Here is a 57,223-nt window from a genome sequence, read left to right on the forward strand (position 1 = left end):
TATGAATAGTGTGACAGTTGTTGCAGATGTAACTTGCTACTAAAATTCCATCTTTATAATCTTTAGTTCCGGAGCTTGTTCCATGATTTCCAGCTACATAATATCCAATAACCTCAGGTGGTTCACCAGGACCTATATACTTTATTGTAGCTTCGTATTCTCCAGTATCATTAGAAGGTTTTACATGAAATTCCACTATCCAATTTTCGCCATTTCCCGAATATGTGTTAATCTCTGAGCATGCAGTTAAGATCAAAATAATAAAACTAAGTTGAATTATAATTGTAATTTTTTTCAATAGGTTCAACTCCTTACTAGAACTATATCTTGGCTAGGAACTATCACACCATTTTCATCTAAGAAACTGATCCATTCTAATTCCTGCCTGACCATTTCCTTCATTTTTCCTTTTTTCGACAAACGTAATATCTTCCCTTTATCTGGTATTAGATAAATGTCATTATTAAATCCACTGTTTAATTTAATGCAATTATCATTCATATCTTTAGGATCCATTACATCGCTCCTGATCGCAGAAGGCGTCCGACGGTGTATAGAGAATTACTCATAGAAGATTTCGTTCTGGTGAATCGTAAATGCTATTTTTCACATTATCAAGCATATGTACATTGCATCATAAATGGTTGCTCTACACGGAGCGTGCTTGTTTCCAAGCATACCGCAGACCATTTAACTCATGTGAATAATTTATGCCCCAACTCTATTTCTTTCAAAAAACACTTTTTCGATTTAAAATGTATATTATTGTCAATAATCTATTATACTATTAATTATGTAAAACAATAAGAAAAATTTGGATAAAAAGGAGAAAGATATGGCCAAGATTCCCTACCTTCTTTCGTATAGCAATAAAAAGAAACAAAAGGTCCGTCCCGTTGCTTCTGGTTATGGTATGTATTAACATGGAAATAGGTTATGAAGCAATCGGGCCAGTTTGTTGGTTAATTAAAATATCGAAATGTATTTGGAGGAATGGACTGTATGGGGGGAAATTCGGAGTTAAAAAAAGCTATAGATTTTTTTGTTCGAGGTGAGTATTACTGTAGTCGCCAACCTGCATCCCAACTACATGAATATGATTCTATAAAACATCTTGCTTTTGGTTCAAATGTTGGTGGCAGAACTGACGAATTTATCGTTTATAATTCAAATCCTGCTCACGTTATTGATTCCATAAATAAACTAGACATAAAAAAAGACTATTGGCTTACTGTGTTTTCTGATGAAGAACCGTATACATATGTTGCAGAGGGGTATACCATCAAAAGTACAGAGTTTCTTATGATTTTAAATCTGAAAAGCTTGTCTTTTGAAACAGAAAACAAGATCATCAAGTTTATCAAAACTGAGGAAGAAGCTCTACGTATCAATCTTTTTTTCAATAAGACTGTTATCGATCTTAAGAAATTAAATGATCCAAATCTGCATTTTTACGTTGGTGAGGAAAACGGAAATCTCGTATCTCATGGAAGCTATGCACTACTAGATAAAACCGTATATTTGAATAATGTATTTACTTCAAAAATACATAGGGGTAAAGGAATGGCCAAAGCACTTTGCCGAAAAATGCTTATTGATGCCAAGCAGGAAGGCGCTGTCCAGAGTGTACTTGTTTCTAGTCAGATCGGGAATCCTTTATATCTAAAATTAGGTTATCGAGATGTATCAAAAATGTGGGTGTTCGAAAGAAAAGCTTAAACAATCGGTCGATTTTCCAGAGGAAAGAATGCGTTTCTTTAACGTCTAAATATTCATTACAAAAACCAGCTAAAGTCCTATCGAAGGATTAGCTGGTTTTTGTTAGTAATTCATATAATGAACAAATAAATGCGTTTTTTAACTATTTTTTAATCTCTCCTTTTTATTGTTTGTTTCTTCATCCGAAAACCTGAGCAGCAATGCCGAATAAGGTATTGTTTCTAGCTGGCATTTTAACAGAATTAAGCACCATGATTGGAGGTTTACTAGCTTTAATAAATCCACTTTGCTCCAAAAACAATGTAAATTCCTCATTACCTGATGGAACATCAATCCTAAGTTTACCATGATGTTTAAAAGCTAGCCTATCTAGTATTAAAGTTGCTGTTTGAGAATCAGGTTCTACAATCATCTTTTCTCTCTCTATTTTTCTTATTGGTGTGATCGTCGACATCTTTGGTCCGCAAGTTGCTTATCTATTTGCAGGTAGCTTATTATTCTGTGCTACATTTATTGGCGCAGCTAGTTTTAGAAAGAATAGGAAGACTTTTGAGGGCGGTGTGGAGAAAAATATACATGCATAATAGAATTATGGGTAGCTATGTGAATGGGATGAACTGGAAAGGTATTTGAGTTAGATGATATTACTTACGTACGTTAACTACAATGTAGTAAAATATGGAAAAATAAATAAGAAGAACTTTTTTCAGGAAAATACTATTACTTCTTGGCATTATAATAGTAGCCATAACTGGTGAACAATGAATGTAACTGAAGAAAACAATAATTCGTAGCTTAAAACGAAAGCGAAATGGATGGAAAATAAATGGTTTGTAAATAAGGAGGTATATACAAGTCTTGTACATACCTCCTTATTTACAGTAAATGCTTATTGTATTAAATCAACCGTTAGTTTAAGTACTTTATTTCACAAGCTTATCCCTTTCTTCTTCTTTTAAAGTATTTGCAATAACTTCACATTTTTTTATAGCCCAACTATAATGATTGGAAGTGTTTGCTGTGAAATAGCTGTATAAATTACTTGTTTTTGTCCACTTATAGTATTTTTTTGTCATGATTTCTTCATTACTATGTAATTTTATTAGGTCCATTACTCTTTCATGGCTTAACTTCAATTTTCTTATAGCTTGATTTAATGTTACATCTTGATAGTTTTCCTGAATTTGCAAATTAAGTAGTTTGATATTTCTCCATTTATAACCTGGTGCTGGCATAAAAGGATTATCTCCATCCATACCTTCTCTATACCACCTCTCAAGCATTGAATGCCATTCATACAAATGCATTAATACATCACGGAAATTCTTATCTCTTTCATGAGTTTCAATAGAAATATCCCTTTTTCTGCTAGGCACAGTTTCAATTATTTCGAATAATGATTGAAAATTATTCTCGCTATTCATTAATAGAGTTTCTTTTTCACTCGTTATCATGATAATAAGTACCCCCTTTTTTCTAAATATTAACACAAGGATATTCGTTTTTGTGTTAATAGATATAAACACTTTAATCCAAAATGTATATTTGAATGTCATTTTAACTATACTGCCCTTGAGTATAATAAGCGGACTAGACAATCAGGCATAAGAAGAAAGGACATTAGAATAAGATTTCTGAATAAATTAGTAAAAAGGAAATCAGGAGGTACTATGGACTTTTTTCTAAAAATATTTGCTTATATTATTTTTGTTCTTGGCTCACTGTATTTCTTCTTTGGTGGTAGTAACTTTGCTAAGAAACCAAAGGGCAAACAGTTTGGGATCATAATGATAATAAGCATTTTACTTTTAAGTTACTATTACTGGTTTCCAAGTTAAAATAATTTAACTTATTCACGAGCAAAACTCGCCACAAATATTCGGCGAGTTTCGCTGTATTAAATCTCAATAGTCTATATAATATAGATGTCATTCGGCTTGAATTTTTGTAAAGCAACACAATACGGAGCCCTTTATACTACATCTTTGCGTTTTTAGTGTCTCAGACTCTATTTATTTAATAAAAATAGATAAAATAGGAAGCACTATTAAGACAACAACAGCACTTTGGATAAAGGTGAAGATAATGTCTTTTTTCCAAGAATTGCTCTTAGGATAACGATTGTTAACTCTTTGGAACAGAAGAAATACTACCCAACAAATTAATATTATATAAATTACAGAAATTACACTATCGTAATACAAACCATTTCCCCCATTACATCTGTTTTATATTTTCCCTCTATTAAGGTCCCTTCTCTTTCTATAACTTCTTAAAAGAAACCACACTTTTCATAACATCTTATTGCTCTTCATAAAGACTAGTCTACAGATTAACACTTGCTAGAACTAGACTTTTATCTACAAATTATTTATTAGTACCACCTAAATACAAAATTACATTTGACTTTGAATCAATACAACAAAAGGTAGTTTTATAAATAGTAGATAATAACCTTAACCCAAAATTGTTCAATAACGACTCATTAAAAACTAGTTTATTTGGTGTGGTAACATATGAGGATGGATTATTAATATTAAAAAATTCAATTAAGTGTTCGATTTTCACTATGTCTTCAGAATTAATTGGAGTGACAAATTCCTTATTAAATTTATAAAAAACCCTTATGCAACCAGATTTCATTATGTCAAAAACAGAGCCACTTATGTTTACTTCGTGGCTTGGAGATAGATAAAATGCTTTAACATAGGGATTCACTCTTCCGCCTTCGATATAATCATTAAATAATGTTAATGACATTGATTTTGCTTCCATCAATTGGATTTGGTTCATATTATCTTCAAAATAAATCCCTTGTACTTTATTAAAATGTTTTGCAATTTGATTTATTTTATCGACCTCGTAATCATTCAAGTTATTAACTTTGTAGACAAAATTATAACTATTATAAACATAGAAAGGAGCAAGTATAAGTTGCTCCACCTCCGTTAATATGGAAGGTGTTGGTGTTTCATCATATTCATGTAGCGCCTTAATATTATATTTATTAAGTTTAAGTGCCATATCACCAATTTCCATCTCTATCATATTGTTGTCACTAAAAAAACCAGCGTTACTAACATCATCAACCTTAGTTGCCCAATTTTTCAATAAAATCATTCCTTATCTATACTATCTAGTCATTGAAAAAGTATGTTGTGCTGTGATACCAATTTGTTGAAAGTGTAATAAACCAGCCTCACCCTGAATAAATCCTTTTCCATAATTTTTTTGAAAGAGATATACAACTTTATACTAGAATTTGTTGTACTAGTTTCGAAATTTTTTTCTAAAGAGAATAAAAGGATTGGCTTGTTTTTATTTTTCAGCTGTGCGAACCGTTGTAACCAATAAATCACAAAATGGCCTGCATAAGCCTTGTGCTGACATACGTTTTAATAATTCTTCCGTATTAATTTTATTTTTAATATTTCTTTGGATTGCCGAATTGATTGTTGCAAATTTCAAATGATTAGCATCCGAGTCGATTATATATTCAGGAAACTGTTCCTGTAACATACGAAACACTGGCTCCTTCAGATTAGGTTTTGTTTTTATTACGGAGATAGATGGTATGAACGTAAGTAGAAAATCTATATCAGATTCACTCAATGCTTTTGCTTGCAGCCATTCCATTACTGTTAAATCATGCATATTTACTACTCTCTTTTCTTCTGTTATGTAGCTGCACTATATGTAGCAAACGGTTCTACCTCTTATAATTGAAAAACAAGTCTTAAATGCTTTTATCTTACTTAATATACAACTAAAACCTTTATAGGGTTTATACTCCCATTACTAATATCTTCAAAGCATTGGATCAGCTCTTCTTTACTTATTGTTAATTCAAATAATCTCCTTAACTGAAAGCTATTCTTTTTAATTTTATCAAAATACCATTTTGAGTGTTGCTTGTAATCCCAGCCATTACTTGAGCCAACTATCTTTAATTCCTTCTTAAAAAACGCTGGGTGAAGCTCAAACTTGTCTTTATTACCATCTGACAATATGCAAATTCCAGCATTATTTACAACTGATTTTTGAAGTGTTTTAAAGGCTTCATTATAGGCAGAACACTCTAATCCAAATGCATAATAATCCTTTGGACTTTTTGATAAATCATCGAAGACATTGTTCGCTCCTAGCATTTTTGCTATGGATCCTCTTGAAGAATTCGGTTCTAATACATCGACGTGTTGGAGATTCGAAAATTCCTTTAGAAAGAAAACAGCTAATAGCCCCATTGTCCCCATTCCAGCAACTAATACTTTATCTGTCTCTTTCGGATTTAGTTTAAGAACACCTTTTGCTGCATCACATGACAAAATGGTAAGTAATGCATCGGAATAATGAATGCCATTTGGAACTTTTATCGCTTTATCCGCTTTAATAATTCCGTAATCTTTATGGCCATAAAATGCTACAATTCGATCGCCAATTTTTAATGCTTCAACTGCTTCCCCAATTGCTACAATTTCTCCATAGCTTTCATACCCGGTCTCTTTCGGATAGTGCGGCGATGCATTAGTCCTATCACTTTCCATATATTGTGGCAATTCAGCTCCGACACTTATAGCCCCTGCAATCGTTTTAACTAGAACTTCATCTTTCTCGAGCGGTGGTAGAATTTGTTTTGTCCATTTTAGTTCTCGTTTGCCTGATAGAATGAGAGATTTTTGGTACATTCCCCTTCTCCTTAACAAAGATTTTTTTGTTCTAAATTGTGCTAATCTTACTTGCTACCTTAATTAAAGTTAGTCTCCTCCAAATATTTTCAGTTTAAAACCTAGTTCTATGAAACACGACTTAAAACCACTCTTTTCCATGTTCACGAATGAATTTAATATCGTTTTCATAATGTTCAAGATGTCCTTCATCTATCATTTTTTGAAAAGCAATATCACCTTCACTGGCTTTTCTTGTAATTGTTTGGCATAAACCTTCTAATCGTAGCAATACCATTTCCAAATAATCTCCTTCTACTCCCCCACTATAAGTTTCAAAAAACAATCGAACTCTTTGTTTTAAATGGTCAGCATGCTTTAATGAATTGTAATAAACTTTCTCCCCTGTTTCAGAAAGACAAAATCTACTTAAGGGGACGCAAGTATACAGTGTATACGCAATGTCCCAAAGTCTTGGACCAGGTCCAGCTACATCAAAATCAATAATGCCTACTGGTCTTTTATCATTAAAAATAATGTTGTATATGGCAAAATCATTATGGCATAGTACCTCAAATGGTTGGGGTGTATGATCTATTGATTGCCAACCGTCTTCCATTATAAAATCACTCACAGAATCATGATAAAGACGGAGCATCTTCGCTATTTCTTTTAAAACATCATTAGTCCACATATATTCCTTTAAAGGATAATTGCCAGCTTCTCCAACAATAAAGGATAATATCTCTCTACCATCATCATCAATACCTAAAAACTTTGGTGCATAACTGAAACATTTGTTCTCCAAATGCTTTAATAGCTTGTGAATTTTGGTACTGTCTGGCTTTAATTCTCGTCGAACGGTATCTCCCGTACGATATACCTGTGAGACATTCCCTCCTGTTAACAACTCTTCGTTTTCATGGTGTGACATCTGAACATTCCCCTCTATAAAAAAACTATAAACTTTTAAAACACATCTAGATTGTTTAACAAGATTACCAGTTAACAGAACAAGAGTTACTTTTCTTTATATATTAACATAAATTACCTATTCCATTTATTTCTTTTTTAAATATTTAGAATAAAAACAAAAATCTCATCAATAATTACTAAAAAAGTTCGGTTCATTACAAGTTAGGTTATAGTAAATGCAGCGTCACTAAATTGGAAGATATTAAAATTATGCTTAATATGCAAAAATGATTGTCGAAAGCTCTTTATTTAAAACCAATGAAACTTATGTTAGGCTTAAATTATCAAAATTTACCATCCAAGAAGAAACTATCTCCAATATGTGAAAGGTGTGAAGGATAAATTGTCTATTTTTATAGGAGTATTGCTCATTTTCTGGGGAAGTCTTGTCCTATATTCCTCATTATTCAAAATGAAACAAAGTAATTATAAAGATAACGGTGTAATCGGAGTTAGTGGCTATATTGAGTTTGAATTTTTATTAAAACTATTAAGTAGACTTCCATCTGGTGTAATAAAGGCATTCACTTTATTTATTGGAATTACCTTTGTAACCTTTGGAACAATTATGATCATTTGAAAAAGGACTTCAAATCCATCGAAGTAGTTCACTTTCGATGGAGAAAATATTAAATAACATCTAATATAACGTTAAAAGTCACACAACAAATGAGAGGAAAATATAACAGATAATAGTGCTATAAAAGACATAAGAAAACGCAGAGGTTTTATCCCTCTGCGTTTTACCTTTTTTTAATGTTTTGTTCTTCCACAATCGCACCCATTTCTGGAAGATGGCTACTTATGAATAACTGTCTCCTTTGTTGCTATAAATTTCATAAGCAAAATATCCAAATAATAAACCTATTCCAGCACCCAAAACAATAGTAGATAGTAAGGGGATTGGGGTAAATATGCTAAGAAGTACAGCAACAGCACAACCACTTATCATTCCGAGTGGCATTAAACTATCTAATAAATTTTGAGCTCCTTTTGATTTTTTCTTACCCAAGGTACCTTTCTTATATTTATGTTTCATTCTAAAAACTACAAATACTGCAATCCCACCCACTATTATAAGGGGTAGTAAAATACTCGCAATTTCCAAAGCGAAGCCCATATTAGAATCTCCTCCTTTACTTAAATAAAGATTACCTAAAAAACAATTAAACTAGTCTCGTTCGAGTTATTATATCTTTTCAAAATCTCTATACTATTTTAACATTAAACCCCATTAGCTTCTGATAATCAAAAAATAAACCTAGCATTTTACACGTGAGAAATGCGATTCGAAGTATGCACCGTATGTTGTAACCATTCTTAGAACTTAATACAACTTTTATCATCTTTTTAAATCGGCAAATAAAAAAATATAACAGCTGGACAACGAATAGGGATAACGGAGAAAAAATTCGAATGGAACGACATTATTTGACAAAACAGCCTGGGGTATCCAAACTCTTAATACTACATTGTCCTTCTTCAACTAAAAGTCTTAGGTTAGTTTAATATTTTGAAAACTTCATATAAAACAATCCTTATTTTGTATTTGATGGTAACTATGCTGATACTATCAAAATTCTTCTATTTAATTACTAATTATATTAAATGAACTCTTTAAACATGTTTCGTTTAATATCGTCCCATTCTTCTTGAATAATACTGAAATAGACATCATCTCTACTTACACCAGATGTATCAATATAATTTGCTCTAAAAACGCCTTCTTTTGTAGCACCTAACTTCTTAATTGCTTTTTGTGAACGAAGGTTTCTTACATCTGCACTAAACTGGACTCTTCTAAAATCTAAAACTTCAAAAGCATATTTTAAGAGTTCGAATTTACAAGCTTTATTTAATCCCGATCCTCGATAAGGCTTTCCATACCAAGTCCAGCCAATTTCTAATCGTTTATTGTTAAATTGGATATTTCCAAACCGTGTTGAGCCTGCAACTTTATTGGTAAGTTTATCAATTATTAAAAAGGGATACGCATTCCCTATCATCCTTTGATTAACGGTTTCATCTATGTATGTTTGAAGTTCTTCCTCATTTTTACACTCTACTGTATAGTATACCTCCTCATCGAAAATGATATCTTTTATCTGTTCTCTAAAATCCCCTTCAAATGGGATTAACTTGACTCTCTCATTTTCTAATATTACTTGACTATTATAAAATTCATTCATATCTCTCGTACTTCCCCTCTTTTATGGTTTTCCACTTTTCCATTTGCATCTACTAAGCTCGTTGATAACCGCTTTAGGTTATTACATACACTATACGTTTATATTGACCTATACAAAAGTGACAGTTTTAATTAAACTTATAGGGTCAGATTAGAAATGGGGAATTAATATGGAAATCACAATATCATTCAACGAAACGACTAATGAACCTCTATACTACCAGCTTTATCAATACATAAAAAAAGAGATTCAAACTGGGAAAATCGCAAAAGATACTCGTTTACCTAGTATAAGAACACTTGCTTCACATTTAAAGATAAGCAAAAACACGGTTGAAATAGCCTACCAGCAATTAATTGCTGAAGGCTATATTCAAAGCAAAGCTAAAAGTGGCTATTATGTATTAGAAATGGAGACCAATTTTTCCTCTCAAATAAAACAGCAGCCATCCAATCATTTAGAGCAAGCATTCATTGAAGAGGAAAGTATTTATGATTTCCGACAAGGACAAGTTGATTTAACCCACTTCCCATTTTCAATCTGGAGAAAGCTTACAAATCAATGTTTAAGTCCAGAGTATCGTAATAATTTTTTATATGGACACCAACAGGGAGAACCAGAGCTGAGAAAGGAGATTGCCAACTACCTTTATCAATCGCGTGGAGTACTCTGTACACCACATCAAATTATTTTAGGTGCAGGTATACAGCAGTTGTTAACTCTATTTTGCCAAATAACAGGAAATAAAGAGCCAATAGCAATAGAAAATCCAGGGTACGATGGAGCAAGAATGGTATTTGGAAATTTCGGTATTACTATATATCCAATTGAACTTGAACATGATGGCATTAATGTAGAGCAGTTAAAAAAATCGAAGGCTAAATTTGTCTATTTAACGCCTTCTCATCAATTTCCATGCGGGATGATCCTTCCCTATTCTAAACGAATCGAATTGCTTAATTGGGCCGATAGTAATAGTAGTTATATTATAGAAGATGATTATGATGGAGAATTTAGATATATAGGAAAGCCTATACCTGCATTACAAGGTTTAGATCGGAATGAGAAAGTTATTTACTTAGGAACCTTCTCAAAATCGCTTTTGCCAGCAATACGTATGAGTTATATGGTACTCCCTACTAAATTAATAAATACATTTAAGACAAATTTTCCGCTCTATGAACAACCTGTTTCCAAGTTACACCAGAAAACGATGCAACTATTTATGGAAAACGGCCATTGGGAGAGACATATACGAAAAATGAGAAATATATACACGAAGAAACATTCCTTATTAATATCCAGCATAAAAAAGATAATGAAAGACAGAGTTCAAGTTATAGGTGCTCATTCAGGGTTACACATTTTACTTGAAGTACATAATGGAATGAATGAAGTAGAGCTTATTCAAGCAGCTAAGAATAAAAGTGTAAAGGTATATCCCACTTCTAGATTTTGGATGAATGCACACAAGCAGACATATCCATTGATTCAAATTGGATTTGGTGGAGTTTCTGAAGAGCTAATATATGATGGGATCATCCGTTTAAATGAAGCTTGGTTTCAATAAGAATTTTCGTTATAAAACAAGAATGTCAAAATGAATCCCCTACAAAGTACTTTAAGACGATATAATTGTCAAATATGTTTGACAATTATATCGTCTTCTATTATGCTTAATGTGTAAAAAGTTTTTTACACATCTGAGCGAATTAGAGGTGTATGATTGTGCAAAATCAGATTAAAAGCTACCGAGAAAAGAAAAGCATTTCGCAAGGGAAATTAGCAGAGTTATGCAATGTAAGCAGGCAAACCATTAATGCTATCGAGAACAACAAATATGACCCCAGCCTGCAATTAGCGTTTGACATCGCTAAAAATCTAGGGGTTATAGTCGATAAACTATTTTTACATGGGGGGGCAGAATAAGGATGAGTAAGCGATTGATGTTTAGTCTGTTTTTTGGCGTATTAATTTTTATCTTTATAGGATTTATCATGAACAAAATCTCGAATGGACTTTTTATTGGCTATAACGATGTATTATTTATTAGTGCATTACTACTGTGTTTTTTCTTCACGATGACATGGGGTACAAAAAAGCAGAATGATGGAATATTATTGGATGAAGAACTTGGAAAAAGAATTCAAGAAAAGAGCTCAAGTGTAAGTTATCAAATATTGGCACTCCTCATCTTTTTCGCGGTTATTGGTGATGCCATAATAAATGATACAGTTAATATGTTTCTATTAATTCTATTAGGGATCGCCATTGTCATTCAACCAATGATTTCTTTTATTGTTGCTCAAAGTTATCAGTTAGAGCCTAATTTTTTAGGGAGAATAGCAAACTTACTTAAGCAATCAAACAAAAAAACGCTGACAAAAAAGCAACTGATACTCATAGGTGTGTCAGGGATTTTAACAGGACTTTTCGTGTTTCCTAAATTATTTGGCAGCGGCATAGGCTATGATTTATTAGTTTTTCTATTCGGAGAGCCTACTGAAAACTCCAGTCCCTTCCCTCTATTGTTTATGGGATTAATCATAACGGTATTTATTACATGGGGTTATTTTTATATGAAAAGCTATTATGGAACAGCAGATTCGAAAAATAAATAGTATAATACATTTTTCAAGAAGCCACTATGTGATCGCTTAGTTATTACTTCTCAATTAGTCTCTACTAGTGTTTCAAATCGTAATAAATATATTTGCTGAGAGAAAGAAATGGAATTCGTCCCATTTCTTTCTTTTTCCATTTCTATAATGGGTTCTTTAAAGATTTTTTGATATTATTTAATTTTGAATAACTAGATTAGCTTGTGTCAATGGAGTTTCAACCTCCATATAATAATCTTCGGCTTTCCAGTATCTGTTTTGAAATTTTTCAATATTACTCTGGATGGCTTCGCTTTCACGATTGAATCTCTTTTGTCTCGAACTCTCCAAAAAAATTATAATATCGTAGAAATTTCTCCACTCTTTTCTTTGTAAAAATACTCCTTCGATAATAATTACACAAGTATCTGGTATCTTAGTTATCTCCAGTCTTTGAGTATCAGAACCGTAATCATAAGTGAGTAACTGTATTTCGTTAGAATTCTTTAGGTTTACAAATAAATTGTCCTTCAAATATTTAACATCCCATTGCAAATTGTAATACTCATACCACTCTTCATATCCAGTGTTGTAACGCCTTTTTCTTTCTACAATATAGTCGTCAATATGTAAAAGGTGAAATGAGATATTTTTTTCTTGAAGATACTTTTCAACTTTTTTTGTCAATGTTGTTTTTCCAGAACGACTTAGTCCGTCTAATCCAAGAACGATTCTTTGACCTTGTTCAAGTTTAGGAATTAATTTAGCTATATTAAGTATTTTATCTTCCATACATATGCCCTCTTTTCAATATACACATATCATATTGTCGAGAGATTCATATCAAAGATGATATGAATCCCGTTAGTAAATTATCTTTTGATACTCTCATTAGTAAATAGAAATGTAACAAACTATTATGATACTTGTTGATGACACTTCACCTTTATTAAAAGAATCTTCGCTTTTAATTAGAACAAACAAAGATTCCAGTATCTTTCGTAATATGTAAATATCCTTGATTATTTTTCTTACCTTCTAAGAAATCAATAAACTCGTTAAAACTTCCATTCTTGATAAGTGCTTCTTTAAGGTCAGTACCTATCGTAAACATATAATCAGCCAAATCTCTCACATTCGTAACCTTCAAATTCGATTCAAAGCGTAACAAACTTACATCTTTAAAAAAATTCCGAAGTTGTTGTTCCCCATTTTCAAGACCAAAATAACTTGAATTCAATGGTTTAGAAAACGGTATGGAAGAATCAAATTCTGCAACAAATTCATAAATCTCTTTAAGATGGCTTAGACCATTAGTTGATGTATAAAAAGTTCCGTTGGGTTTTACTATTCGTTTAATTTCAAATAATGCAGTATTGATATTCGGAACATGATAAAGCATATGGTTTGCTATGGCAATATCGAATTGCGAATCAGCAAAATCGGTTGATTGAATATCCGTTGCTTGATAATTAATGTTTTGAATCTCTCCGATGCTTTCTAGCGCTCTTTCAAGCATCCCCTCAGACATGTCAGTTAATATAATGTCCCATCCACTCTTAATCTTGTTTTTATTCTTAGCCCACAGAGCACCAGATCCGCACCCGAATTCTATAATACTACTTTGTTCCTCAAACTTTATGTTATCAAACACCCATTCATGCCAATCTAGGTTGCTGGTACTATACAAATCATGTAATGCTATTCGGATATCTAATCTAGCTGAATCACCGTACTGTTCATTTAAAAACTCTTTTGAATTAGTTATCATGATTTTCTCCATTGTTTTAAATTAAGTAAGCATAAATTGCGAAATACGCAGGTTAAGGATATCGGGACGAACCCTATTGCTTCCTATTCGAATCCTTGAATCTGTGCATTAGGACATCGTTTTCTTAACTCGGAGACGAACACCCTTTTATTCTTTGGTAAAATCTTTATACTCCCATGCCTTGCTGATTCGTAAAATAATTCAATTCCCTTGTCAGAAGAAGAAATTCGATAACCAGTGAGGCTTTCTGTCGTTAAAGATACCTTTGTTATGTTTTGATACGGAATTTTACTTTTAAATGGTCCGCCTTTAATTACTAGATAATCTTTACAGATTACATATCTAATAGAAATTACGTACCACAATAAAAAACCTGCCGAAATAAGATAGATAGCAGATAGAATAATTAAAATTGATATTGATGCTTCTTTATAAAGGGGAAGCAATGGTATAGTCCCCATTATTAAAACCACTAAAAATATAGATGTTATAAAAACAAAGTCTACTTTGGAACGAAAAATCATTGGTTAATCACGCCTTTCATATAATATTTATACGACTTTTCAACTCCTCAACCTTTTGGACTTTTATGTGGTAACCTTTCTCTTTCAGACATTTCTCCTCCTCCTTGATCCTTGCATCTAATATCATTTATTAATTCAAGTTTAACCCATTAATTTCCTTCCTCATCTAATATATGCCTCGATTATTGAATAGAGCCCAGGAAACTTCTAGAGTGTCTTATTACTTTATAGTAATAACGACACTACTGTTCAATTTTCAAGATAAAAAAACACACTCTTATAAGAATGTGTTTTAGAATTAGAAGCAAGCTTTAAATTTTCTGGATAGATTGAACTACCATTTATCAAGATGCAATTTTCTTATTTTACTAGTGGATACACATAGAATTATAGTTTAACTAGCTATTCCACATTCAAAATGAATTTTCCAATATTCCATCTTTCTTCTATGGAATAGTCAATTATTATCATGTAAATTGTTACGTAACTGAGGCTTTACAAAGGGATTTTACTAGAATTCTTAGTTGTTAAAGTAAGCAAGTACATATTTTGAAAAACAGAAAATCAATTTCTAGAAAAAATGTCTTTTTCTCTAATTGTTCGTGTTATACCCCAAAATGCAAAACGGTATACAACTCCCAAAACAGCAAATATATAAACGAATTCAAAAATAGTAAAAGGATCATTAGCAATTAAATAAGAATTAATAAATACTAATGTTAACGATAGTAGTTCTGTTAGAGAATCTTTAAGGCCATTTTGCTTATATATTATTTTAGATGGTTCTAAATTTAAAAAATCATGAAACTTGTTACTAAAATTACCCTTAATATAGCCAAAAAAGATTAAATAAATCCCTAGAGCGGGTCCATATGAAATGTTTAAGAGATGTGTGATAACACAATAAATTATCGTGAATAAAAGTAAAGGCATTTTAAATATAACCCCTCTCGTTTCAGAAAAATGAAATAATGCGTTACTCTTATCTTTTAAACACCCCTTAAGTTTCCAGAGGCTATTCTTTAAGCTTTTTCTTCATATTTAGCCACATGACTCTCTGGATTCAAGCTTTTACTTTTCCCATTATTGTTACGTAGTACCAAGTAGCCGAAAAACATGAATAGAAGCGTAAGTCCCATCAAAACGATGCTACCATTTAAGAAATTTATATTCACATTGTCTACTACAACCGAAAGCTCTCCGTTTACTACTTTAGATAAATTAAAGTATGTAAATGGAGAAAGGTGAGCATAGTTTTCTCCGAATTTAGTGGTTAAGTAATAACCACTAATATTAATCAGAATGGATACAGCAAAAACTGATAAACTATTCTTGATAAATGTGGATAGGAATATAGTTATAGTAAGGATAAAGATTAAACATAGGATTAATAACACACAACTATAAATAAGGTATTCTCCTAATGCTATAAAGTGATATCCTTCAATACTTTTTCATTACCAAACGATTTATTCACTCGATTAACTGTAAGAATCATCTGAATTCTCCTTCGAAAAATTTTATTTGAATCTGAGCGTAACAATCAGTTTTTTTACAACACAGAATAATAGAAAGCCAGTGACATAGGATATTAACCAAGCTTTCCTAATGAAGTAAAAAAGAATTGGATATGGTAGAGAATCCTGATAAAGAAAACCGACATAATAGTCACTACCTTTCGTACCAACATACGCTAAATAACCTCTTCCTCCCAGCCTCCTCTACCTATTAATTCCTATTTTATTCTTAAAACAGTTACATCGTCTACAAATTATTGGATTTATTAGATTTATTTTACTATTATTCAATTCCAGCGATTAGAAAAAAAGCAGATTAATACTGACGGTTGTGTACATAGACTATTCCTTTCTTTGCTGCCTTAAAAAGATGGAAATTTTTTCTCCTTAAAACAATATTGTCTATCTTTTGAAAGAAAATTAATTTGTTATTATTTCATAACAAAGGAACCTCTGAATTTATCAGAAGCTCCGGTGGTTTAAGAAGAAATTATTGTTGAATGACTACCTACCCTCTGCCACCATGCACGTTTAGAAAGGGATTATTGAATAAGTTTAGCAGTATAATAGTTGGGATCCATCAAGACGAATACGTCTCTTCTATTGTTTAGCAAAACGAAAAAAGCAAAAGTTTCGTCCCTCTCGCTTTCATCTATTTGTAATCAATTGTTTCATGTGTAGGAATTTAATCTTATGCCATAAAACATTCCAATTCTTCTTTATAATAAGCTCTTTATAAATAGCTAAAGTATCCGTATTGAGGTGTTTTTTCAAAAATAAGGACCAAAATGACATGTGAATTGACATAAAAACTGAAAGAAAACTTGTCGGCTTTTGACAAGTTTCTTTTTGTGTAAAATATTCTAAAATTAATCCGAAGAAAAAGCACCCTTCTTACAAAAGATGCCTGCACTTAGTTACTTCGTTTGTTTTTAACGTTCTGCTTTTAACATCAATTGCCTGAAAATCCATACTATTTTTATTACTAAAAGTGATAGTAACTAAATCATATGGGAAATCGTGAGCACCTTCAAATGTTGTTACTTGCAAGATGACATTAAAGTAGCTGTAAGGCTCTACCTTCTTTTTGACTTGGAGAATCTGTTCGCAATAAAACTCCTTCGGTTTATCGAAATGTTGTTCGAGTGCTTGGTCGATGGATGGAAAGAGCAAATTGATAATCACATCATCACACAACTGTACATCACTTGTAGTTACGGTTTCGGCTTGAACGGGAGAATAAGAGAAAAAAGTTAAGAAGGTCATTAATATTAAAAAGGTTTTTTTTCATTAAAAACCTCCATTCCATATTGTTCTTATTATGAACAATTAAGGAAATTCTTATTAAACTATCTTGACTACATTCTTTATTTATTATTATCGCTATGTAAAAGTCCTAATGTGTGAACATCGTAAAATTCTTCATTCGAGTAATATGCTTTTCTTCTTGTTCCTTCATGTGTGAAACCCAATGCTGTCAACAGTTTAAAGCTAATTTCATTAAACTCATAGACCTCTGCATCAATTCTTTTTGTACCATTTTCAAAGGTCTTTTGAAGAAAAGAATGTAAGGCTTCTTTTGAATAACCCTTGCCTCTCTCTTCCCCTAACCCAAAACGTAACCATCCAAAATAATTAGTGTTGTCCATCCAATTTAACCTTATATAACCGATTGGCTTGTTATTATCCTTAATGGAGATTATAAAATAAGGGTGTTTAGCATCGATGCTTTTCTTAATGTGATTTTGTTCATTTATAACCGTATCCAATCCGACTGACATTTGCCTCATTAATTTTTCGTTTTTCCATTTTGCTATTAATGTACTATCTGAGATTTGGACATCTCTTAGATACAAATTACTACTCTCACAAAATATAGCCTCAGCAACCATCCTCCTTTACACCTCAAAAACAAGCTCTAATTCCGATTGATTCTTTTCAAATGGTAAGAGTGACCCCTTAAAAATCATTTTCTTACCTATCATGTCATCAGGTAATGGTGGTTCCACAATAAAGCTGTAATAATAATGCCCAGAAGATCCACTACCACCTGTCATTCTGCAATAGTATTCTTCGTCGCCTTCAATACTCAATTCTAAATGGATCGGGTTATATTCTTCTTCCTTATATTCATCCCATTCCATATTCAGAAAGACTACACTAGCATTTTCATATTGACGAATAGAGGAAATATAATATACTCTATCTTCCAGTTCAGTCGCCTTAAAAATCTGGAGGATTTTCCTAAAACCAACAGGCTCTACAATTGGTCTATGATACTCCTCCGTCATAATTAATGAAAAAAGAGAAGTCAGCTGGTTTTCATAGAGCTCATATTTCTTTGACCATTCCGAAATGTATTCAAGTGGAGGAAATCCTGGATTATTTTCCGTAACCTCTTTTCGTTTCTTTAGTAAAGCACAAATTTTTTCATCAACTTCTAATGCTTTTAAATCATAATGATCAGTAGGACGTTCAAACGGCATCGATTTCCACATTTCTTACCTACCTCCTTAAATTCTTTTTGGATTGGTTAGCATATTTATTACTACACCCATGAATGTCAGTATTCAGCTTCGGTGCTTGTCCAATACTACCCGTTTCCTGAATAACATCTTAAGTTAATTTTACCACATAAATCCAATTAACTTCTATTTTTAGATCCCTATTCTTTACTTTCAATTAAAAAACTTGTGTTTGTAATTTCGTACGACAGTCTTTTCAACTTTACAAATTTTTTAGAATTCATCGCCTTAACGGTGCACAAAATACACAAAGCTCCAAGAAAAATATACAATTGAATAGACTAGGAAAATAATAACTTAGAGGTGAATCTGGCAATAGAGGTTGGTCATATTAGCTTTAGTATCTTGCAGGAAATAAATGTATAATATTAGATAGAAAGGGGAATTGTTATGGTTTCTACTTTTTTATCATTAAGCATTTACTTAATATCATGTAAAACTTTTTCGTCCAATCGTAGTAGTAATGTTTCTGTTAGAAAAATAATTAATATTGTAAAACTGATCATATTTTGTTTGATAATTTTTATAGGGTATATAATTGCATGGCTAACAGGAGATAAACCATAATGATTCCATATCCAGTACGATTATTTCTATTAACTTAGAGGTTTCACAAAATTACTTTTTTTATCTCCATTAAATGATGATTTCCTAATGTTGTTGATAGTTTAGTTAAAAAATGTAGGGACACACACTTCTGGGTGTCCACCACTGACTTGTTGAGAGATTATGGATATGTTTTTAAATGCTTATACCTTATTAATTCCCTATTTGAATTAACTACAATTTCGTCAATTCCGTAACTTATGTGAGCATTGTAAAAAGGCTCTATTTTTAAAGTTATCTCATATAATCCGCCGATACCATATACCTGCTTTATTTTTAGAATTTCTGCACCATTTGTATCCCATCTAAGACCTTTTGGTGCATTTGTGTCATCTTTGTAGATTTCTACAATTGCTTTATCTACTGGCTCTCTTAGGCTATTCATAAGTGCCAGTTTAAGTGTGTCACATAAATCTGTCTCGGCTTCATTTATTGTTTTTGCATTCGCAGTTGTATTAGACATTACAAAAACAATCATTCCAATCATAAAAGTTACTACAATTTTCTTCATTATTACCACCTCATTTTAGTTTCTAAAGAACTAAAATGATTTATTCAGCACCTTTTGAGTTAATTACTATTTGACAAACGCAAGCTGCCATATGTGTTAGTCATTTCAAATACAAATGATGTTAATAGAAGCTCTTTTATATGCTGTTTTATGCTTTCGTTACAACGACTATCGACAAATAAGAACCAAGCAAGGTAATTGTCCAGATACTTTGTAGCCACACCTTTAAAATGGTCTATCCACTGTTTTAGACGGGAATGGAGACCATTGACAATTTGGATCTGACACAAGCCGCTAATAACGTGTTCCCACTGTCTATTTAATAGGGTAATGTTTTAAGCTTTTTCTTTTGCACAGGTTTTATAAGCTCTCCAAGCATCGGTTACAATCACGTTTTCTTTGGACAGTTTAGAAAACAATCAAGGTATCGACTTTCGGTTTTACAATACGCCCCAAACACCTATAACAGAGCCAATAAAAAAACCAGAATAGCTAATTTTATCCGTCGAATTAATGAGTTTAGACTGCTATTTTTTTGTACATTTACAAAAAACTTGTAACGAAATTGAAATTTTAGGTACTTATACATAAGGAAGGGGGAAGGAATTTAAAAAGCTGTATGAAATTTATTCAAAGGATTTATTTAATTACTTATTTTATCTAACCAATGATCATTCCTTAGCAGAGGAATTGGTTCAAGCAACTTTTTATCAGGCTTTTATGTCCATTCATCGTTTTCAAGGTAAATCGAAGGTCAAAACTTGGTTATTTCAAATAGCAAAACATGTTTACTATAAGCACCTTAAAAAAAATCCTTTCCCTTCAAATTTACAATTTGATGATAGCGGTGAAAGCTTGGCTAATCTTGATACTCCTGAAACGATTTTACAAAAGAAAGAAGACGATATGTTTTTGCATTTTGCCATCACGGAACTCAAAGAACCATATAAACAAGTCATGGTTCTCCGTGCATTTAATGAATTAAGTTTTAAAGAAATTGGGGATATCTTTTCCAACAGTGAGAACTGGGCAAGAGTGACATTTTATCGTGCAAAGCTTCAATTGCACGATATCTTAATGAGAGAGGTGAAAAAATGACTATCAAATGCAAAGTGATTGAGGATTTGCTTCCCTTATATGTAGATGGACTAACAAGTAACGAAAGTAATCAAATGATAGAAGAACACCTGAAAACTTGTCATGAATGCAGGGAAAAACAACTAGCTTTACAAACAGAATTGGTGGCAGATGCGACACTTAGGAAAGAGCCGAACTCTTCTGAGGATCACGTTCAAAGGATTGTTTTAAGAATTAGAAAAAAAATGATGGCCTTGTTAAGTGGGACATTTTTAATAGCAATACTTATTGGAATGTTTTCGGATGTTTATATCTTTAGTGTTTTAGCCTATTTATTACTTGGAACTTCTTTGTTAGTGTTTCTCTGGAAAGTAGATAGCAAAAGCAAAAAATACTGGATAAGTGGAATTTGTATGTATTTGTTTAGTGCTCTAGCTGGATTTTCAATTGGTCTATATACGCTGAGTATCGCTTTCATTTTGTTTACACTTGCGATTGGACATTCCTTTGGAAGAATAAAAAAACTACACCATTCAATTATTAGCATCGTTATTGCTCTTGTTTTATGGTGTATTGCCATTAATATATATGGAGGATTTTGGGCATTTTACCCTGTCATTCAGTTGCTCGAATTATTATTTAGTTAGTGTAAGGAAGAGATTGATATTCCCCTTATCCAAAGAACTTAAATTAATGGGTACAATGATAAAATAAGGGTTGTCAAGACTAATACTAGATATTGACGCCTATCAAAATATATATAACCATGCGGGTTTACAATATTTATATCCACTTATAATTAATGCCAGATTCCTTATAAATATATAAGAAAATCTGGCATTTTTTGCGCTACCACTACTATTAGTATGAAATTAGTCTTATCCCCGTTTAAAGGATGCTACGATGATGTTCGTTGTAAACTAAATATTATAAATCCGTGCCAAAACACAAAGATTCATTTTCCATATCCTCTGTTAAATTCTCTCTCAAACCTACTAACCATTCTGGCTCATTGTCCCACTTATCTTTTGCTGACCTTAATACACGTACATAGCCGTACAAATTGGCAAATCGTCTACAAGCTGGTATTAATGACATCATATCATCTGGGATCTCAAATTCAGTACGATATCCGTCCAAAAAGCATTGTTTATTCTGCTGAAACATTTCAGGCTGCATACAATCTTGCAAACTATCAAGTGATTGCTCAATATCCATCACATACCAGTGATACATCGCATCGTCAAAATCAATCACGTTACAAGATTTAGACACTTCATCATAGAATACATTATCGTATTCAAAATCATAATGAATCAGTCCATAATTGGATTTTGTTTTAGGAATGGAATCAAAATAATCTTGTAATAACTTAGTTTCCATTAAAGCCGCTTTTTCATGTGGAAATTCAACTAGAATCGTATGAATCCAATTTAACACGTCGCTATATGACCATCGTTTGTTTTTAGAAGGTTGATACTCACTGGATAACTGGTGAAGCTGTCCTAATGCTTTTCCATGACTGAAAATAACCAAATCACTTAAATCAGTTTTGTTGATTTGTACACCTGCAACACGTTTAAATACAGAGGCAAAATAATCGCCCCATGGAGTTTCCATTTCGACAAGCTCCTCCCCATTTTTTGATACAACCGTTTCTAAAACTCCATAATGCTTGGAACGCAGGTAAGAAATAAAATCCAGTTCTGCTAAAATATTTTCTCGGCATTTCTCTGTTTTTGGAGAAAATCTTAAAAGCTGTGTTTTGCCTTGGATTTGAAATGGATATATAGCATTTGAAGATATTCTATAATACTTAAACATATCAAGAGATTGTTGATCGAATTCCCAATTTCCCAACAACATTTCTGCTAAGTCCACATTATTAAAAAGATATTTTAATTTCAACATAAATAGACAACTCTCCCTATTTTCTTTTAGTGTGTTATTTTTTGTTTAATTTTTTCTCGAAATCTCTTCTCTTTGTATTTAAACTTTGTAATTCAGCTAACTGTTTTTTATAACTACTAACTCTACTTTGACTTAAACTTTTATCATTTATAGCCTTTTGAATGGCACAGCCTGGTTCTTCTCGGTGTTGACAATTCCTAAATTTACACTCGTAACTCAATAGTTTGATTTCTTCAAAACTTTGGTCAAGAATCTCTTCCTCTCCCCAAAGTTGCAATTCTCTTACTCCAGGAGTATCTACAATGATGCCGCCCGTTTTAAGGAAAATAAGTTCACTATTAGTTGTTGTATGCTTTCCTTTTCCCGTAGACTGACTAATGGACTGTATTTTTTGTTTTTCATCACCAACCAAGAAGTTAGTTATGGTTGATTTTCCAACTCCTGATGATCCCAGAACTATAACTGTCTCTCCACACAATAAATATTTTAAGAAAACATCCATATTTATATTTTTTTCAGCACTGACAGAATAAATGGGAACTTTATCTGCTATTTCTTTCACTTGGTGTAAATATTCATCAACACTAAAGCATAAGTCTATTTTGTTTAGAATAATTACCGGTTTAATTTCACTGTTATAAACCAAAGTCAAAAATCTTTCTACGCGACGAATTTCAAAATTATAGTCTAAGCCAATAACAATAAATGCTGTATTGATGTTTGAAGCAATTACTTGTTCCTCTGTTTTTCCGCCTTCAATAATACCTTTTTTAAATTTTCTCCCTCCAGAGATAGGAAGCTTCCTTACATAAGCATTTTCTCTTGGTAAAATAGCATGAATGAAGGCATGTTTATTATTTTCTTTTATTTCATACACGACCCAATCTCCGACTGCCGGGAAATCTTTATTTAATTGGGCATTATACATAAACTTACCTGTTATTTTAGCGATTATTGACTTCCCTTCAACTTTCACTAGATAACTGTCCTTTTTTTTGGATGTGACCCTACCTGCATTTAGTCCTTTTTGTTTAAAGGGTTTAAAGTATTCCTCAAAATTAGCATTCCAGCCTTGTGAATGTGGTTCCATTAAATTTGCCTCCAGTTATAAATTTTGAGAAGTATAACTGGAAATTATATTTTTATAAGAGCATTAAATAGACAACAAAAAAACCACAGGGTATATAAAATAACCCTGTGGCCACACATTGCTCGCTTTACAAAAAGCCGATTTTTTCCACTATCATGCACTTTTTTTAATAAATCAAAAAGGCTAATTTTTTAATCCGCATGAGTGAGAGGCAATAAATATAATTTCCAAGGTTATCTTCATTAAATTAGTCATCGCTTAATCTCACTCCCTTCTTTAATTGTAAGAAAATTTTAACATTTTAATAATTGGTAAGTCAATAGTTTACACTTACTTATAACAAATATTTTTAAAAGAAAGAAATCTTCCTAAACCTCTCTCTAACTTTAGTAATTTTTTTCATAAAGTAGTAGATTATGATAGCCGTCAATTTACTCTATAACTGATCTTTTTCAAATAAAATTAATTTATTTGACTTATTTATCATTATTAGCGAGAAGACTCCTTCCTCCAAACACAACCGTGTTTAGGTGGGAGATGAATCGCTTTTTTGTCCTTTCAAAATAAATGTACAAGAAGAAAGAAAAAAGTAGATAACATCGTCTCCTCTTGATATAATTAAATAAGAACATACATTCGGTGAGGTGAGGAAGTGAAGCGACACATGGCGTTTAAGTTTCGAATCTATCCCAATAAGGACCAAGCTACGTTAATTAATAAAACCATTGGATGTTCACGCTTTGTGTTCAATCATTTTCTTTCCCTATGGAATACTCATTTTGAAGAAACAGGCAAAGGGTTAACGTATGCCAGCTGCTCCAAGGAGCTTCCTCCTCTGAAAAAACAACATGAGTGGTTGAAAGAAGTGGATAGTATTTCCCTTCAATCCACCGTCAAAAACCTGTCAGATGCTTATCAGCGCTTTTTCAAAAAACAAAATAAAAAACCACGTTTTAAAAGTAAGAAAAACCCTACACAAAGTTACACAACAAAGTTCACGAACGGCAATATTGTCGTGCAGGATAAGCACATCAAATTGCCTAAACTTGGTCTTGTCAAGTATGCGAATAGTCGCGGCGTCCAAGGTCGTATTCTATCCGCAACGGTTAGACGTAAACCTTCTGGCAACTACTTTGTTTCTCTTCTAACAGAAGTAGAAATCCAATCTTTACCAAAGGTAGAAAAAGTGATTGGAATCGATTTAGGGATCAAGGATCTTGCTGTTTGTTCCGATGAAACCGTTTTGGACAATCCTAAGTACCTTTCCGTATACGAAAAACAGTTGGCCCGTTGGCAACGGGTTCTATCTCACCGAAAAAAAGGCGGCTCCAATTGGAACAAAGCGCGTATGAAGGTCGCTCGACTACATGAAAAAATGACGAACACAAGAAGCGATTACTTACAAAAAATGTCCACTAGCCTTATTCGTGAAAATCAAACGATTGGGATAGAGGATCTTTCTGTAAGTGTGATGATTAGAAATCATCCATTAGCAAAAGCTATTGCGGATGTGTCCTGGTCGACATTCACCAATATGTTAGAGTACAAAGCTAAATGGTACGGCCGAAAGGTTCAGAAGGTTTCGAGGACTTTTGCTTCTAGTCAATTGTGTTCGGTGTGCGGATATAAAAATCCCAAAACAAAAAACCTTTCTGTTCGTACATGGACTTGTCCTTCATGTCAAACGGAACACGACCGTGACCAAAATGCTAGTAAAAATATAGAAAAAGAAGCGCGTAGACTACTAAGTGTCTAAAAAATAAACCGCAGGGACTGCGGGGTTAGCCCGGTAATATTCGGACCATTAGGTTTGATAACCCAGGAATCCCCTTCCTCAAAAATCTGCCATGATTTTAGGTGGGGGTAGTTCAATAAATATATCATTGTATACTTCAACAATAATTTCATATGAACTATCATCTTTGAATATCTTATTACTTTGTAGAAATTGTGAAACGTTCTTTAATTCTTGTTTGATTGCATTGAGAAATGCATGCTTAGGGATTAATGGTGACTCGAAGATTGTGGTTTCATCCTCAAGTTCGTGCATTAAAAATCTAACTACCTTTAATTGGATATTCTCACCTGAGTTTGTAATAATACACTCCGTTTGATTATCAAGCAAAGTAATATTAACTCCAGCCTCTTCATCAAACCCATCTAAATATTCAGAGTCTAAGAGTAAAGTGAAACCTTTCCAGGTCATAAGTAGGTCAGTTGTCCAGTCATCTTCAGTAAAAACTTCAGTATTATCAATCATTAATTGTACATACCCTGGAATGTATAATGCTGGTCCTTCATGTTCTTCACAAGTTTTAAGAGCTGCTTTAGTGGCTTCTGGATGTGTAATTGGTATATATCTTGTTTTCTCTGAGGTTACACAAGCAGAATCTAATTCATAATACTGATCATATATTAATAAATCAGAAGAATCATGTCTCATATTTGATACATACACTGTAAATTTAATATTCATCTTGCTCCACCTTTTTATTTAACTGGATTTAAACTATCTGAAATATGGTGCCTGCCACCCATTACGATAGAGTATTACTGTACCGGGCATCAGGCACCGACTTTCTTTCAACGTTAAAATCCTATATCCCTCTTATCCAACCAACCAATAGTATTTGTTTTATTTAAATGATGAAAGAACAACTTATCTTCGGATTCGGTCGCTCCTGTTATTTCTGTATAGACTCCCTCTGGATCTTGTAAATCCGCTAAAACATTTCCTGATTCATTAATGGCGATAATATGAGCATACCCAGCACCTTTAGGTAAGAGAAAATTTGGTAAGCGCATCGCTACAGAACGAAGCCAAGGTTTGTTTGCACTAAAGTCCAAAAAGTCGTTTCGAGGATAAACTAAACCGATCCAGTACCTTCCATTCTTACCTTGCGTTATGTTATCTGGAAGACCTGGTAAGTTATCTATTACTATTTGGGTAGATGTATTCGGCTTAAAGGCACTGATGTTTTCTGCTGTTATGTCTATCTTCCAAACTCGATATTTCCCCGTTTCAGTTACTAATAGGTAATTTTCATCTGCACTTAACGCAATTCCATTGGCAAAACTTAAGTCCTTCATTACTACTCGCGTCTGTTGGGTTTTAGGATCGTATTCCAATACCCTCCCCGTACTACTATTCGCTAATATGTCTAGTTCACCAGCTTTTCCAACATCACCGATCTCTTTTGCCTTAACTAGTAACGAGGCATCTGTAAAATAGATCAACCCATTATTCGCTACGACAACAGCATCAGCAAAACAAATGGGATTGCCATCAGCAAAATCTGTTAGAAGCTCTATCTCCGCTCCCTTATCAAAGTTAGTCACTCGCAGCAATCCACCATGGGCTCCATATAAAGGATCGGCAACGATAAGTGCACCCTCCGCATCGAAATCAAATCCAAGTGGACGTCCCCCTGTATTTACCACTACTTCCATTTCCGATCCATCAGGGCGAACGCGAATAATTTCACCATCCTTCATTGCAGCATACAGCCAATTATCCTGATACTCGATATGCTCTGGTTGTTTAAATGAATCTAGTTCAATAAAATCCATCCCTACTAACCTACTATTCTCTTTATGAGGACCTGTATATCCCTCCGACTGGGAGGCTTCCCAATAAGGAGGATGAATCGGTACGGGCCAAAAAGTTAAATAAAGAGTGAGTAGTAATACGGTACTTAGAACAATAACGAAAAATACATTTTTCTTATGGCTCATATTATTTTTCCTTTCTCGCTTATCCATTGACTGTGAATATTATTTTCTTTTCATTACAATAATTGAAAGTAGAGTTCCTATTAGGATGAATGCTGACAAACCAATAAAGAGCTTCGTAGGTGACATTGTAATAATTTCGTTCTCTGGAGTGCTTTCTATTATATGATTTACCGTCCACCAATCACTAATATCAGAGTGATAGTTTGCGAAATACAGCCAGAACAAAAAACTAAATAAAGTAAACAAGAACACTGCAACTAGCCTAGGCATTACATCCCTCCAAATCTACCGTATTTCTTTTCTGTTCTTATATTTACTAACGATAAAGTACGTTAGTAAGTAAATGACGATGATATTTAATCCAATATTCAGAAGATTGATGTGTAAACCATCATTTCCTGCGAAAAAGTTAGTTCCGAACCAATTGTTGTTAGGTTCTATTTGATAAATTGTTATATTGGTAAAAGGGTATCCATATTCATATTTTCCGATGCCATCACTGATAAATTGACTTGGAACTAATATAGTTATTAAAGCACAAACCAATAAACTAAACCCTAACAGGCTGTTATTTGGGCGTTTCATTTTAATGTCTCTTTTTTCAAATGAATACTGGTGATTATTTTCCGCTCAGTTTAATTCCACTATCTTGTTTCATTAGTAAGGTGCGACTGCTCCTATTTATCAATTACTCCCATTGGATCAATAAAGAAATTCTTTATTTGGACCACCTTGTTAGCGTTGATAGGGAATTTTTAAAAAACGAATGAATTCCCCTACTTACCTTTAGTGATTTTTAACATCGAGTTCCCATTTAACTGAAACTCGTATGGTACTTTAACTTCTTCCACTTTACATCCAATACGGATGGGAAAATCTATTATTTTATCTAAATGTTCGTATCTATTACCTTCTAAATCTATTAATGGAAAAATACGAATTTCCTCTTTCGTAACCCTTAATAATTCCATTATTGTCCTTTTGTGAAAATCAAAATCTAATCTGTCAGCGTATGTAAAAAGAAAATGGGCAGATAGCAGAATATCAAATTCCATATCTTTAAAAGGTAAAGCTGGCAAGGAAACTGGAACGTATCTTTCTCTGAATTCCTTCCTATCTTTCGTACATTCTATTAAAGCTCTTAACCGTTGTGTCTTAAGCCCTTCAATATTTTTGAAATAATCCCAAACATAATTATCTTTAGCTTTTTCCATATGCTCCATTGCATGATCTATGTCTAGTAAACCTTTATCTTCAAGGTCTTCTACTGAATGATAATAGGCAATGTCACAAGCAATTACATCTAACCCTAGTTTGTTTCCTTTTGCTGTAAAGGAGCATGCGCCTCCTGGACAATCAAGGATCTTCTTTCCCCTTAATTCTTCTATTGCAAGGGAAAACATGTCTAAATACTCTTCAAAGGTTCTGCCAATAAAAATAATTTTATCTAACTCTAATTTGGGACTCTGTTCTACTCTACTCAAATTAATCAAAACTCCTATCAAATAATTAATAGAATTGACGACATTTACTTCAATATCCACATACAATCTCTTCTATATATTAACACAAATATCCAATTAATTGATTGAAATTGGTGTTGAAAATGATGTGTAAAGCATGCGAATGATAAACGAGGAAATAAGGGAATAATAATTCATAATGTCAGAAAGACGAAGGGGATAATCATGAAAAAAATAATTATTGTAACCCTACTTGTATTTGGATTATTTTATATGTCTCCTCCCTCTATTTATGGTGAAGATAGATTAAATAAAGACTATAGGATTGCTATAAATAAGTTTTTGCCTTCAAGTGCACAATTAGTAAAGCCTGAAAATCCTAAATCAACCAAATCAATTCAGTTTTATGACTTTGACCGAGATGGAAAAGAAGAGCTTATTATTACTTTTGAAATAAAGGCAAAAGTACAACCTAATCCTTCTCAATTCGGCGCAATTATTTTAAGAAAAGAGAATGAAAAATGGGAAAAAATTTGGGAGACCCAAACTCATGGGGCAGGATTAGATTTTTCAGGTCTTTTCGATATTACTGGTGATGGTGTTAAAGAATATCTCTTCGGTGTAACAATTGGCGCAGCTGCAGGAAATAATTTAGAAATTTTTAAATGGAGTAATCACTCTTTAAACCTTTTAGCGGATGTTCCTTATCATAGGTTAGAGGTAATTACTAATGAGGATGTCGGTATAGCGGTATGGAGAAGGTACATTGCAGATACTTACTTTGTAGATGTACTTAAATGGAATGGAAAAAGAATGGTTCCAGATGAAGGACTATTCGTTAAATACTATCCAGAAATAGAAAAATTCCACAAAGAGAAAATCACAAAAATGGATGCGTGGTTTTACTGGTATACACTCGCAGATGCTCAAATAAAAGCAAATTTGTTTGATGATGCAGCTAACTCCATTAAAAAAGGGGTTACTTTAGCTGAAGAACTACTAATTCCAGAAATCGTCAAAAATTTTAACCAGCTAAATGAAAAGTTGAATAAAAAGAGAAGTTCCAATTAAGACATAAAACGCTGTAACTCTTATTCAAACCGGTTGTTGTTCAGTTTTATTTCCAATGACTTCTTCAACGCTCCCGTTAGTTTTATAAATTATTTCATTGACCTTGCAACATTTTATTTCTTGATAATGTTTAAAAAATTTCTGTGAAAATTACTGGTGTATCCAAAATAACGGCTGGTCTATTGATTCAGTTATCTGATGACGAGTTTTTTGTCACCGAATCTGAAATTTATGGGAATAATAAACTATATCATCAAAAGAACTTCGAATAAGAAAAACATAGGGAGATTTTAGTCTTCCTATGTTTTCATTCATATTATTTATCTGTTTGTTTTTGCTTCTTTTTCAAATACTCCGCACGTATTTTTTCAAGTTGCTGCTTTTTATCAAATTTGGCAGGCGTCTGTTTTTCATGAAACTTTTTCACAGCTACCTTACCTTTGGCATCCAATTGATATTTCCCCACTTTGTTCACCTACTTTTCTTGTCTTTAAAAAGAATCTATTCAACAAATATAATATACCTTATTTTACTGAAGTAAACCTTATTACTTTATTAGTGTTTACTTTCTTCGCTTCTGTTACTTCATTTACACTTCTCTTCATTGACTTTCTACCATCACTCTTAATAATATCCATAATCGAAACTGCTGAAATAAGAAGGAGAACCACGTAAAAAAGCAAGCAATGAAACCATGATTATTCCCCATGCTGTAAATAGAAGAGCCCGTCATTTAACGGACTAAAGGGGTTAAACCAATTTATTCACCTCTGCATTTCAGTTCAATACCAAACTGATCTTGTAAAGCTTTTATGCCTTTTTTGGTGAGATGGACTGCTCGGTTCTTTTCTGCTTTTGTAATCCATCCTTTGTCAAAAAAGCTAGTGGCTATTGCAGATCCTAACCAACCGGAAATATGATAACGCCTTTCACTCCAATCAAGACAAGGTTTCGCAAATATCCTCCTTTTTATGTTTGCCTCTTCGATATTGATTCCAAATTGAAAAAACCACTTTTTTCCTTGTTCAGTTACTACGTATTCCCCATCTTTCAAAGTTACGATTTCCTTATCAAGTAGTACCTCAGCAACTTTCACACCAAGTTCTCCAGCTAGATGATCGTAACAAGTCCGAGCATGGCGTACTTGTATTAGTTGATCCGACTGCCTCAATGAGCGAACTTGAACAGTTGGTGCGATTGTTCCTAACTTTTCGAGAACCTCTGCTACCTCTTCGTTAGCAAGTCGGAAATACCGATGTCTACCATGTTGTTCCGTAGTAAGTAGATTACCGTCGACTAATTTTGAGAGATGGGAACTAATTGTTGGATGTGACACTTTTGCTCTGTAAGCTAATTCACTTGCCGGTAGAGCTTGACCGTCCATTAAACAATCCAAGATGATAGCTCTTGTTGGTTCACCAATTAGTTTCGCAATATATGAGATATTTGGATATACATTCATATTTCGATGATACCCTAAATGTATAATTGATACAATTATCTTGAATCTAATACTAGGAGGAATTACTGATGAATGCAATCGATCTAACTATATTGAACTTAAAAGAAACCCGTCGACGCTCTATAAAATTATGGGAAGCACTACCTGACAGCTGGATTACTTGGAAACCAGATAAAGAAGCCTTGTCCTTTGGAGAAATGATACGTCATGTATGGAGTGCAAGTTACCATTATCATATGGTTTTAAGAAACAATGGATCTGTTCAAACAGAAACACCTATCCCATACGATAATGAACCTATCACTTCCATCAAAAAAGAGATCGAATTATCAGAGTTATATTTTTCCGATTTTACAGATTATGTTCAATCCCTCTCCATAGAAGAATTAGAGTCAAGGCTTATTGACCGAAGTGATGTCGGCTATCAGCGATATTTAGGCGATATGCTTTTACGGATTGCCTACCATGACTCCGTCCATGCTGGCCAATTTTTACAATACTTAAGAATGAGTGGTTTGGAAAGGCCAATGATATGGGACTAAAATGAATCAAGATCATAACCAAAATACGCTAATCTAATATGGACAAGCCGATAATTCCTTGAGGCTAAGGAATTTATCGGCATTGTGCTTGTTCAGAAATTAAAGATAGTTCCATTAACAATTAAATCTGCTCTTTCATTGGGTTTATGTTCCTCAACATAAATATCCTCTGAAATCATCCAGTTATTTTCCCACTTATCACGCGCCTTTTCTCCATCTCTTTCAAGACCACGTGAAAGTCTTGTTTCTCGCGGACAATCGACCCAAATTGTTAAGTCGTATTGGTTTGATAGCTCCTTGCGTATAGAATAAACTCCTTCTATTATGACAATTCCTCGAATGGGCACAGTATGCCATTCTGCTAATTCATCTGTAACCCAATCATATCGCTGATAATGTCCCTCTTTGTTTTGACTAATAGGTCCAAGAACTTGATTTTGTACACGCTTCCAATCATAATCTGCACCAATTGACTTATTCTCTGGAGGTGCTTTAACAATTTGCGAGGATGGTAAATAAAAATCATCTATATGAACAACACTTACATTAGAACACTCAGTCCTCATTTTATCAGCTAATGTACTTTTGCCTGATCCACCACAACCATCTATTCCAATTAACAAGGTCGCTTGTTTTGGAGGAATGGAATCAATCGATCTAACCAACTGTTCAAAATTAGTAACTCTACCTTTTTTATTTTTTGAAATAACAAAATCACCACTTTTTAATTTGTTATACATTCGATCTATAATTAAGTCTGTTACAACTACGTATACAAGTAAACTACTACTTTGTTATCTAGTGATTATCTATTTAATTCACCATTATTTTTTTCTTGCACCAATAACTTTCCCAATAATTTCATCTTCTTGTATTGTAATCATTCGCCCTCTCATCCAGTCGTCACTAACAAGAAAATATTCATTGTCTGAAAGGTTGATTTCATTTAAATCATAACTAAACAAGTTCTCCATCCCTTCTTTGTTATATTCCATCCCCTCTACTTGATCCATCGTTACAAAATACTCCTCCCTACTTAAACCAAGTCGATGTGCCTTTCCATAAAAAGTATCTAACTTTTTTCCGTCTATATATATTTGCCCATTGCTTATCTTAATGGTTTCTCCGCCAAGCCCAACAACCCTTGCAAGAGTTTGCCTTGAATCCTCGCCTTCATAAAGTACGATGTCTCCCCGAGAAATTTCCGCTTCCCTTTTAAATGGTTCAATAAATACTAACGTGTCATAGTAATCATGATTTCCTCGATCCATATTATCAGAGAGATGGTGGTATTTAATCATTCCTTCAGGCACTTCTTCCATGAAATTAATTTCTGGTTTCGTGTGATAATCGACGATACCCCCTTGGGTGTCATTAGTAAGATGAGAACTAATGAATACGACTGATAGTACTAGAACTGCAACCGATGCTAATAAATACCTAAAATGAAATGGCCTTCTAGATGGTTTTTCGTTAAGAGTTTGGATAAGGCGGTCCTTTTCCTCTTCAGTCGTGGCGATATCTTTTAAGACTGTGGTTTCTAATAAATCTTTCATTCTATTTCCCATTCATATCCACGCTCCTTCAAAGAATCCTATAATTGCTTTCTCCCTCTATGGAGCCTTGACTTAATCGTGTTAGGCTTGATAGTCAGTATATGACTGATTTCTTCAATACTAAGCTCTTGGTAATAATGTAAAATAATCACTTCTCTTAATTTTATTGGTAAGGTCAATAGCTGTCTGGCAACCTCATATTCTTCCTGTTTCGATAGTAAAATGCTTTCCGGTGTATCCTTATAAGACGAAGCCTCGTTTATGGTGTTTTTATACAAAATATTCCTAAAGCTCCACCGTTTCAGAACATCCTTACATTTATTCGCTGTAATTTTGATTAACCAGGTTTTATAGGAGCTTTCCCCTCGAAACTTATCCAAATTATGAAAACAAGCAATAAATACCTCTTGTAAAATATCTTCCGCTAAGCTATGTTCTCTTACATAAAGATAAGCAATACGTTTAATTTCCGTACCATATTTATTAAAAAGATCTTCTGTCACATTTATTTTATCTGATTGGCTTAATGTTAAACTTTCATGTGCTTCATCCATTTACATTCCCCCTTCCTATTTACTGACGACACGAAAGACTTTTGGTTCCATCTTTCCTGCAAAAATATTCCTAATACACAAAAAGCCCAGTATCTAACTAAGTAGTTCGGTTATGGAGTTGAATAAGTTAATTAACAGGTTATCAACAAACAAAATCACACACGTTTTAACTGCAGAATCGCACAAAAAAACGCAGGGGTAATGATATCCTGCATTTTTTTTTGTTGCTCATTAAAGCTCCCGATAGTTGAAGATGAAATTTACTATCGAACTTTTAATTTGTGAAATAGATAGGACAATCCAATAAGCAATACTCCAATTAAGGTCACTTTAATTATTGAAATCTGCTCCATTAGAGGAGTGTGGGTAGCTCGGTTTGAATTAAAAATAGACCACCAACTGGGTTCTGGATATAAATGTGATATTATAACCCAAATAAAGAAAAATACAAAAACAAAAGTCCAATAAACCCTCATAGAATCCTACCATTTCAAATAAAATATTCAAAATTCGTTCTTCAACAATCCTGCCCAACGGTATTTATGCGTATCAATCGCAATTTCAGTTGATAAAGACCAATATAGGTTACAAATTGATAGACATTATATTTACATTTTTAATGTTTGCGATAGGTTATGGAACTCGTTACTAAATTAGAGGCTTATTTGTTGTACCGTTCGCCTGTATTGAATTCTTAAGGAATATTCTGTTCAAAAGGCTCGTCATAGCCTAATTCTTCAAAATTAACATTCATACACCATTTTAAGAAATTCATACGTGCTACCATTTGTATCTTGCAAAAAAGTTTCAGTATCCTTAAATCCAATTTTTTTTGTACACTTTTATTGCTCTATGATTAAAACAGGCTACTGCTAACGTTATTTTTTCTGGAGCAAATCTCACTTGCATAAACTCCATACTTGTTTTCAAAAAAGCAAAACCTTTCCCCCTACACCTCTACACCATTGACTACACATTGTTTTCCGAATCTTTGATATCAACCTTCACTATAAGAATCTTGAATACTTCCCCGTTACCTTATTGTGTTTTCTTCTATCGTTTTAGCCTCTTCATAACTAGAAGCTGGAGCTGAGATCCTTTTTTCCATACTAATTTCCAACTCTTGATTTTCAGGAAGAGTAATAATAAATGAATCAAAATCGTCACTAAGCAAAATAGCTCCTAACATTTCTAAAGTTATCTCACCATCTACTATAGTTGTATAAGCTAAGGTGCCCATTTTTTCATATGTTGAATTGTAAAATTCAATTTACATTAGTTCATAAGTTTGTGTGAATTCATACTCTTCTATCATAATCTTCCCAGTAAACGATGGGTTCCTAAATAGCGGTTTTTTATATGTACCTACTATTGTTACGCTAGTTGTTTCACCATCATTAGGATTATTAGTAAAGTACTCATAAGCAGCGTATTTACGATCGATTTTTTTGGGGAAGTCATATATTAGTAGGAAGCTGATAGATAATAATAGGATTAACAAAGCTCCTACTTTGAAAGTATTACTATTCCTTTTAAGTAGATTCATTGGAATTCCTCCAAATTAATAATTTTATAAAAGAACTTAAATTGATTTTGGAAGATAATTCACAGATTATCTCATTAAATTTCTGCTAAACATTTCTCTATCTTCTTTTGCAGTGATAGAAAGTTAGAATTTGTATTGATTTTTATATAAAAGCTTTTCAAGAAAGTCTTACAATTAGCTACTAAATACCAATATTGTTCTTCTGCAATCTGCTCTTTCTGTGTTTTTAGTTCCGCTGGTATATGTTGCACTAGATTCACAACTTCTTCTATCTTTAGTCCGTTTTGTAACATCTCTATGATTGGAATTAAAATCCTTTCGTCTTCATCATGTACATAAACACTGTTATAGACATAAATTTTATTCCACAGAGCCTTTAGAATTTCTATATAATAGTTTTGTTCTACTTTTCTATTTTTTACGAGCTCTGCAAAAGCATCCGAAACATGAGCGATACTATGTGCCCACCCTTTCTCCGTAACATATCCCCTTAAATCGTTTTCTGAATTTATGTACTGGATTAATTTATCTTTTACTTGGTACACTTTACTTTGGGATAAAGAATCAGCTTCGTTATCCTTGTATAAAATGAGTGCAATTACAAGTGTCGTAAACGATCTTGTAAATACACTATCTGATCCATTTTCACCGATTCCCTTAAACAATAACGAGTTACTTAAGCAACAATCTAATAGTTCGTTCAATAGCTCATGCTCAAGTTGGTTCTCTAAAACTAATGTACAAAAAGAGCTATAAATTAGATCATCTCTAAGCTCACTATCAGTAGAACCAATATGTGTAATCATTGAGTTAACTAAAAATCTTTTACTTCCTTCATTCCACGTTTGTGTTCCTGGTTTATATTCCTTTAAAACTGTCTTTAGTTCGCTTTCCTTCATTGAAATTACATTGATCATTTTTTGTCTCCTTTTTACATAACTCACACTTTAATAAGCCTTCATCAAAAATTATGTATAAATAATATCAATCTAGTATTCTACTCAATAGTATTATACAAAAAAATCCACAAATAGAAATTTTTATTTTATAAATATTGAACATTAATGGATTCCTTTTACTGAAAAATTAAAAAATACTGTTCAGATTATTAGAAATCGTTTACACTAAAACTACCAATAAATAGGGAGGAATTCACATGAAAAACGTGACTAATCAAACCGTACAAACATATAAGGGGGCAACACTTTCTTAATTTGTTTTCGGTGTACTCCCTTATATGTGTTTATTTAAATAACACATAAAGGGGTAACTCATGAATTTTCCAATAAAAAAATTTTTCTCTTATTATAAACCGTATTTAAGGTTGTTTCTTGCAGTATTGGCCTGCGCCATCATCGTATCAAGTATTACGTTGGTGTTTCCGTTACTCGTACGCTATATTACGAAGGAGATTCTAGAAGGAGACTTGTCCACTGCCCTTCGTGACGTGTATTGGATTGGTGGGCTCATGCTTGTTTTAGTCGCAATCCAAAATATCGGGAATTACTTTGTCGACTACAAAGGTCATGAAGTCGGTGGGCGTATGGAAAGTGATCTACGTAGCGAGCTGTTCACTCATATGCAGAAGCTATCGTTTAGTTTTTATGATAAAGAAAAAACAGGTCAGCTCATGTCACGCTTAACGAATGATTTATTAATGCTTTCGGAGCTGTACCATCACGGACCAGAAGACTATATCAAATATCTCATTCGTTTTCTTGGTGCATTTGTAATTTTGTTCTTTATTAACGCACCATTAACGATTGCTGTATTTTGCTTTTTACCTATTTTAGGTATCTTTTCCTTGTATTTTAATAAAGTATTGAATCGGACATTAAGAAATAATAAGGAACGAATTGCCGACGTAAACGCACAGGTAGAGGATAGCTTATCAGGAGTTCGCGTCGTGAAATCTTTTGCCAATGAGCACGTTGAAATCGAGAAATTCAACCGAGAAAATAGTCGTTTTCTAGATAGTCGGAAAAAAACATACAAGGCTGAAGCTTATTTTTACAATGGGGTTGAAACGTTTATCCAGCTCATTACGATTACGGTCATCATCTTTGGAAGTGCGAGTATCGTGAACAATACGTTGGATTTAGCAGATTTAATCACTTTTTTACTGTATATCGGCTTTATGATTGAGCCTATTCAGCGGATGACTCACATGAGCACACAGCTTCAAGAAGGTGTCACTGGCTTTCAGCGTTTTATGGAAATTATGAACGTAAAGCCAGCTATCCAAAGCAAGGAAAATGCCATTACTTTGCGTGAAGTGTGGGGAGATGTTGAATTCAAGCAAGTGACCTTCCGTTACGAAGACCATTTAGATAATGTCTTCTCTGACCTTTCACTTCAGGTAAGGCGTGGGGAATACATCGCATTAGTTGGACCATCAGGAGCTGGAAAAACAACATTATGCTCACTAATACCGCGCTTTTATGAGGTGACAGCTGGGAATGTATTAATAGACGGAATAAACGTCAAGGATATTGAGTTGCAGTCACTAAGAGCGTCTATTGGGATTGTGCAACAAGATGTTTACCTTTTTACAGGGACTGTCATGGACAATATTCGCTATGGATGGCCAGCTGCGACTGATGAGGAAATTATTGCAGCTGCGAAGCATGCCAATGCCCATAACTTTATTTTAAGTTTGCCAAACGGCTATCATTCTGAGATTGGACAGCGTGGTGTGAAACTTTCTGGCGGACAAAAACAGCGCTTAAGTATCGCTCGCGTATTCTTAAAGAATCCACCTATTCTCATATTCGATGAAGCAACGAGTGCACTAGATAACGAGAGTGAAAGCATTGTCAAACAATCATTAGAAACATTAGCAAAAGGACGAACAACCATTGTCATTGCCCATCGCCTTTCCACGATCCGCAACGCTGGTCGGATTATCGTATTAACAGAGGATGGGATTGTCGAACAAGGCACACATGATGCGCTTCTTGCTCGTGATGGTGCGTATGCCAATTTATATTCTAAGCAGTTTGAATTACAAGTCTAGATATTTATAACACAAATCGACCACTTCTCCCGAACAAAGAAGTGGTCGATTTGTGTTTCAATAGAATAGAAGCTTAGATAACTTTCGCGGCATTCGTTGCTTTATTTTTTGAGACAGGTTTCTTCACCAAACGATTTGTTCCAATTACCCCAACGATAATTAATATAGATCCGCAAAGATGGTACCATGTCACTACTTCTCCAAGATAGAATGCCCCAGCAATAATGGAGACTACCGTTGACAAATTGATAAATACACTAGCTTTTGATGCTTCTATTTTTGACAAGATGTAAGTTGCCATCAGAGCTGTGGCAAGCTGAACAAAACCGAGATAAACAATTAGCCAGACAAAAGTCCCACTTGAAAGTGGAGTGAAAAAATACTTGAGTGTACCGTCGAACGCATTATTTATGAAGGACACGACGAATGAAATCGCAAAGCCGATTCCAATCATAAAGAAACTGATTTCTGCTGGACTAAAAAATCTCGAAATTGAACGGGCAAACACGCTATATCCAGCAAAAATAATGCAGGCAAGAACTAGCAAGAGAGTCCCTGTTATTTTCGAAAAATCAATCGCACTTCCGTTTGCAAGAAAAATTAACAAGACCCCAACTACTGAGAGCAGCATCGAAAATTTCTGAGAGAGAGACGTTACTTCTTTCAAGAATATCGAAGCGAACAGGATCGTGACTACTGGTGTAAATGCATTTATGATGCCACCTTCTGAAGATGTTGCATGTTGAAGTCCAAATGCCTGGAGCGTGAAGAAACCAACTGGATACATGGTAGCTAACAGGAATAATGGAATAAGCGGCTTTCCTCGGTATTTCAGTTTAAAGAATCCAAAGCAAACCGGAATTAGCATCAATCCAAGCGCTGATGCAAAGCGAAAGGTTAGCGTATCGATTGGGTTGGCATAATCAAGCGTCATTTTGACAACCAAAAATGATATACCAATCACAACTGCATTAAGTACTGCTAATAAATATGCACGTTTTATCTCTGCTGGTTTTATTGTTTCGTTTGAGTTAAACAACGGGTAAACCTTCTTTCTCTGCCGGTTTCAGATGTATTAATGCTACATCTAGCTACTAACTCTCTGACATTAAACGTAACCAAAAAGTTACCTTTATGATACGTCACCATTTAGTTACGTGTCAAGATGATATTGACTAAAAAGTTCTTTCCATTTACGCTACTCTCTGTCTTACTAACACTTAAGTTTAGTACTATTTGGACAACAGAAAAAAACGCAAGTACTTGATGATTCCTGCGTTTTCCCCATTCATCTAAATCTCTTCTCATTAGCAGAGTGTTACCGATTCAAAACTTATTGGATTCATACCATTTAGGTATTTGCATTTCAAAATACTTATGGTCTTCTAACAAAGTGTACAACCTCATTATCATTTGTTCTAATTGCTCTGGAGCAAAACGTGAAGACCATACAACCGATGAAAAAATCACCATTCCAGAATAAATGGAATACAGCAACCAGAAATCGTCTGGAACTTGGTCATCAAAATATCCTTCAATTTGTCCAATTGAAAATGGAACACTTATTTCCCTTTGGAACAAGGCTACTTTCACAAAGTCGTGAAGCGGATCGCCCCAATCAAAATTATCAAAATCAATGACACCAGCATACTTTTTATCTTTCACTATAATATTTTCCAGGTGAAAATCATCATGTTGAAAGCGGTTGGAACGATTTTTCAAAACATGCTTATGCATTTCTATAAAATCAATAATTCTTTCATCATTTTTTATTTTTATCCCGGAAGATTTATAAGCAGCTAAGTACCGATAATGCTTTTCCATCACTCGTTCATACCAAGAGTTAATGGAGCACGGTGCCTCGTATAAATGCATTTTCGATAATTGTACACCTGCTTCCACTCCAAGGTTATATTGCTCTTCTTCTGTCAACGTGTGTATAGCTTCTTTTGCATCTATGCCTTCCATATATGAGTAAACTGTATAGCAGGAATTCTGTTCTTCCACACTTCCTATTTCAATCGGTTTTGGAACGTTGACATTTAAATGTCGCATATCTTTCAATAGTTTAAATTCCGCTTTCTTCTTTACATACCTTTGCATATCACTTACTCGTAGTAAAAACTTATTTTCATCTAGAGTAAACACATACTTCGTATCGGACGAATAACCTTTTGTTATTTTTTCAAGTGGAGAGGCATTTTGAAGAAGTTTTACTTTTTCTTGAAGAAGTTGAATAAGCTCTGTCATGTATCGTTGTCCTCCATGCTTTCCATCTTTTCTATAACACTAGGTCTTTTTTTAAATAATAGTGCTTATAATCTCTCCCAACATTGTCAAGGACTCCGAATACTTCATACCCATGTTTTTTGTAAAAATCTAATGCTTGGAAGCTTAGCGTATCCACCTTGATAAAGTCACAGTTCTTCTCTTTAGCTATCTTTTCTATTTCCAATAATAGTTTAGAACCATAGCCTAGGTGCCTTATGTCTTCTTCTACCATTAACGTGTGAATCTCTAACCAATTCCAACAAATTTCACCTAATATTCCTCCATGAATCTTGCCGCTCTCGTCCTTAATAATTAAACTAATTTCTTCATATCTACCTCTAAGATCTACGGGGAAATGCTTTAAGTTGTATTCATACAATAGATTATTAATATAGTTTTTTTCCTTTGTATCTATTGCTTTCGTAATTTCGAAATCCATAATGCCATCTCTCCTTATGCAATGTTCCATCTGTTTTCCTAGTTAGGCAATTTCCGTTGATACATTGGAATGCCTTAACCCCTCATTTATGACTTGCAAGAAATACTCTTTATTGTCTGGATGACAAGCAATTAAGTAAGGCTCGTTGCTCATACCTGTAAAGTCATTCCCTTGAAAATCAATGACAATTCCTCCTGCTTCTTTAACCATGAGTATTCCTGAATATAAGTCATCGCCTTCAGAATTATATAAGATAATACCGTCAATCTCACCTTTAGCTAACATGCACCACTGTAGAGTTGGCGCCCAAAGTCTCATCATCCTCTTACAATTCACATCGATATACTGCCTTAGTTTTACCGCTTTTTCTTCATTTTGAACCTGATGCCCTTGTATCCAAGCAATAGTGAATTTTTTTGGATTCTCCTTCTTTTTAATTTGTAATGATCTTTCATTACAGTAGGAGCCCCCATTTAAACTAGATATATATAACCGATTTACCATTGGCTCATAAATAACGCCAAGTACTGGTTCTTGTTTATACAAAAGTGTGATGGAGGATGAAAAGACGGGTAACCCGATTGCAAAATTATTCGTTCCATCTAATGGGTCTATTTGCCATAGCCATTCACTTTTTATTCCGTTATCCCCCGCTTCTTCACTATGTATTTGATGATCAGGAAATACCCTACTTATTTCATTCAAGATTACCTCTTCGGCTAAAAGATCCACTTCCGTAATGACATCCCCATAATCATCTTTTTCTTCCAAACTAGTAAAATGATCAAATCTTTCTTTAGCGATATTCCCTGCTTCTAAAATTACTTTGATTGCTACTTCCTTCGCTTTGTTCAAAATAATATCCATAGTAACCGCCTTTTTATAATAATTTTTATCTACACGTCTTAGATTATAAATATAGTACTGTTTTATTTATTAAGGTTAACAGCTTGTGTTAGTATTTCTTGTAAGATTTCGTTCCAACTATGGTGATAATTTAGAATTTCATCAGGGTTTACAAAGATTCTTTGCGCTGACTCAAACTCACCTTGAAAATCATTTATTTGCTTTATATCCATTCGATAGAATACTTGATACCCCACTTTCGGATATGAACTATTTTCATCCCATTTAGGATTATCGTTGTGATCGACGATAGTAAACCCAAGAAGTTGGCAATCTCCATTGACATAGCCTTCTTCCATTGCTTCACGCTTACAACATTCCTCTGGAGTTTCTTCTGATTCAATGTGACCTCCTGGAATATCCCACCCTCTATGATTTAAGTTTACCAATAATAGTTTGTCTTCTACAAAACAGAAGCCATGGACACTTGTAATCAAGTTCCTTGTAGGAAGTTGTATATCCTGTTTCCAAGTTAATTTAACCTTGGCTTCTCCCCATTTTACGTAGGTGGTAGTCATTTGTTATTTATCCTCTCAATTTTGATGACGATTCACTATTCAGTTTGACAAAGCACGTACAATTATCACAGAAATTTAAGACTTAAACCGAAGTAAACTATACTAGAGACTATTAAGAATCCTGAGAAGAAAATAATTTTGTTTAGCTTTGACCAATTTCTCATCCAGCCCCATCTCTTTCGGTCCGTATCAAACCAATAGAAATCAATAATTACAGTTAAAACAATAAGTAGAAAGATAACGAAAGAACCCATAAGTGAAACCTCCTTATTCTTACTACAATATATGTATAAAGATTAAAACGCAGTCTTATCGAACTATTACAAGAATACTTTGATTCTATTTCATTCCTGAACAACACTTACAGTTATATATCAAATATTCACATAATTACCACTATAATTTTACCACAATAATCCATATAGGAAGCTGTTTTCCCTAAAACTTTACTATTAATTGCAAATGAATCGTAAAAAGGTATTTAAGAATATTTGTGGAATATTCTTATGTACTGTCTTGAAGGATTTTAAATAGGAGTTGTTTTATGAAGAAAGTGTTAGTTGGAATCGGATTAATATTTATATTTGTTGGAGTATTCGTATTCCACAACAAACTCTACTATCCTCCACTCCCAATAGAAAATGTGAGCAAAAAAGAGGTTATCGAAAAATTAAATAATTCTGAGCAACAAATCGTTAAATTATCAAACGAAAACAGTCTAGAGTGGCATATAATAACCAAACGAGACCAGTCCGCAGCCAATGAAATTATCAAAAACATGGTAAGTCAAAATGGTTGGATATTCAAACAACAAGATGGTAGTGGACTCTTCTTTGAAAAAAAAGGTGAAAATTTGATAGTAACGACACAAAAATGGACAGCTAACTATGTGTTAGTTAAAATCCCAACCATTATTAACGAATAAAATAGGTTTGCTCTCTAATAAAGAGACATGCCTATTTTTATATTTTCAATAAACAACCTTAAAGGTGAACAGAGCCATGTACGAAAATAGAAATTTGGAAGGAATCATAATTTGGCGTTACAAGGAAGGAGCAATTATATGAATTTCACTCTGAAAGAAGCAATGGAGATTTTGGAGCGCACACCTAAAACATTGGAGAGTTTTCTATCAGGATTATCAGATGGATGGCTGCAAAGCAATGAAGGTGAAGGAACTTGGAATGCTGCAGAAGTAGTGGAACATTTGATTGAAGCAGAAAGAAATAATTGGATTCCGAGATTAGAACTAATCCTACAAGAAAGGTTGGATAAGCCATTCCCTGTATTCGATCGTTTTGCACATTTAAATAGTGCTACTGAAAAATCCATAGAACAAACGCTGCTGGACTTTAAAACGATTCGCGCACAAAATATCATGCTACTAAAGGAACGAATCAAACCTGATGTCCATTTGGAATTGACAGGTTTACATCCTGAATTCGGTGACGTGAAGCTGAGGGAATTGCCTTCTACTTGGGTCGTGCATGATTTCACCCACATTTCCCAAATAGTTCGAGTAATGGCCAAGAGATATAGTAGCGACGTCGGTCCTTGGCAAGCATATTTAAGTATTTTGAATAAGTAAGGATAAATTAAAAGATCAAAACCTAGTTATTTGAGTAGTGGTTTTGGTCTTTTTATGGAGTCGTTTCAAAATAACAATGATAGCTTAATTACTATTTTTTGTTTTTAAAATGTACAGTTCTTTTTCAAGTTTGTTTACCTTATCAACAACAAAATTGACTTCCGTAATTCTGGCTTCAGTAGAGAGTTCAAACTGCCCACCTATACCATCTAGTTTCGCATCGACGGAATCAAATCGACTATGCATTTTTAATTTCACATCAATAATTTCGGATTTTACATCACTAACATCAGTTGTCAAGTCACTTACATTGGTTTTCAATTCACCAACATCGATTGTCAAGTCACTTACATTTGTCTTCAATTCACTAATATCGGTTGTCAGGTCACTTACATTGGTTTTCAATTCACCAACATCGGTTGTCAGGTCACTTACATTGGTTTTCAATTCACCAACATCTGTTGTTAGGTCACTTACATTTGTTTTCAATTCACTAACTTCTGATTTTAAATCTTTCAAATCATTACTCATTAAAGTGAGTAAATTGATCATCTGTTTCTCCATTTCATCACCTCAAGATTATTATAAATGAATTTTCTTATACCTACATCCTAATTTAAACAACCTCACAAAAGCAATAATGCTATTTTCTTGAATTAGCTTAACATAAAGGAGAAAATGTTGTTTTTGCCTCTACCAAAAAGGAAAAAAAACAGCATTTCTCCATGGAAAAATACTGTTTACAAATTTATTAATGAATCGGTATTTCAATTACTATATCATAACTCTTCATAAAGTGTATACCATCAATAAGCAAAGTCTCTGGCTCTACTTTTGTATCAAATAATAAGGTACGCTCCTTCATTTCCTTCCCATTTTCTTGCTTCACATCATGCTGATTAACAATCGTACGGAGAGGGATGATTTCATTTTGTACTTCTATCGATACACCGTCTAGCATGACATCATGACCCGTTGCAACAGTCATTTCCACACCATCTGATGTAGCTTTCACTTCTTTTATATATAGTTCTTTTCCGTCAAGTATAATAGGTTTATTTGTAACAGAAAGAAGTGAAATCTTTTCATCAAGCTCCTGATAGCCAACAAATTCATTCACAACTAGCTCCAATGAATCTATATTTTTCGGTAGAGCATCATAATTAATGTCAAATTCCACCCCAGTAAAAGAGGATCGAATACCTGCACCAAATCCATCGATTGGCTTACCATTCGCTCGTAGCTCTATGTCATCTAATGGAAGGTTTACTCGGTCATAGTTTTCTACATTTAGCTTACCATGGATGACAGTCATCGTTGGTGTTGCAGTAATCGAACGGAATGTAATGGTTCCTTTATCTACCTTTACTTTTTTCTTTATAGTCTGTTTTAACTCGGTTTGCATCGCTTTATTTGGATTATACGAGAACGATAAAGTCCCTTCCGTTGCTTGGTTGTTATTGATGTGTTGCATAAATTTTAAAGATAATTTTTTCGAAAAAGGACTAACTGGCTCAAAGGCCATATTCCCCTTTAGCTCGGTGCCTTCCTCATTCATCATGTAGGTACCACCTACTGAATAGGAGTTCGTTAAAAATCCAGTCAATCTTGTTAATCTAAAATGTTCAATCGTTTGCTCTGGGATTCCTTTTGAATTAGTTAATGTGTAGTACATCAATAACTGATTCTCATCCGCCATAATTCCATTAACAGTAAAGGTAGTCCCATCCTCTAACTGCACTCGCTTTTCAACACTCTGCCCCAGTCCTTCTTCATTAAGCTTAATTAATGTATCTGCCATCAGTTCCTCAAAACCAAATAACTTTTTTCCATAGAAAGCAACTGCATTATATTGATAGCCAACTAGCGCGATTACAAATATCGCAACCGTCACAAGCTTCCAAATTATCTTGGATGGCTGCTTCTTCTTTGGAGGGCTCGAACGTAAGGCATTTCTTAATCTACTTTCCAACTCATCTGGTGCTGTCATTGAATCTAAACGTTGCTTTTCTTTTGCTAGCCGTTTCTCCACATTATTCATCCACATCACCCCCATAATGCTCTCTTAGCTTTTTCAGCCCTTGAAAAACCCTTGATTTTACAGTACCAATCGACACGTTAGTCACATCTGCAATTGTTTGATAATCTAAATCATGAAAATACTTTAATTGAATCGCTTCCTTTTGCTGGTCATTTAAACATAACAATAGCTCCTGCATATCTATTTTCTGCTCACTAGTTACATATGGATCTGATGTGGTGATGGCACTCGCTAGCTCTACTTCATTTGTAGCAGTCCAATCTTCAATAAACACGAGCTTTTGTTTCTTTCGAAGTAGCGATTTACAACTATTCACTAAAATCGTTTTGCTCCAGCTATAAAAGGCTTCTTCTTTCTGAAGTTGCTCCATATTTTCATATACCTTTACAATCATATCTTCCATTGCATCCATCGCATCATGAGAATTCCCCATATAAGTGAAAGCAAGTCTATAATAGGCATCCTTTTCCGCCATTATTAATTGCAGAATTGCTTCTTTACTCCCCTTTTTCGCCTTTTTCACTAAACGCGCCACATTCATCCCTTCACCTCTCTGCATATAAGAGTATTGAGAACTCAAAAAAGTTCATTTATTATTGAAAAAAATTCATTAATTCATTTAAGATCAAATTTTGACTATGACATTGTAAATATGGAGTATTCATTTTCCACATAAAAACAATCCAAAATGTATAAATCTTGCACATTTTGGATAAATACCCATATCATGTTTTTATGGAATATAAATTTCAGAGATAAAGAAAACTTCACCATCATTTTCATATATTTGTAGTAACCCCATTATCGCTCCATTGATGATTATTTCATCCCAATCCATCTGAATTAAAAAGGATGGATCTTTTAATAAGTAAATAGGTATATCTTTCCCAACATTTATTATTGTACCTCCCTCCGACTCCTCCAAGCGAAAACCATTTGGGGTGTTTGGGTCCGATACTTTTTCCGTATAGGTAATTTCTAATTTCAATTTATCTCCGTTTATCGTTGCATGATTCAATCTCGCAGTTCGGGAGCTCAATGTAGAAATATCAATGGATAGCTCCTCTTCACTTGATTGGTCAAAATATATTTTCTTATACACAAGAACTTGTTCATCCTCCCAGCTTCGTGGAACATAATAATAGTCTATAGAAGCAGGTAAAACTGTCTTCATATTATTACTGGTTACATCGTAAATGGCTAAATCAGCTGCTCCCATTTCTTTTTCAATTTCAGGAATGATTGCCGGATTAACTACACTCATTGCAATACGGGTCGAATCTGATGACCACACAGGCTGGGAAAAGAGTGACAATTGCCCAACAATAGACAAGGAATCACTGGAAACAACATACCCCCATTGAACACTGGGAGTTCCTGCTGAAATAACGACTTTCTGACTGTCAGGTGACCAATAAAATGCTGTAATTGGAAGTACTAAATCATTTACCTCTTTAACGCTTTTTGGCTCGGGTTCACCTACTTGCCAAATATACAGTTGGCCGTGATCACTTTCTTTCGTAACTGTTGTAAAAGCAACATGACTATTTTTGGGTGACCATTCATATAACACGATGTTAGCGTCGTTTAACACAGCTTGGATTCCTTCTTGGGTAGTATTCTCCGCTTTCAAAACGATTTCTTCCTTATCTTCCTCCCTATTATCAATTGCTGGTTGAATTACCGAATCCTTTCCTTCATTTGAAGATTGGAAGTCCACTATACCGCTAAAAAATAAGATGGGCAGACTGAAGACGAAAGCTACAATAACGATAACTGCTTTATGAGTGGGAATAAAACGATACTTTGTACGCTTTTTTTCTTGCTCTACTGCCATTAGGACAAGCTGAAGGGATTCCTCATATTCCTGTTCCGTAAGATTGACTTGATTAATTTTTTGAAAGTTATGATCCATCTCCAAATTTTCAACTAATCGTTTCACTCGTGTAGCCCTCCTTCACCATTTGTTCGCGTAGTTCCAGTAGTCCACGATGCAGCATAGTTTTCACACGACTTTCCTTCCAATCTAAAATAATGGAAGTTTCTTTAATCGAAAACTCTTTAATTTTCCGTAAAATGATGACTTCCCGATAGTCCTTCTTCAATTTTGATAAGGCAATATAAAGCTGTTGAATATCCTCTCCTAATTCCAAAAACTCTTCTGGTGTAGATTGATGAGATTTTATAGGGGAAAAAGAATCCACAAGATAATAAATCGGGTTCTTTTTTCGCTGATAATCGATGGTTACATTACGTGCAATTCGATACAACCAGGTTTTTGGGGAAGCCTCCCCCCTAAAGTCCTTTATGTATTTAAATGCATTAATAAACGTTTCCTGCATTAAATCCCTTGCTTGTTGACGTTCCCCAACCATTACTAAAATATACCGAAAAATTTGATTGCTATATTGCTGATACCATTCACCTATATAAAATTCCATCTGATCGGTATCTTTCAAGCTACTCTCCCCCTTAAAAAACGTACTGTATAGACGTGAAAAAATAATAAAGGTTTCGCGAATATAAACTTTTTGTATAAATTCGCTCTAAAAAAAGGACTCTTTTTCAAGTCCTTTTTCTAATACAAATTGATTATGTAGGATATAATAAGTTTTCGAGGTATGTTTAAATAATCTTACTTTCTATTAAATTCTAAACCTTCATTTTGATTATGTAGTTCTTGTCTGAAAAAAATTCTTACTATTAATCATTCGGATTGATGACGGCTAGAACTTGATGGTCTTCCCATCTCCCATTAATCTTCACATTCTTTTTGGCGATTCCCTCTTTGTGAAAACCCGATTTTTCTAAAACACGAATTGATCCGATATTATGCGGTATTACTCCAGCTTCAATACGGTGTAATTTCAACGTATGAAAGGCATAGTCTACTATCAGCTTTGTTGCTTCGGTGGCATAGCCTTTGCCATTACAAGCTTTATCAATAAAATATCCGATAAAAGCACTTTGCAAGGAGCCCCTGACTACTTGAAATAAATTGATTGTACCCACAAATCTATCATCTTCTTTACTAAAAATCCCAAAGTAATAGCCTTGATCCAGTTTATAATCCTCTTCAAAAGTGCTTATTCTAGCAGCTTGTCCTTCTATTGTATAGAAATCCGCACTTCTCTCCATAGAAAATTTCTCGAAGAATTCTCGATTTTCCTTTTGGATTCCGAGCATAGATTCAGCATCTTCTATCGTCAACATTCTTAAATAAATCTTATCACCTTTTAACATGGAATCACTCTTTCTAAGATATTGGTTCTCTTGAACGCCGTTTTTGATTTCCCGCAGGAGTCTACAACTTTTCCTCCAATCAGCAGATAAGGTTAGTAAAAAATTAACTATGTATTATTACACCCTCTTATATTAGACAATTTTACTTATTTACAATAGTTATGTCGCATTGTTAAAAAGAAGAATGCGACATTTTAAGGAGGATTTTTCTTTTTAGTTATTTTTTATAACAACATAAAATGTTAAAAGAAGTCCTAGTACCATTATGATTGAAGCAACTACACCTATCGTTTCTGATTCTCTAAGTAGAAGTAGAATTCCACCAGTTAATGTTAAGTTAATACCTAGCAACGATAACAATATGGGTTTAGTATTTTTGAAAAAATAGATCATCAAAAAAAATAACAGTATACCTAAAAATAATAAAATAAGGATTGTGAAAAGAAACGAAATAAGCATTAGAAACCTCCATTAGAATTTTAACAATCTAATAGAAGAATATTCTACTTAATATGATTTTATCCTTTAAGGTCATGAATTTATTTAAAAATTAATCTATTAAAATAAATAAGAATAGATTTTGTGTTAAATGTTTCGGTGTGCTTTTTCCAAAAAGCGAATCTCACTTACTTCCGTATCTATCGGATTAAGCACGGTACAATCACCGATATATTCTACTAGGAACATCGTTGTTTCCTGACGTTCGTATCCAATTTTCTGTTTCATATTTTCAGGAAATTAAAAGCAAATTTTTTCTTCATACTGTTTTACGATTTTGTATACTGTTGAGCCTGTTTCCTCTTCTAGTTCACGAAATAGAGTCTGCTCTAAATCTATTTCACTCTCATTCACGCCGCCCTAAATAAAATCCCATTCTCCCTTTATCGTTTCCTGTCCTTGTTTCGTATTTATTTCGTTTTACGCACCACTAAATACTTATTATTCTGAAAAATAATCACGCCAATTGCCTTCCTTATCATTAAGTTACCTCCAAAAGTGATTTTGAAAAGTAAGCACGTACTCTATTTCAGCGAGGAAAAAACTCCATAGGTTCTGTACAATGGATATAACCATTTTTCTTATAATAATTAATACTTTCCTCACTTGGCCAGACAATAATAAATTCATAGTTATTCTCTTTCGTCCACTCATTTATTGTCGTAAGAAGTTTACTACCGATCCCTTTATTTCTATATTCTTTAAGAGTATAGACATTAGTCATATAAGCAAAAGGATACGTTATTCTACCAGGACGAGGCACTTTTTGAATTAACTCTATGTAAATATGAGATACAACTTTTCCATTTTCCTCTGCAACCCAAATGAACCATTGACTATTATTTAGGGCATTCTCCAAAAAAGCTTGACATTCCTTTTCAAAAACATTATATGGAGACTTTTCAATGAATTTACTTTTATCATGTTCAATTGTAAAATCCCATCTCATTTTTATTAATTGTTCAATGTCTTTGGATTCAGCAAGTCTTATATTCATTAGTGAATTCCTCTCCTTCTCATTTAATCTCCCATTATATTTTTTATTATAAATAACGCACACAAAGTCAGAAACATTTTAACACCTTAATATTAGCAATATCTAAAGAAAATCAGTATTCTCATTATCTACTCTTTACCTGACTTAATAAAACTACTTTTACTATCGTATGCTTTTCTCAATTTTTAGCGCACGAATTAATGCTAGGGATAAATAAAGTATTAATGTGTAAACGAGCATCATAGACATATTAATTATTGCTTCTAATTTTGTACTTATTGGAGGATTACCGCTATGTCTATTTGTATGTGAATCTGCCTCACTAAATCCTAACCAAATAAATAATAGAGAAATAATCACTAACAGGAAAGCAAATATCGCTTTCTTATGAAAAATCATTTTCATTAAGCTGACTTTATATACTGTTTTGAATGTTTGTAAACTTTGTTGTGGGATTTTTGTGCTCTTATCACTTTGAAAAGGAACTAAAAAGAATATAATGAGGCCAGTATATACTAACAGCAATACACTACTCTCTGAAAAAACCATAGAAACAACTCCCAACTACTAATTACTAAATCTTAACCATACGCTAAAACTCAAACTGAAAGTGAATTTTTGTTTCTGGTAATTTCTATAGCATTTGCATCTCTTATACCTGTTTTTCAAGAAACGTACAGTTCAAAAAATGTTTTAACGGTTTTATATCCTCAGTTCTCTGTCTTCTCAACTCTATGTTAAGCACTTTAACTGATTATTGGTTTTGTCTTTTTAGATAAGAAATCCTCTATAAAAATCCTATGTTCATTAAATAAATTTTCAGGTAATTCATTGAGACTAAAAAACTTATTTTCTAGCGATTCAAGGTTATGCTCCACTAGTTCTCCTTTAAATTGATTGCAAGTAAACAAGATTTGAACCATTGAAACTTGATCCCCATTTGCAAATGTTTTATCATACATGGGGCCAGAGTAAATACCGAATAATTCTAATTCCTCTAACTTAATTCCGGTTTCCTCCAAAACTTCTCTTCTAGCAGTATCTTGAACCGATTCTCCTAAGTCCATAAATCCTCCGGGAAGTCCCCAATGTCCATTATCAGTACGACGTTGTAATAATAATTGGCTTTCTTTATTTAGAACAAAAGCTCCTGCCACCACCATGATTACTTTTTCTTGACCTACCATAGCCCTTAAATAGTTTATGTAATCCATCATCTTCATCCTTTTCTATAAGACTATTCTCTACCATGACTTATCTCCAATCCATTCCTCGTTTGGATAAATCTCACGTTTTTTCTTATACCCGTCTTCAAATTCCACTTCTAATTCTACCTTATGAATATCGTTCCCTTCCATTCTCAGGTTCCAATAAGTATCCGAATCAGATCCTTTTATCAGTTCTTCATCTTTGACTATTCCATCCTCCCTCGTTACATACAACCTAGCTTCTTTGACCTTAAAAAAAGAAATTTGGACTTCGTTCTGTTCGAGCCATATTTCAAACGACGTAAGCTTTCCTCTTCCATTGTCACCATATTCTGACGAGTAAGAAACTGCTCGCTTATAGGTATGACTAGGTATCTCCATCACCTCGGTACCTCTTTGCATGTCCCCAGTGGAAGATAGTTGATATTCATATTCTCTTTCTGTGTCTATTACTAAAGAAGCCTGAAAACTGCTAGTTGTCACCTTTTTGGCTTCTACCTCCGTCCAGTCATTCTCATCAATTGGTTTATACGCGAAAATTATGGTTGCTCCACTTTCTAACTCTTTAATCACCCATTCAGCCGATAACATTACTTCATTAGATCCGGATAATTTTTGATTTGGAATAAATTCTACTTCACTTATCCATTCATTTTCTTCCTTCAATTCATTTAGCTCAACCATTACCTGATTTAAATCACTGTTCATTTGATGTAATAGATAGTAATACTCATTAGACTGTTCCCTTACTTTTAATAATAGGCTGATTGAGAACATGTTTAAGATGATACTTACCGCTAAAACAGATCCGATGATTTTGACGTTCTTTTCCATATACTCCTCCAATACCACTACTAATAGTAGAATACTATTTTCTTCTATCATACAAAAATATTCCAATTTTGTATGTCATACTGTAAAAAAGATTATATTTTAAAATAAATTCAAAAGAACTATCTTTTTGTTAAGTAATGTTAACTCAGAAATTATCCATGTTCCATTAGCCAGAAGGAACGTTTTGTCAGAAATATGCACTTTGAAACCATCTACATGTTTTAAACGTATATATAACTAGAAAATATTAGGAGGTATGAACAATTACTCATTTAAAGATATTTTTATCCTTTGTGTTATTCTCTATGGCTTTAACTGCTTGTAGTGAGAAAATTTCTGAACACCCTGTTGCTAAGAATATTGAGGGTATAGAGGATTTTCCATATGAGTTTAAAATGCCCACTTATTTTCCTTATCAGGTTGAAGAAGTGAGAGTATTTGATTATTTCCAGACAACCGAAGAACTACCCTTAAATTTAGCTGATGCCAAACCAGCAGATTTTACTTTAACAATTGGATTTGGTGATAGTTCCAAGGATAAATTTATCTTCGTAGAGATTAGACCATTTCTTGAACTTAAAGTATCAAACAATGTAAGTAGTAAACTAATTGAATTAGATAAAGGTAACATAGGGATATATTATAATGATGGAAGAAAACAAATCTTCTCCTGGAACGAAGAGATGTTAAATTATCAAATTATCGTATTTTCAACTTCAAAGGAAGATGAACCTTATCTTCAAGAAGATTTAATAAAGATGGCAAATTCTTTAGAACCTTATAAAAATAATAATTAGGAGTTGATACAGGATCTTTGAAGATACTTATCCATAATATGCGGGAGAAGAAACGGGACTTTATAAGCTGGATTTATTACAACTAAAATTGAATAGAACCAACTAAAGAGGACCTAATGACTAATTATAGGTCCTCTGATAATTGTAGCAAGCCAATAAATCACTATCCACTTAAAAGTCTTTCATCATTGACCTAGCATCCGTAATAATACTCTCCATTAACTCTCTTACCGTTTGCCTTTTAGCTAAGCTAGGACTTTGACCAGACCATAGTGACATATAATCTTGATTGTTTTGTGCTACTGCGGCTTTTCTTATAGGTTGTGTCAGTGTATTTTGTACTGGGAATTCTGGTACGATTTCTTCATGTTGCTGCATTTCTTGAATAAATTTCGTTTGAATTCCTCTTGCCCATTTACCAGAATAGGCGCGGGTTAGAACAATCTGGTCTTCCTTAGCCTGAAGAATTGCTTCTTTATGTACCTCATGTGCGCCACTTTCAATACAAGTTAGGAAAGCCGTGCCCATTTGAACTGCCTTTGCGCCTAAGCACATAGAAGCCAGTAGCCCTCTGCCATCCATAATGCCCCCAGCAGCTATAACAGGAATCTTTACATTGTCCACAACTTGGGGGATTAGAGACATTAATCCAACTAAACTTTCCCTAAACCCATCAATAAAGTTTCCTCGATGGCCACCAGCCTCACTTCCTTGTACCACCACGATATCCATACCACTTTTTTCTATTTCAACTGCTTCTCTAACAGTTGTTGCCGTTCCTATCAGAATAATATGATGGCGCTTTAACTCATCCATTATTTCCTTAGAAGGAATACCAAATGTAAAGGTACAAACTGGGACTTTTTCTTCGATGACTATTCTTATTTGTTCATTAAATGTATCTATAACATTACTAGAATTAGGAATATCCTGGCTATCTATTTGTTGAATGTTCAATTGCTCATAAATTGGCTGTAATAGCTCGACAGCTGATGTGATTTCATTCTTCGTTACAGAAAATTCGTTTGGAACAAACAGATTTATTCCGAACAAATTAGAAGTTAGTTGCGTTACTTCTCTAATTTGATCCCTCGTTTGACTAGGGGTCATATAACCAGCACCAATCATCCCTAACCCACCTGCACTGGAAACCTCTGCCACTAATTTCGAAGTCGTAACACCGCCCGCCATCGGAGCTTGGATGATCGGGACTTCTATTTTCAAAAACTCGTTAATTTCATTATTTAGCATAATTAGCACCTCGATTTATTTTGACATATCTTCATTTGAAAAAGGAATTCTTAACGGTTCTTCTAGCTTGAAAAATATCTGATTTCGCAATGACTGTAAATTTAGCTGCTCTGGTAATTCGTCTTTCTTTTCTATTCGAAAAGAAGCTAAAATCTCCTCATTCTCGTCAGGAGCATGGTCACTAGGATAAATCGTCATATTTGGGTCTTGCCCTACTGGTGTGAAAAAGTAAGAACTTTGAAAGTTAGGATTCCTCCTTTTTCCATGGATTAAAAACTCTAATCCAGCAGGTATCCAGTCAGTTGCTTCTACTTCTCTTACAGTCAACGAATCATATACATCGCCATCATACTCCAAGTCTATAGGGATATTCTCTCCTAAAGCGGTCGGTATAGAAAAACTGAAATCAACAGGTTCCATGTAAGTGAATCCTTCTACTTCCAGCCATAGCGCTTCCTCTCGATCTATTTTACCCTCCTTCAACTCATAGGTAACTGGATCTATTATGTAAGATAAGAAATCTATCCGGTCCATATTTGGATTTTGAACAAGTCCACTAAAATTTGTTGGAAGTAGCTTATCTCCATTTTCATTTACTACATGTATAATCGCTTGAGTTTGCTGATCAATATTTAAATTTGCAAACCTTCCTTCCTGTTTCCTGACTTGTTCTATAATTCTAGCTCGCTCCTGCTCCGATAAAGAAACGTGATAATTTACTCTGCTGCCTTCTGGAGTCCTTATCATATCCTTTATGTATAATTTAATCTTATTCTCATATTCATATTGTTTGTAAAGATCAAACCTTTCCATTTCTCCTTTTTTTGTAGATCCATTTAGTGGAATTAAGAGTTCCCAATTACCATAAGCTCCTGCAATTTCTTTCAGATTAACTATTAATTCTATGTCTTCTTCCACTTCTTCATATACTGGTGAAGTTAAAGCAATCTTTCCGGTCTTTTTATATTGTTCATCTATAGGATTTGATTTGGCTAAAATGAACTCTCTTTCATTTACACGTAGTTGAAAATTGTTATGACCCCTTACATCCAATATTGGAGTCGTACCCTCAAAACCTGCATCGATAAAGTTATCTACCCATTCACCTTCTACCTTGTAATCAAGAACTAAGTATACCTCCCCAACCTCCACCGACGTCACTTCAAATGTAATGCCTTGATCGGTTGCTGCGTACTCTCCTTCGCCCCAGACATTATAGAAGGCACCATACTTTAGATAATTAGAAGCTTTTTCGGACCATGTGGAAGCATTGGGAATAATGAAAACTCCTAGTGAAAAAATCACAACGATACTAGCAACAGTTATTAGCTGATATCGCCATGACCGCTTTTTCACTTCATATGGTTCGAGACTATCCATTACTCTTTCTGTGAAACCATCCTCCATCCAATACGACTTAAGCTGTTTAGTTAACTCTGCTTTGATGGATTTCATATGAAACAATCGTTCACGACATTCGGGACAAAACTCTAAATGTCCCTCTGCATGGTTTAGCTTGGATAATTGCGTGGATTCTACTTGATCAATTAAATCCTTTAATAATAAGCAAGAGTTTTCTGCGGTTTCATCCACTTCAGAGTAAAGTAACTCTCTACCTTCAAAAAGCATTTCTTCTAGCTTTATATCAGTAATATGGAGTGCTTTTGCTATTACTTCTTTTTTTATTTGAAATAAATCATGAGCGATGTAGACAAAACGTATCGTATACGACATTTCCCCGAATGAAGAACTCTCGTTTACTAATTCCTTACTTAGTGGATATACGTTCTTCAACCCTTGTTCCATTATCCAATCTGGAAATATTTCATGCTCCTTGTATGCAGGTAATTCTTTATATATTGCTGTAAAACATGCGACTAACTTGTTTTCTGCTTCTACTTCATCCGCGCCTACTCCACATAGGATTTTAAAGAGTGGATTGCAAATTAACTTGATAGCTTCGGCAAAGTACTTCTTTTCCCCTTGGACTATTTTTCTTACTTTCTCA

67 protein-coding genes and 1 pseudogene (2 of these 68 only partly in view) are annotated in these 57,223 nt (G+C 33.7%); 14 read left to right on the forward strand and 54 right to left on the reverse strand.

All coding sequences use genetic code 11. The features are described 5' to 3' along the window. Both BK580_RS12795 and BK580_RS12800 read right to left on the reverse strand, forming a co-directional pair. Window positions 1-298, reverse strand: the 5' portion of a protein-coding gene (locus BK580_RS12795) for a hypothetical protein (RefSeq protein WP_078380715.1). The gene continues 77 nt to the left of window position 1, outside the view; 298 of the gene's 375 nt are visible here — the first part of the coding sequence; the start codon lies at window positions 296-298; its stop codon lies off the left edge, out of view. A gap of 5 nt (window positions 299-303) precedes the next feature. Beyond that, window positions 304-516, reverse strand: a complete 213-nt coding sequence (locus BK580_RS12800) for a hypothetical protein (protein ID WP_078380716.1) — start codon at window positions 514-516, stop codon at window positions 304-306. 486 nt (window positions 517-1,002) lie between these two features. Here BK580_RS12800 and BK580_RS12805 point away from each other — a divergent pair, with 486 nt between their 5' ends. Beyond that, window positions 1,003-1,719 carry a GNAT family N-acetyltransferase gene (locus BK580_RS12805; protein ID WP_169864965.1) on the forward strand — a complete coding sequence of 239 codons (717 nt, stop codon included), beginning with the start codon at window positions 1,003-1,005 and terminating at the stop codon, window positions 1,717-1,719. 178 nt (window positions 1,720-1,897) lie between these two features. On the opposite strand, the gene BK580_RS12810 is transcribed toward BK580_RS12805, so the two are convergent. The 6 genes from BK580_RS12810 to BK580_RS12840 all read right to left on the reverse strand — a co-directional run bounded on the left by BK580_RS12810 (window position 1,898) and on the right by BK580_RS12840 (window position 7,317). Then, complete coding sequence (locus BK580_RS12810) at window positions 1,898-2,173, reverse strand: GNAT family N-acetyltransferase (RefSeq protein WP_139364891.1); 276 nt, start codon at window positions 2,171-2,173, stop codon at window positions 1,898-1,900. Between the two features lie 469 nt (window positions 2,174-2,642). After that, window positions 2,643-3,173, reverse strand: coding sequence for a ClbS/DfsB family four-helix bundle protein (locus BK580_RS12815; protein WP_078380719.1), 531 nt, complete (start codon window positions 3,171-3,173; stop codon window positions 2,643-2,645). 913 nt (window positions 3,174-4,086) lie between these two features. Beyond that, entirely contained in the window at window positions 4,087-4,830 is a 744-nt protein-coding gene (locus tag BK580_RS12825) for a hypothetical protein (RefSeq protein WP_078380721.1), read from the reverse strand. 207 nt (window positions 4,831-5,037) lie between these two features. Next, window positions 5,038-5,373, reverse strand: coding sequence for a hypothetical protein (locus tag BK580_RS12830; RefSeq protein WP_078380722.1), 336 nt, complete (start codon window positions 5,371-5,373; stop codon window positions 5,038-5,040). Window positions 5,374-5,474: 101 nt separating this feature from the next. Beyond that, window positions 5,475-6,404 (reverse strand): alcohol dehydrogenase catalytic domain-containing protein, encoded by a 930-nt coding sequence (locus BK580_RS12835; protein WP_078380723.1) that lies wholly within the window; start codon window positions 6,402-6,404, stop codon window positions 5,475-5,477. Between the two features lie 121 nt (window positions 6,405-6,525). After that, the gene (locus tag BK580_RS12840; RefSeq protein WP_078380724.1) at window positions 6,526-7,317 is read right to left on the reverse strand and encodes a phosphotransferase; all 792 of its coding nucleotides are present in this window, start codon (window positions 7,315-7,317) and stop codon (window positions 6,526-6,528) included. A gap of 384 nt (window positions 7,318-7,701) precedes the next feature. Here BK580_RS12840 and BK580_RS12845 point away from each other — a divergent pair, with 384 nt between their 5' ends. Beyond that, window positions 7,702-7,938 (forward strand): hypothetical protein, encoded by a 237-nt coding sequence (locus tag BK580_RS12845; protein ID WP_078380725.1) that lies wholly within the window; start codon window positions 7,702-7,704, stop codon window positions 7,936-7,938. A gap of 222 nt (window positions 7,939-8,160) precedes the next feature. Here BK580_RS12845 and BK580_RS12850 read toward each other — a convergent pair whose 3' ends face one another. Further along, window positions 8,161-8,478, reverse strand: coding sequence for a hypothetical protein (locus BK580_RS12850; protein ID WP_078380726.1), 318 nt, complete (start codon window positions 8,476-8,478; stop codon window positions 8,161-8,163). 484 nt (window positions 8,479-8,962) lie between these two features. Then, complete coding sequence (locus BK580_RS12855) at window positions 8,963-9,547, reverse strand: GNAT family N-acetyltransferase (protein ID WP_078380727.1); 585 nt, start codon at window positions 9,545-9,547, stop codon at window positions 8,963-8,965. A gap of 169 nt (window positions 9,548-9,716) precedes the next feature. On the opposite strand from BK580_RS12855, the gene pdxR reads away from it, so the two are divergent. The 3 genes from pdxR (at window position 9,717) to BK580_RS12870 (ending at window position 12,168) form a co-directional block, all read left to right on the forward strand. After that, on the forward strand, window positions 9,717-11,117 hold the full coding sequence (pdxR, locus tag BK580_RS12860; protein WP_078380728.1) for a MocR-like pyridoxine biosynthesis transcription factor PdxR: 1,401 nt from the start codon (window positions 9,717-9,719) through the stop codon (window positions 11,115-11,117). A gap of 158 nt (window positions 11,118-11,275) precedes the next feature. Beyond that, on the forward strand, window positions 11,276-11,476 hold the full coding sequence (locus BK580_RS12865; RefSeq protein WP_408055245.1) for a helix-turn-helix transcriptional regulator: 201 nt from the start codon (window positions 11,276-11,278) through the stop codon (window positions 11,474-11,476). A gap of 2 nt (window positions 11,477-11,478) precedes the next feature. Next, window positions 11,479-12,168, forward strand: a complete 690-nt coding sequence (locus BK580_RS12870; protein ID WP_078380730.1) for a hypothetical protein — start codon at window positions 11,479-11,481, stop codon at window positions 12,166-12,168. Between the two features lie 177 nt (window positions 12,169-12,345). Here the strand turns inward: BK580_RS12870 and BK580_RS12875 are convergent, their stop codons facing one another. The 9 genes and pseudogenes from BK580_RS12875 to BK580_RS12920 all read right to left on the reverse strand — a co-directional run. Further along, window positions 12,346-12,939, reverse strand: a complete 594-nt coding sequence (locus BK580_RS12875) for a kinase (RefSeq protein ID WP_078380731.1) — start codon at window positions 12,937-12,939, stop codon at window positions 12,346-12,348. Window positions 12,940-13,114: 175 nt separating this feature from the next. Next, window positions 13,115-13,918 (reverse strand): class I SAM-dependent methyltransferase, encoded by an 804-nt coding sequence (locus BK580_RS12880; protein WP_169864968.1) that lies wholly within the window; start codon window positions 13,916-13,918, stop codon window positions 13,115-13,117. 83 nt (window positions 13,919-14,001) lie between these two features. After that, a complete protein-coding gene (locus BK580_RS12885; protein ID WP_328589047.1) occupies window positions 14,002-14,379 on the reverse strand; it encodes a PH domain-containing protein in 378 nt (125 codons plus the stop codon). A gap of 1,085 nt (window positions 14,380-15,464) precedes the next feature. Further along, on the reverse strand, window positions 15,465-15,839 hold the full coding sequence (locus BK580_RS12895) for a hypothetical protein (RefSeq protein ID WP_078380735.1): 375 nt from the start codon (window positions 15,837-15,839) through the stop codon (window positions 15,465-15,467). A 1,014-nt stretch (window positions 15,840-16,853) separates the two neighbouring features. Further along, complete coding sequence (locus BK580_RS12900; protein WP_169864971.1) at window positions 16,854-17,156, reverse strand: DUF3888 domain-containing protein; 303 nt, start codon at window positions 17,154-17,156, stop codon at window positions 16,854-16,856. Between the two features lie 170 nt (window positions 17,157-17,326). After that, window positions 17,327-17,851: a GNAT family N-acetyltransferase gene (locus BK580_RS12905; RefSeq protein WP_078380737.1), complete on the reverse strand. Its 525-nt coding sequence runs from the start codon at window positions 17,849-17,851 to the stop codon at window positions 17,327-17,329. A 6-nt stretch (window positions 17,852-17,857) separates the two neighbouring features. Continuing rightward, a complete protein-coding gene (locus BK580_RS12910; RefSeq protein ID WP_078380738.1) occupies window positions 17,858-18,457 on the reverse strand; it encodes a hypothetical protein in 600 nt (199 codons plus the stop codon). Window positions 18,458-19,211: 754 nt separating this feature from the next. After that, complete coding sequence (locus BK580_RS12915; protein WP_078380739.1) at window positions 19,212-19,601, reverse strand: DUF3888 domain-containing protein; 390 nt, start codon at window positions 19,599-19,601, stop codon at window positions 19,212-19,214. Between the two features lie 59 nt (window positions 19,602-19,660). Then, window positions 19,661-20,060: pseudogene (locus tag BK580_RS12920) on the reverse strand (IS1595 family transposase); the annotation flags it as partial. Between the two features lie 156 nt (window positions 20,061-20,216). On the opposite strand from BK580_RS12920, the gene BK580_RS12925 reads away from it, so the two are divergent. Both BK580_RS12925 and BK580_RS12930 read left to right on the forward strand, forming a co-directional pair. Continuing rightward, window positions 20,217-20,699 carry an RNA polymerase sigma factor gene (locus BK580_RS12925; protein ID WP_078380740.1) on the forward strand — a complete coding sequence of 161 codons (483 nt, stop codon included), beginning with the start codon at window positions 20,217-20,219 and terminating at the stop codon, window positions 20,697-20,699. After that, the gene (locus BK580_RS12930; protein ID WP_078380741.1) at window positions 20,696-21,325 is read left to right on the forward strand and encodes a zf-HC2 domain-containing protein; all 630 of its coding nucleotides are present in this window, start codon (window positions 20,696-20,698) and stop codon (window positions 21,323-21,325) included. The genes BK580_RS12925 and BK580_RS12930 overlap by 4 nt, the downstream gene beginning before the upstream one ends. A gap of 280 nt (window positions 21,326-21,605) precedes the next feature. On the opposite strand, the gene BK580_RS12935 is transcribed toward BK580_RS12930, so the two are convergent. Beyond that, window positions 21,606-22,589: a phosphotransferase enzyme family protein gene (locus BK580_RS12935; RefSeq protein WP_078380742.1), complete on the reverse strand. Its 984-nt coding sequence runs from the start codon at window positions 22,587-22,589 to the stop codon at window positions 21,606-21,608. 34 nt (window positions 22,590-22,623) lie between these two features. After that, window positions 22,624-23,679 (reverse strand): ribosome small subunit-dependent GTPase A, encoded by a 1,056-nt coding sequence (rsgA, locus tag BK580_RS12940; protein ID WP_078380743.1) that lies wholly within the window; start codon window positions 23,677-23,679, stop codon window positions 22,624-22,626. Window positions 23,680-24,343: 664 nt separating this feature from the next. Here rsgA and tnpB point away from each other — a divergent pair. After that, window positions 24,344-25,435, forward strand: a complete 1,092-nt coding sequence (gene tnpB, locus BK580_RS12945; RefSeq protein WP_078380744.1) for an IS200/IS605 family element RNA-guided endonuclease TnpB — start codon at window positions 24,344-24,346, stop codon at window positions 25,433-25,435. Between the two features lie 78 nt (window positions 25,436-25,513). Here the strand turns inward: tnpB and BK580_RS12950 are convergent, their stop codons facing one another. The 5 genes from BK580_RS12950 to BK580_RS12970 all read right to left on the reverse strand — a co-directional run bounded on the left by BK580_RS12950 (window position 25,514) and on the right by BK580_RS12970 (window position 28,898). Further along, window positions 25,514-26,155, reverse strand: coding sequence for a hypothetical protein (locus tag BK580_RS12950; protein ID WP_078380745.1), 642 nt, complete (start codon window positions 26,153-26,155; stop codon window positions 25,514-25,516). Between the two features lie 113 nt (window positions 26,156-26,268). Then, on the reverse strand, window positions 26,269-27,414 hold the full coding sequence (locus BK580_RS12955; RefSeq protein WP_139364893.1) for an SMP-30/gluconolactonase/LRE family protein: 1,146 nt from the start codon (window positions 27,412-27,414) through the stop codon (window positions 26,269-26,271). A gap of 39 nt (window positions 27,415-27,453) precedes the next feature. Next, window positions 27,454-27,684, reverse strand: a complete 231-nt coding sequence (locus tag BK580_RS12960) for a hypothetical protein (RefSeq protein ID WP_078380747.1) — start codon at window positions 27,682-27,684, stop codon at window positions 27,454-27,456. 15 nt (window positions 27,685-27,699) lie between these two features. Then, complete coding sequence (locus BK580_RS12965) at window positions 27,700-27,999, reverse strand: hypothetical protein (RefSeq protein WP_078380748.1); 300 nt, start codon at window positions 27,997-27,999, stop codon at window positions 27,700-27,702. 191 nt (window positions 28,000-28,190) lie between these two features. Continuing rightward, window positions 28,191-28,898, reverse strand: coding sequence for an SAM-dependent methyltransferase (locus tag BK580_RS12970; protein WP_078382763.1), 708 nt, complete (start codon window positions 28,896-28,898; stop codon window positions 28,191-28,193). Window positions 28,899-29,102: 204 nt separating this feature from the next. Between BK580_RS12970 and BK580_RS12975 the strand changes: the two genes are divergently transcribed. Further along, window positions 29,103-29,948 carry a hypothetical protein gene (locus tag BK580_RS12975; protein ID WP_078380749.1) on the forward strand — a complete coding sequence of 282 codons (846 nt, stop codon included), beginning with the start codon at window positions 29,103-29,105 and terminating at the stop codon, window positions 29,946-29,948. Between the two features lie 316 nt (window positions 29,949-30,264). Here BK580_RS12975 and BK580_RS23615 read toward each other — a convergent pair whose 3' ends face one another. Continuing rightward, window positions 30,265-30,414 carry a hypothetical protein gene (locus BK580_RS23615; RefSeq protein ID WP_169864976.1) on the reverse strand — a complete coding sequence of 50 codons (150 nt, stop codon included), beginning with the start codon at window positions 30,412-30,414 and terminating at the stop codon, window positions 30,265-30,267. 294 nt (window positions 30,415-30,708) lie between these two features. Further along, a complete protein-coding gene (locus BK580_RS12980) occupies window positions 30,709-31,410 on the reverse strand; it encodes an ArsR/SmtB family transcription factor (protein ID WP_078380750.1) in 702 nt (233 codons plus the stop codon). Between the two features lie 68 nt (window positions 31,411-31,478). On the opposite strand from BK580_RS12980, the gene BK580_RS12985 reads away from it, so the two are divergent. Next, a complete protein-coding gene (locus BK580_RS12985; protein WP_078380751.1) occupies window positions 31,479-31,952 on the forward strand; it encodes a DinB family protein in 474 nt (157 codons plus the stop codon). A gap of 92 nt (window positions 31,953-32,044) precedes the next feature. On the opposite strand, the gene BK580_RS12990 is transcribed toward BK580_RS12985, so the two are convergent. From BK580_RS12990 to BK580_RS13020, 6 genes are all read right to left on the reverse strand, one after another. Then, the gene (locus BK580_RS12990) at window positions 32,045-32,692 is read right to left on the reverse strand and encodes a uridine kinase family protein (protein ID WP_078380752.1); all 648 of its coding nucleotides are present in this window, start codon (window positions 32,690-32,692) and stop codon (window positions 32,045-32,047) included. Between the two features lie 84 nt (window positions 32,693-32,776). Then, complete coding sequence (locus tag BK580_RS12995; protein ID WP_078380753.1) at window positions 32,777-33,520, reverse strand: S26 family signal peptidase; 744 nt, start codon at window positions 33,518-33,520, stop codon at window positions 32,777-32,779. Between the two features lie 26 nt (window positions 33,521-33,546). Further along, a complete protein-coding gene (locus BK580_RS13000; RefSeq protein ID WP_078380754.1) occupies window positions 33,547-34,062 on the reverse strand; it encodes a sigma-70 family RNA polymerase sigma factor in 516 nt (171 codons plus the stop codon). Window positions 34,063-35,095: 1,033 nt separating this feature from the next. Beyond that, on the reverse strand, window positions 35,096-35,251 hold the full coding sequence (locus BK580_RS13010; RefSeq protein WP_169864979.1) for a hypothetical protein: 156 nt from the start codon (window positions 35,249-35,251) through the stop codon (window positions 35,096-35,098). 81 nt (window positions 35,252-35,332) lie between these two features. Next, window positions 35,333-35,608 carry a hypothetical protein gene (locus BK580_RS13015; protein WP_078380757.1) on the reverse strand — a complete coding sequence of 92 codons (276 nt, stop codon included), beginning with the start codon at window positions 35,606-35,608 and terminating at the stop codon, window positions 35,333-35,335. A 74-nt stretch (window positions 35,609-35,682) separates the two neighbouring features. Continuing rightward, entirely contained in the window at window positions 35,683-36,525 is an 843-nt protein-coding gene (locus BK580_RS13020; protein ID WP_078380758.1) for a DUF2785 domain-containing protein, read from the reverse strand. A 356-nt stretch (window positions 36,526-36,881) separates the two neighbouring features. Between BK580_RS13020 and BK580_RS13025 the strand changes: the two genes are divergently transcribed. After that, window positions 36,882-38,624 (forward strand): ABC transporter ATP-binding protein, encoded by a 1,743-nt coding sequence (locus BK580_RS13025; protein WP_078380759.1) that lies wholly within the window; start codon window positions 36,882-36,884, stop codon window positions 38,622-38,624. A 73-nt stretch (window positions 38,625-38,697) separates the two neighbouring features. Here BK580_RS13025 and BK580_RS13030 read toward each other — a convergent pair whose 3' ends face one another. The 6 genes from BK580_RS13030 to BK580_RS13055 form a co-directional block, all read right to left on the reverse strand. Continuing rightward, complete coding sequence (locus tag BK580_RS13030) at window positions 38,698-39,663, reverse strand: DMT family transporter (RefSeq protein WP_235864045.1); 966 nt, start codon at window positions 39,661-39,663, stop codon at window positions 38,698-38,700. A 287-nt stretch (window positions 39,664-39,950) separates the two neighbouring features. Further along, window positions 39,951-40,874 carry an aminoglycoside phosphotransferase family protein gene (locus tag BK580_RS13035; protein WP_078380760.1) on the reverse strand — a complete coding sequence of 308 codons (924 nt, stop codon included), beginning with the start codon at window positions 40,872-40,874 and terminating at the stop codon, window positions 39,951-39,953. Window positions 40,875-40,905: 31 nt separating this feature from the next. Continuing rightward, entirely contained in the window at window positions 40,906-41,334 is a 429-nt protein-coding gene (locus tag BK580_RS13040) for a GNAT family N-acetyltransferase (protein WP_078380761.1), read from the reverse strand. Window positions 41,335-41,376: 42 nt separating this feature from the next. Beyond that, window positions 41,377-42,201: an inositol monophosphatase family protein gene (locus BK580_RS13045; RefSeq protein WP_078380762.1), complete on the reverse strand. Its 825-nt coding sequence runs from the start codon at window positions 42,199-42,201 to the stop codon at window positions 41,377-41,379. Window positions 42,202-42,263: 62 nt separating this feature from the next. After that, window positions 42,264-42,758, reverse strand: coding sequence for an NUDIX hydrolase (locus tag BK580_RS13050; RefSeq protein ID WP_078380763.1), 495 nt, complete (start codon window positions 42,756-42,758; stop codon window positions 42,264-42,266). Window positions 42,759-42,823: 65 nt separating this feature from the next. Continuing rightward, window positions 42,824-43,012: a hypothetical protein gene (locus BK580_RS13055; RefSeq protein WP_078380764.1), complete on the reverse strand. Its 189-nt coding sequence runs from the start codon at window positions 43,010-43,012 to the stop codon at window positions 42,824-42,826. A gap of 290 nt (window positions 43,013-43,302) precedes the next feature. Here BK580_RS13055 and BK580_RS13060 point away from each other — a divergent pair, with 290 nt between their 5' ends. After that, on the forward strand, window positions 43,303-43,683 hold the full coding sequence (locus BK580_RS13060) for a hypothetical protein (RefSeq protein WP_078380765.1): 381 nt from the start codon (window positions 43,303-43,305) through the stop codon (window positions 43,681-43,683). A 138-nt stretch (window positions 43,684-43,821) separates the two neighbouring features. After that, entirely contained in the window at window positions 43,822-44,346 is a 525-nt protein-coding gene (locus BK580_RS13065) for a DinB family protein (RefSeq protein ID WP_078380766.1), read from the forward strand. An 84-nt stretch (window positions 44,347-44,430) separates the two neighbouring features. On the opposite strand, the gene BK580_RS23925 is transcribed toward BK580_RS13065, so the two are convergent. The 12 genes from BK580_RS23925 to BK580_RS13120 form a co-directional block, all read right to left on the reverse strand. Then, entirely contained in the window at window positions 44,431-44,910 is a 480-nt protein-coding gene (locus tag BK580_RS23925) for a hypothetical protein (protein WP_139364894.1), read from the reverse strand. A 187-nt stretch (window positions 44,911-45,097) separates the two neighbouring features. After that, a complete protein-coding gene (locus tag BK580_RS13075; RefSeq protein WP_078380767.1) occupies window positions 45,098-46,387 on the reverse strand; it encodes a DUF4179 domain-containing protein in 1,290 nt (429 codons plus the stop codon). Next, on the reverse strand, window positions 46,380-46,928 hold the full coding sequence (locus BK580_RS13080; protein ID WP_078380768.1) for a sigma-70 family RNA polymerase sigma factor: 549 nt from the start codon (window positions 46,926-46,928) through the stop codon (window positions 46,380-46,382). Before BK580_RS13080 ends, BK580_RS13075 begins: the two co-directional genes overlap by 8 nt. A gap of 192 nt (window positions 46,929-47,120) precedes the next feature. Further along, window positions 47,121-48,329 (reverse strand): TolB-like translocation protein, encoded by a 1,209-nt coding sequence (locus BK580_RS13085; RefSeq protein ID WP_078380769.1) that lies wholly within the window; start codon window positions 48,327-48,329, stop codon window positions 47,121-47,123. Continuing rightward, the gene (locus BK580_RS13090; protein ID WP_235864046.1) at window positions 48,313-48,846 is read right to left on the reverse strand and encodes an RNA polymerase sigma factor; all 534 of its coding nucleotides are present in this window, start codon (window positions 48,844-48,846) and stop codon (window positions 48,313-48,315) included. The genes BK580_RS13085 and BK580_RS13090 overlap by 17 nt, the downstream gene beginning before the upstream one ends. 244 nt (window positions 48,847-49,090) lie before the next feature. Further along, window positions 49,091-49,630 carry a GNAT family N-acetyltransferase gene (locus BK580_RS13095; protein ID WP_078380770.1) on the reverse strand — a complete coding sequence of 180 codons (540 nt, stop codon included), beginning with the start codon at window positions 49,628-49,630 and terminating at the stop codon, window positions 49,091-49,093. Between the two features lie 213 nt (window positions 49,631-49,843). Then, the gene (locus tag BK580_RS13100; protein ID WP_078380771.1) at window positions 49,844-50,089 is read right to left on the reverse strand and encodes a hypothetical protein; all 246 of its coding nucleotides are present in this window, start codon (window positions 50,087-50,089) and stop codon (window positions 49,844-49,846) included. 279 nt (window positions 50,090-50,368) lie between these two features. Continuing rightward, window positions 50,369-50,482: a hypothetical protein gene (locus tag BK580_RS24155; RefSeq protein ID WP_169864984.1), complete on the reverse strand. Its 114-nt coding sequence runs from the start codon at window positions 50,480-50,482 to the stop codon at window positions 50,369-50,371. 175 nt (window positions 50,483-50,657) lie between these two features. Beyond that, window positions 50,658-51,125: a GNAT family N-acetyltransferase gene (locus BK580_RS13105; protein ID WP_078380772.1), complete on the reverse strand. Its 468-nt coding sequence runs from the start codon at window positions 51,123-51,125 to the stop codon at window positions 50,658-50,660. A gap of 162 nt (window positions 51,126-51,287) precedes the next feature. Continuing rightward, window positions 51,288-51,674, reverse strand: coding sequence for a hypothetical protein (locus BK580_RS13110; protein WP_078380773.1), 387 nt, complete (start codon window positions 51,672-51,674; stop codon window positions 51,288-51,290). A 197-nt stretch (window positions 51,675-51,871) separates the two neighbouring features. After that, window positions 51,872-52,339, reverse strand: coding sequence for an NUDIX hydrolase (locus BK580_RS13115; RefSeq protein ID WP_078380774.1), 468 nt, complete (start codon window positions 52,337-52,339; stop codon window positions 51,872-51,874). Between the two features lie 30 nt (window positions 52,340-52,369). Continuing rightward, window positions 52,370-53,218 carry a hypothetical protein gene (locus BK580_RS13120; RefSeq protein WP_078380775.1) on the reverse strand — a complete coding sequence of 283 codons (849 nt, stop codon included), beginning with the start codon at window positions 53,216-53,218 and terminating at the stop codon, window positions 52,370-52,372. A 254-nt stretch (window positions 53,219-53,472) separates the two neighbouring features. On the opposite strand from BK580_RS13120, the gene BK580_RS13125 reads away from it, so the two are divergent. Continuing rightward, on the forward strand, window positions 53,473-53,964 hold the full coding sequence (locus BK580_RS13125; RefSeq protein ID WP_078380776.1) for a hypothetical protein: 492 nt from the start codon (window positions 53,473-53,475) through the stop codon (window positions 53,962-53,964). Window positions 53,965-54,135: 171 nt separating this feature from the next. On the opposite strand, the gene BK580_RS13130 is transcribed toward BK580_RS13125, so the two are convergent. Both BK580_RS13130 and BK580_RS13135 read right to left on the reverse strand, forming a co-directional pair. After that, window positions 54,136-55,215: an NAD(P)H-dependent flavin oxidoreductase gene (locus BK580_RS13130; RefSeq protein ID WP_078380777.1), complete on the reverse strand. Its 1,080-nt coding sequence runs from the start codon at window positions 55,213-55,215 to the stop codon at window positions 54,136-54,138. 15 nt (window positions 55,216-55,230) lie between these two features. After that, window positions 55,231-57,223 carry the 3' portion of a DUF4179 domain-containing protein gene (locus BK580_RS13135; RefSeq protein WP_078380778.1) on the reverse strand. It continues 11 nt past the right edge of the window, so 1,993 of the gene's 2,004 nt are visible here — the last part of the coding sequence; its start codon lies off the right edge, out of view; its stop codon occupies window positions 55,231-55,233.

The organism is Sutcliffiella halmapala, from assembly GCF_002019665.1.
Lineage (GTDB): Bacteria > Bacillota > Bacilli > Bacillales > Bacillaceae_I > Sutcliffiella_A > Sutcliffiella_A halmapala.

Bases quoted from the DNA above. Each gene is read 5' to 3' on its own strand.
- BK580_RS13095 (WP_078380770.1), bottom strand. From the start codon at position 49,630: ATGTTAAAAGGTGATAAGATTTATTTAAGAATGTTGACGATAGAAGAT.
- BK580_RS13000 (WP_078380754.1), bottom strand. From the start codon at position 34,062: ATGGATGAAGCACATGAAAGTTTAACATTAAGCCAATCAGATAAAATA.
- BK580_RS13045 (WP_078380762.1), bottom strand. From the start codon at position 42,201: ATGGATATTATTTTGAACAAAGCGAAGGAAGTAGCAATCAAAGTAATT.
- BK580_RS13015 (WP_078380757.1), bottom strand. From the start codon at position 35,608: ATGAATCTACTTAAAAGGAATAGTAATACTTTCAAAGTAGGAGCTTTG.
- BK580_RS12830 (WP_078380722.1), bottom strand. From the start codon at position 5,373: ATGCATGATTTAACAGTAATGGAATGGCTGCAAGCAAAAGCATTGAGT.
- BK580_RS13075 (WP_078380767.1), bottom strand. From the start codon at position 46,387: ATGAATAATGTGGAGAAACGGCTAGCAAAAGAAAAGCAACGTTTAGAT.
- BK580_RS23925 (WP_139364894.1), bottom strand. From the start codon at position 44,910: ATGGAGAAACAGATGATCAATTTACTCACTTTAATGAGTAATGATTTG.
- BK580_RS12980 (WP_078380750.1), bottom strand. From the start codon at position 31,410: ATGAATGTATATCCAAATATCTCATATATTGCGAAACTAATTGGTGAA.
- BK580_RS12880 (WP_169864968.1), bottom strand. From the start codon at position 13,918: ATGATAACTAATTCAAAAGAGTTTTTAAATGAACAGTACGGTGATTCA.
- BK580_RS13025 (WP_078380759.1), top strand. From the start codon at position 36,882: ATGAATTTTCCAATAAAAAAATTTTTCTCTTATTATAAACCGTATTTA.
- BK580_RS12885 (WP_328589047.1), bottom strand. From the start codon at position 14,379: ATGGGGACTATACCATTGCTTCCCCTTTATAAAGAAGCATCAATATCA.
- BK580_RS13035 (WP_078380760.1), bottom strand. From the start codon at position 40,874: ATGACAGAGCTTATTCAACTTCTTCAAGAAAAAGTAAAACTTCTTCAA.
- BK580_RS12835 (WP_078380723.1), bottom strand. From the start codon at position 6,404: ATGTACCAAAAATCTCTCATTCTATCAGGCAAACGAGAACTAAAATGG.
- BK580_RS12990 (WP_078380752.1), bottom strand. From the start codon at position 32,692: ATGTATAACAAATTAAAAAGTGGTGATTTTGTTATTTCAAAAAATAAA.
- BK580_RS12905 (WP_078380737.1), bottom strand. From the start codon at position 17,851: ATGGTTGCTGAGGCTATATTTTGTGAGAGTAGTAATTTGTATCTAAGA.
- BK580_RS12840 (WP_078380724.1), bottom strand. From the start codon at position 7,317: ATGTCACACCATGAAAACGAAGAGTTGTTAACAGGAGGGAATGTCTCA.
- BK580_RS12950 (WP_078380745.1), bottom strand. From the start codon at position 26,155: ATGAATATTAAATTTACAGTGTATGTATCAAATATGAGACATGATTCT.
- BK580_RS13110 (WP_078380773.1), bottom strand. From the start codon at position 51,674: ATGGTTTTTTCAGAGAGTAGTGTATTGCTGTTAGTATATACTGGCCTC.
- BK580_RS13080 (WP_078380768.1), bottom strand. From the start codon at position 46,928: ATGAATGTGGCGCGTTTAGTGAAAAAGGCGAAAAAGGGGAGTAAAGAA.
- BK580_RS12875 (WP_078380731.1), bottom strand. From the start codon at position 12,939: ATGGAAGATAAAATACTTAATATAGCTAAATTAATTCCTAAACTTGAA.
- BK580_RS13125 (WP_078380776.1), top strand. From the start codon at position 53,473: ATGGCTTTAACTGCTTGTAGTGAGAAAATTTCTGAACACCCTGTTGCT.
- BK580_RS12810 (WP_139364891.1), bottom strand. From the start codon at position 2,173: ATGTCGACGATCACACCAATAAGAAAAATAGAGAGAGAAAAGATGATT.
- BK580_RS13100 (WP_078380771.1), bottom strand. From the start codon at position 50,089: ATGCTTATTTCGTTTCTTTTCACAATCCTTATTTTATTATTTTTAGGT.
- BK580_RS13055 (WP_078380764.1), bottom strand. From the start codon at position 43,012: ATGGGTTCTTTCGTTATCTTTCTACTTATTGTTTTAACTGTAATTATT.
- BK580_RS12800 (WP_078380716.1), bottom strand. From the start codon at position 516: ATGGATCCTAAAGATATGAATGATAATTGCATTAAATTAAACAGTGGA.
- BK580_RS12910 (WP_078380738.1), bottom strand. From the start codon at position 18,457: ATGTGGAAATCGATGCCGTTTGAACGTCCTACTGATCATTATGATTTA.
- BK580_RS13060 (WP_078380765.1), top strand. From the start codon at position 43,303: ATGAAGAAAGTGTTAGTTGGAATCGGATTAATATTTATATTTGTTGGA.
- BK580_RS12915 (WP_078380739.1), bottom strand. From the start codon at position 19,601: ATGAAGAAAATTGTAGTAACTTTTATGATTGGAATGATTGTTTTTGTA.
- BK580_RS12975 (WP_078380749.1), top strand. From the start codon at position 29,103: ATGAAAAAAATAATTATTGTAACCCTACTTGTATTTGGATTATTTTAT.
- BK580_RS13130 (WP_078380777.1), bottom strand. From the start codon at position 55,215: ATGCTAAATAATGAAATTAACGAGTTTTTGAAAATAGAAGTCCCGATC.
- BK580_RS12965 (WP_078380748.1), bottom strand. From the start codon at position 27,999: ATGAAACGCCCAAATAACAGCCTGTTAGGGTTTAGTTTATTGGTTTGT.
- BK580_RS12960 (WP_078380747.1), bottom strand. From the start codon at position 27,684: ATGCCTAGGCTAGTTGCAGTGTTCTTGTTTACTTTATTTAGTTTTTTG.
- BK580_RS12955 (WP_139364893.1), bottom strand. From the start codon at position 27,414: ATGAGCCATAAGAAAAATGTATTTTTCGTTATTGTTCTAAGTACCGTA.
- BK580_RS12935 (WP_078380742.1), bottom strand. From the start codon at position 22,589: ATGTTGAAATTAAAATATCTTTTTAATAATGTGGACTTAGCAGAAATG.
- BK580_RS13020 (WP_078380758.1), bottom strand. From the start codon at position 36,525: ATGATCAATGTAATTTCAATGAAGGAAAGCGAACTAAAGACAGTTTTA.
- BK580_RS13105 (WP_078380772.1), bottom strand. From the start codon at position 51,125: ATGAATATAAGACTTGCTGAATCCAAAGACATTGAACAATTAATAAAA.
- pdxR (WP_078380728.1), top strand. From the start codon at position 9,717: ATGGAAATCACAATATCATTCAACGAAACGACTAATGAACCTCTATAC.
- tnpB (WP_078380744.1), top strand. From the start codon at position 24,344: ATGGCGTTTAAGTTTCGAATCTATCCCAATAAGGACCAAGCTACGTTA.
- BK580_RS12995 (WP_078380753.1), bottom strand. From the start codon at position 33,520: ATGGGAAATAGAATGAAAGATTTATTAGAAACCACAGTCTTAAAAGAT.
- BK580_RS12870 (WP_078380730.1), top strand. From the start codon at position 11,479: ATGAGTAAGCGATTGATGTTTAGTCTGTTTTTTGGCGTATTAATTTTT.
- BK580_RS13065 (WP_078380766.1), top strand. From the start codon at position 43,822: ATGAATTTCACTCTGAAAGAAGCAATGGAGATTTTGGAGCGCACACCT.
- rsgA (WP_078380743.1), bottom strand. From the start codon at position 23,679: ATGGAACCACATTCACAAGGCTGGAATGCTAATTTTGAGGAATACTTT.
- BK580_RS12805 (WP_169864965.1), top strand. From the start codon at position 1,003: ATGGGGGGAAATTCGGAGTTAAAAAAAGCTATAGATTTTTTTGTTCGA.
- BK580_RS12930 (WP_078380741.1), top strand. From the start codon at position 20,696: ATGACTATCAAATGCAAAGTGATTGAGGATTTGCTTCCCTTATATGTA.
- BK580_RS13120 (WP_078380775.1), bottom strand. From the start codon at position 53,218: ATGATAGAAGAAAATAGTATTCTACTATTAGTAGTGGTATTGGAGGAG.
- BK580_RS12855 (WP_078380727.1), bottom strand. From the start codon at position 9,547: ATGAATGAATTTTATAATAGTCAAGTAATATTAGAAAATGAGAGAGTC.
- BK580_RS13050 (WP_078380763.1), bottom strand. From the start codon at position 42,758: ATGACTACCACCTACGTAAAATGGGGAGAAGCCAAGGTTAAATTAACT.
- BK580_RS13010 (WP_169864979.1), bottom strand. From the start codon at position 35,251: ATGTTAGGAGCTATTTTGCTTAGTGACGATTTTGATTCATTTATTATT.
- BK580_RS12985 (WP_078380751.1), top strand. From the start codon at position 31,479: ATGAATGCAATCGATCTAACTATATTGAACTTAAAAGAAACCCGTCGA.
- BK580_RS12815 (WP_078380719.1), bottom strand. From the start codon at position 3,173: ATGATAACGAGTGAAAAAGAAACTCTATTAATGAATAGCGAGAATAAT.
- BK580_RS13115 (WP_078380774.1), bottom strand. From the start codon at position 52,339: ATGGATTACATAAACTATTTAAGGGCTATGGTAGGTCAAGAAAAAGTA.
- BK580_RS12850 (WP_078380726.1), bottom strand. From the start codon at position 8,478: ATGGGCTTCGCTTTGGAAATTGCGAGTATTTTACTACCCCTTATAATA.
- BK580_RS13040 (WP_078380761.1), bottom strand. From the start codon at position 41,334: ATGGATTTCGAAATTACGAAAGCAATAGATACAAAGGAAAAAAACTAT.